42 protein-coding genes and 1 pseudogene (2 of these 43 only partly in view) are annotated in these 57671 nt (G+C 61.9%); 13 read left to right on the forward strand and 30 right to left on the reverse strand.

Going from position 1 to position 57671, the window contains the following annotated elements; genetic code table 11:
* From CKW24_RS03995 to CKW24_RS04050, 12 genes are all read right to left on the reverse strand, one after another.
* Positions 1–1115: the 5' portion of a mannose-1-phosphate guanylyltransferase/mannose-6-phosphate isomerase gene (locus CKW24_RS03995; protein ID WP_095165442.1), read on the reverse strand. 343 nt of this gene lie to the left of the window's left edge; only the first 1115 of its 1458 coding nucleotides appear in the window; its start codon is at positions 1113–1115; its stop codon lies beyond the left edge, outside the window.
* 94 nt (positions 1116–1209) lie between these two features.
* Positions 1210–2316, reverse strand: a complete 1107-nt coding sequence (locus CKW24_RS04000) for a mannuronate-specific alginate lyase (protein WP_095165443.1) — start codon at positions 2314–2316, stop codon at positions 1210–1212.
* 9 nt (positions 2317–2325) lie between these two features.
* A complete protein-coding gene (locus CKW24_RS04005) occupies positions 2326–2973 on the reverse strand; it encodes an alginate O-acetyltransferase AlgF (RefSeq protein ID WP_095165445.1) in 648 nt (215 codons plus the stop codon).
* 10 nt (positions 2974–2983) lie between these two features.
* Positions 2984–4159 (reverse strand): alginate O-acetyltransferase, encoded by a 1176-nt coding sequence (locus CKW24_RS04010; RefSeq protein WP_095165447.1) that lies wholly within the window; start codon positions 4157–4159, stop codon positions 2984–2986.
* A gap of 12 nt (positions 4160–4171) precedes the next feature.
* The gene (locus tag CKW24_RS04015) at positions 4172–5656 is read right to left on the reverse strand and encodes an MBOAT family protein (RefSeq protein ID WP_095165449.1); all 1485 of its coding nucleotides are present in this window, start codon (positions 5654–5656) and stop codon (positions 4172–4174) included.
* An 82-nt stretch (positions 5657–5738) separates the two neighbouring features.
* Positions 5739–7151 carry an alginate O-acetyltransferase gene (locus CKW24_RS04020; protein WP_159987268.1) on the reverse strand — a complete coding sequence of 471 codons (1413 nt, stop codon included), beginning with the start codon at positions 7149–7151 and terminating at the stop codon, positions 5739–5741.
* A gap of 11 nt (positions 7152–7162) precedes the next feature.
* Complete coding sequence (algG, locus tag CKW24_RS04025) at positions 7163–8722, reverse strand: mannuronan 5-epimerase AlgG (RefSeq protein ID WP_095165645.1); 1560 nt, start codon at positions 8720–8722, stop codon at positions 7163–7165.
* 36 nt (positions 8723–8758) lie between these two features.
* Positions 8759–10192: an alginate export family protein gene (locus CKW24_RS04030; protein WP_218274097.1), complete on the reverse strand. Its 1434-nt coding sequence runs from the start codon at positions 10190–10192 to the stop codon at positions 8759–8761.
* Entirely contained in the window at positions 10189–11574 is a 1386-nt protein-coding gene (locus tag CKW24_RS04035; protein ID WP_095165453.1) for an SEL1-like repeat protein, read from the reverse strand. The genes CKW24_RS04030 and CKW24_RS04035 overlap by 4 nt, the downstream gene beginning before the upstream one ends.
* The gene (locus CKW24_RS04040) at positions 11571–12746 is read right to left on the reverse strand and encodes an alginate biosynthesis protein Alg44 (protein WP_305886328.1); all 1176 of its coding nucleotides are present in this window, start codon (positions 12744–12746) and stop codon (positions 11571–11573) included. The genes CKW24_RS04035 and CKW24_RS04040 overlap by 4 nt, the downstream gene beginning before the upstream one ends.
* Positions 12747–12811: 65 nt before the next feature.
* A complete protein-coding gene (locus CKW24_RS04045) occupies positions 12812–14293 on the reverse strand; it encodes a glycosyltransferase family 2 protein (RefSeq protein ID WP_095165455.1) in 1482 nt (493 codons plus the stop codon).
* Positions 14294–14382: 89 nt separating this feature from the next.
* Positions 14383–15693, reverse strand: a complete 1311-nt coding sequence (locus CKW24_RS04050; protein WP_095081201.1) for a nucleotide sugar dehydrogenase — start codon at positions 15691–15693, stop codon at positions 14383–14385.
* Positions 15694–17051: 1358 nt separating this feature from the next.
* On the opposite strand from CKW24_RS04050, the gene CKW24_RS04055 reads away from it, so the two are divergent.
* Both CKW24_RS04055 and dacB read left to right on the forward strand, forming a co-directional pair.
* Positions 17052–17396, forward strand: a complete 345-nt coding sequence (locus CKW24_RS04055) for a YggL family protein (protein ID WP_095165457.1) — start codon at positions 17052–17054, stop codon at positions 17394–17396.
* A gap of 325 nt (positions 17397–17721) precedes the next feature.
* On the forward strand, positions 17722–19182 hold the full coding sequence (gene dacB / locus CKW24_RS04060; protein ID WP_095165459.1) for a D-alanyl-D-alanine carboxypeptidase/D-alanyl-D-alanine-endopeptidase: 1461 nt from the start codon (positions 17722–17724) through the stop codon (positions 19180–19182).
* A gap of 46 nt (positions 19183–19228) precedes the next feature.
* Here the strand turns inward: dacB and CKW24_RS04065 are convergent, their stop codons facing one another.
* Together CKW24_RS04065 and rlmKL are read right to left on the reverse strand one after the other, a co-directional pair.
* On the reverse strand, positions 19229–21628 hold the full coding sequence (locus CKW24_RS04065; RefSeq protein ID WP_095165461.1) for a GGDEF domain-containing protein: 2400 nt from the start codon (positions 21626–21628) through the stop codon (positions 19229–19231).
* Positions 21629–21763: 135 nt separating this feature from the next.
* Positions 21764–24034, reverse strand: coding sequence for a bifunctional 23S rRNA (guanine(2069)-N(7))-methyltransferase RlmK/23S rRNA (guanine(2445)-N(2))-methyltransferase RlmL (rlmKL, locus tag CKW24_RS04070; protein WP_095165463.1), 2271 nt, complete (start codon positions 24032–24034; stop codon positions 21764–21766).
* 546 nt (positions 24035–24580) lie between these two features.
* Here rlmKL and rmf point away from each other — a divergent pair.
* The gene (gene rmf / locus CKW24_RS04075) at positions 24581–24796 is read left to right on the forward strand and encodes a ribosome modulation factor (protein ID WP_003223300.1); all 216 of its coding nucleotides are present in this window, start codon (positions 24581–24583) and stop codon (positions 24794–24796) included.
* A gap of 154 nt (positions 24797–24950) precedes the next feature.
* Here rmf and CKW24_RS04080 read toward each other — a convergent pair whose 3' ends face one another.
* A complete protein-coding gene (locus CKW24_RS04080; RefSeq protein WP_095165464.1) occupies positions 24951–25970 on the reverse strand; it encodes a quinone-dependent dihydroorotate dehydrogenase in 1020 nt (339 codons plus the stop codon).
* Between the two features lie 231 nt (positions 25971–26201).
* On the opposite strand from CKW24_RS04080, the gene CKW24_RS04085 reads away from it, so the two are divergent.
* The 7 genes and pseudogenes from CKW24_RS04085 to cobA all read left to right on the forward strand — a co-directional run bounded on the left by CKW24_RS04085 (position 26202) and on the right by cobA (position 36595).
* A complete protein-coding gene (locus CKW24_RS04085; RefSeq protein ID WP_095165466.1) occupies positions 26202–27413 on the forward strand; it encodes a CmpA/NrtA family ABC transporter substrate-binding protein in 1212 nt (403 codons plus the stop codon).
* Between the two features lie 15 nt (positions 27414–27428).
* Complete coding sequence (locus CKW24_RS04090) at positions 27429–28004, forward strand: ANTAR domain-containing response regulator (RefSeq protein WP_095165467.1); 576 nt, start codon at positions 27429–27431, stop codon at positions 28002–28004.
* Between the two features lie 617 nt (positions 28005–28621).
* Positions 28622–29833: a NarK/NasA family nitrate transporter gene (locus CKW24_RS04100; RefSeq protein WP_095165469.1), complete on the forward strand. Its 1212-nt coding sequence runs from the start codon at positions 28622–28624 to the stop codon at positions 29831–29833.
* A 7-nt stretch (positions 29834–29840) separates the two neighbouring features.
* Positions 29841–31511, forward strand: coding sequence for a bifunctional protein-serine/threonine kinase/phosphatase (locus CKW24_RS04105; protein ID WP_095165470.1), 1671 nt, complete (start codon positions 29841–29843; stop codon positions 31509–31511).
* Positions 31512–31840: 329 nt separating this feature from the next.
* A pseudogene (locus CKW24_RS04110) lies at positions 31841–33067 on the forward strand (NAD(P)/FAD-dependent oxidoreductase); the annotation flags it as partial.
* Between the two features lie 26 nt (positions 33068–33093).
* The gene (locus tag CKW24_RS04115; RefSeq protein WP_095165472.1) at positions 33094–35811 is read left to right on the forward strand and encodes a nitrate reductase; all 2718 of its coding nucleotides are present in this window, start codon (positions 33094–33096) and stop codon (positions 35809–35811) included.
* Between the two features lie 10 nt (positions 35812–35821).
* Positions 35822–36595: a uroporphyrinogen-III C-methyltransferase gene (gene cobA, locus CKW24_RS04120; protein ID WP_095165473.1), complete on the forward strand. Its 774-nt coding sequence runs from the start codon at positions 35822–35824 to the stop codon at positions 36593–36595.
* Positions 36596–36664: 69 nt separating this feature from the next.
* On the opposite strand, the gene CKW24_RS04125 is transcribed toward cobA, so the two are convergent.
* From CKW24_RS04125 to ppsA, 8 genes are all read right to left on the reverse strand, one after another.
* On the reverse strand, positions 36665–37639 hold the full coding sequence (locus CKW24_RS04125) for an OmpA family protein (RefSeq protein ID WP_095165475.1): 975 nt from the start codon (positions 37637–37639) through the stop codon (positions 36665–36667).
* A 107-nt stretch (positions 37640–37746) separates the two neighbouring features.
* On the reverse strand, positions 37747–38337 hold the full coding sequence (gene sigX / locus CKW24_RS04130; protein WP_095165477.1) for an RNA polymerase sigma factor SigX: 591 nt from the start codon (positions 38335–38337) through the stop codon (positions 37747–37749).
* A gap of 91 nt (positions 38338–38428) precedes the next feature.
* A complete protein-coding gene (locus CKW24_RS04135) occupies positions 38429–39253 on the reverse strand; it encodes a mechanosensitive ion channel domain-containing protein (protein ID WP_095165479.1) in 825 nt (274 codons plus the stop codon).
* A 2-nt stretch (positions 39254–39255) separates the two neighbouring features.
* Positions 39256–39501, reverse strand: a complete 246-nt coding sequence (locus CKW24_RS04140; RefSeq protein WP_095165481.1) for a CrfX protein — start codon at positions 39499–39501, stop codon at positions 39256–39258.
* A gap of 63 nt (positions 39502–39564) precedes the next feature.
* Complete coding sequence (locus CKW24_RS04145; RefSeq protein ID WP_095165483.1) at positions 39565–40560, reverse strand: zinc transporter ZntB; 996 nt, start codon at positions 40558–40560, stop codon at positions 39565–39567.
* Positions 40561–40583: 23 nt separating this feature from the next.
* On the reverse strand, positions 40584–41075 hold the full coding sequence (gene rraA, locus CKW24_RS04150; protein ID WP_095165485.1) for a ribonuclease E activity regulator RraA: 492 nt from the start codon (positions 41073–41075) through the stop codon (positions 40584–40586).
* A gap of 196 nt (positions 41076–41271) precedes the next feature.
* Positions 41272–42261 carry an alpha/beta fold hydrolase gene (locus CKW24_RS04155; protein ID WP_095165487.1) on the reverse strand — a complete coding sequence of 330 codons (990 nt, stop codon included), beginning with the start codon at positions 42259–42261 and terminating at the stop codon, positions 41272–41274.
* 244 nt (positions 42262–42505) lie between these two features.
* On the reverse strand, positions 42506–44881 hold the full coding sequence (gene ppsA, locus CKW24_RS04160) for a phosphoenolpyruvate synthase (protein WP_095165488.1): 2376 nt from the start codon (positions 44879–44881) through the stop codon (positions 42506–42508).
* 175 nt (positions 44882–45056) lie between these two features.
* On the opposite strand from ppsA, the gene CKW24_RS04165 reads away from it, so the two are divergent.
* A complete protein-coding gene (locus tag CKW24_RS04165) occupies positions 45057–45875 on the forward strand; it encodes a pyruvate, water dikinase regulatory protein (RefSeq protein WP_095165490.1) in 819 nt (272 codons plus the stop codon).
* Positions 45876–45942: 67 nt separating this feature from the next.
* On the opposite strand, the gene CKW24_RS04170 is transcribed toward CKW24_RS04165, so the two are convergent.
* Complete coding sequence (locus tag CKW24_RS04170) at positions 45943–47352, reverse strand: PLP-dependent aminotransferase family protein (RefSeq protein ID WP_095165492.1); 1410 nt, start codon at positions 47350–47352, stop codon at positions 45943–45945.
* 144 nt (positions 47353–47496) lie between these two features.
* Between CKW24_RS04170 and CKW24_RS04175 the strand changes: the two genes are divergently transcribed.
* Positions 47497–48384: a DMT family transporter gene (locus CKW24_RS04175; RefSeq protein ID WP_162530231.1), complete on the forward strand. Its 888-nt coding sequence runs from the start codon at positions 47497–47499 to the stop codon at positions 48382–48384.
* A 37-nt stretch (positions 48385–48421) separates the two neighbouring features.
* On the opposite strand, the gene prpD is transcribed toward CKW24_RS04175, so the two are convergent.
* The 6 genes from prpD to CKW24_RS04205 all read right to left on the reverse strand — a co-directional run bounded on the left by prpD (position 48422) and on the right by CKW24_RS04205 (position 57031).
* Complete coding sequence (prpD, locus tag CKW24_RS04180; protein ID WP_095165496.1) at positions 48422–49906, reverse strand: 2-methylcitrate dehydratase; 1485 nt, start codon at positions 49904–49906, stop codon at positions 48422–48424.
* Positions 49907–50121: 215 nt separating this feature from the next.
* On the reverse strand, positions 50122–51312 hold the full coding sequence (prpF, locus tag CKW24_RS04185; RefSeq protein ID WP_095165498.1) for a 2-methylaconitate cis-trans isomerase PrpF: 1191 nt from the start codon (positions 51310–51312) through the stop codon (positions 50122–50124).
* Between the two features lie 52 nt (positions 51313–51364).
* Positions 51365–53956: a Fe/S-dependent 2-methylisocitrate dehydratase AcnD gene (gene acnD, locus CKW24_RS04190; RefSeq protein WP_095165500.1), complete on the reverse strand. Its 2592-nt coding sequence runs from the start codon at positions 53954–53956 to the stop codon at positions 51365–51367.
* A 203-nt stretch (positions 53957–54159) separates the two neighbouring features.
* Positions 54160–55287: a 2-methylcitrate synthase gene (prpC, locus tag CKW24_RS04195; RefSeq protein WP_095165501.1), complete on the reverse strand. Its 1128-nt coding sequence runs from the start codon at positions 55285–55287 to the stop codon at positions 54160–54162.
* A gap of 134 nt (positions 55288–55421) precedes the next feature.
* Positions 55422–56312 carry a methylisocitrate lyase gene (gene prpB, locus CKW24_RS04200; RefSeq protein WP_095165503.1) on the reverse strand — a complete coding sequence of 297 codons (891 nt, stop codon included), beginning with the start codon at positions 56310–56312 and terminating at the stop codon, positions 55422–55424.
* Complete coding sequence (locus tag CKW24_RS04205) at positions 56309–57031, reverse strand: GntR family transcriptional regulator (RefSeq protein WP_095165505.1); 723 nt, start codon at positions 57029–57031, stop codon at positions 56309–56311. The genes prpB and CKW24_RS04205 overlap by 4 nt, the downstream gene beginning before the upstream one ends.
* Positions 57032–57300: 269 nt before the next feature.
* Here CKW24_RS04205 and CKW24_RS04210 point away from each other — a divergent pair, with 269 nt between their 5' ends.
* Positions 57301–57671: the 5' portion of an ATP-dependent zinc protease gene (locus tag CKW24_RS04210; RefSeq protein ID WP_095165650.1), read on the forward strand. 166 nt of this gene lie beyond the right edge of the window; the window shows 371 of its 537 coding nt (coding positions 1–371); it begins with the start codon at positions 57301–57303; the stop codon falls past the right edge of the window.

Genomic DNA, 57671 nt, shown 5'->3' on the forward strand with positions numbered 1-57671 from the left:
GAGTCGTAGCAGCCCCAAGGTCGATTGACCGCACAATGGCTCTGGGTTTCCGAGCGGCCCTTCAGATCCAGGCTGTTGACCAGTGCTTTGACGTCCTGAACCGAGTTCTTGTGGGTAATCATCACCGCATCCTTGGTTTCCACTACCACCAGATCGTCCACACCGACCAAGGCCACCAGCTTGCTGCTGCTGTGGACGAAGCTATTGCGGCTGTCGTGGATCATCACATCGCCCTTGAGCACGTTGCCGGCCTGGTCCTTCTCATGCACGTCCGACAGAGAGGACCAGTTGCCCACGTCGCTCCAGCCGGCGGCGAGCGGCACCACGCAAGCGCGGGTGGTCTTCTCCATCACCGCGTAGTCGATGGAGTTGTCCGGGCAGCACTCGAAGGTGCTGCTATCGATGGTTATGACATTGCCGGTGCGGTGGCTGCGTTCCAGGGCCAGCGCACAAGCGTCGTAGATGCCAGGCGCATGCTTGAGCAACTCGTCCAGATAACGGCTGGCACGGAACAGGAACATGCCGCTGTTCCAGTAATAGCCACCCGTGCGGACGAGCTCGCGGGCCAGTTCTGCATTGGGCTTCTCGACGAAGTGGCTGACCCGGTAGACGCCGGGATGCATCCCGCCGGCGTCACCGGCACGGGTCGCCTTGATGTAGCCGAAGCCGGTCTCGGGACGCTCGACCGGGATGCCGAACAACACCATCTCCCCTTCCTCGGCCACCGCGCGCGCCACTTCCAGTGCCTCGCGCAGCGCCGGTTGGTCCTCGATCACATGGTCGGCGGGCAGCACCAGCATCAGTTCGTCGCGGCCCTCGGCCAGCAGTTGCAAGGCGGCCATAGCCACGGCCGGCGCGGTATTGCGGCCGAAGGGTTCGAGCAGTGTCGAGTGCCCCTCGACGCCGATCCGCTCCAGTTGCTCGTTGACGATAAAGCGGTGCTCAAGGTTGCACACGATCAGCGGGCTCTGCATACCTTCGAAGTCCAGGCGCTGCAGGGTCTGCTGGAACAGCGAATGCTCGCCGGTCAGGGCGAGGAACTGCTTTGGATACTGCTTGCGCGAAAGGGGCCACAAGCGCGAACCACTACCACCAGAAAGAATTACCGGAATCATGGGAGAAGCCTCATTAAAGTTCCATTTCAAATTAATACTTGTCCCCGCCGAGGCCCTGCCTCGGACTACCGGGAGAGTGAATGCATCGATGCGATCAAGGGTTGAACAACTGGGTGATATCCCCTCCTAGCCGATAGGTCTCCAGCGGCTCCAGAGAGCGGCGCCACGAATCGGTCTCGGCCGAGCAGCGATAAAGTGCGCAGTAGGGCTCCAGCCAGGCGAACTTGCCGTCCTCCTGCATATCCTCCAGTTCCTGCGGGTAGCCGGACCGGGCCTCGAAAAGGCGCGGGTTGAGCACGCCACTTTCGACCCGCTGGGCGAGCCGCTGCAGGGCACCACCGTTGTCGCCACGCAGATCCAGCCCGTTGGCCTCGGCGAATGCCGCGATCATTACCAGCGGCCCCAGGCTGTAGTTGTGGTACGCAAGCGCCCGGGTCTGCCGGGACAGCTCCAGCGGCAGGTAGCCATCGGCGTCGACCTGCTCCATACCATGGCGGTACTGCTCGACCGCCCAGTCGAACAGGTCCTGGCGGTCGAGCACCACGGCGCTTGCCATCACCGCCCAGGCAGCCCAGTACTGGTGGTTGTTGCGCCGCTCACGCGGTTGCTCGTTCCAATCGTGCACCACCTGATCGGCGAGCTGGGCGAACCACTGTTCGATGGCGCGAGTTTCGGCCTCATGCCCACGCAAGGGTTCTGAGCCGGAAAACTGTAGCCGCAGATAGGCGGAAGACAGGCTGCCCAGCGCCCATTTGCGCACCGACTTGCCGGTGTGGTTGTAGGTTCGGCTGAGCAGCGCGTCGGCTTCGGCCCATGTGCTCAACCAGGTCAGGGCGCAGTCGGCGTATTCCTGACGGCCATCCTCGAGATACTTGCCGACCAGCTTGCTCACCCCGCTTTCCAGCGTACGCACATCGCCGGTCAGCCGCTTGTAGCGCGCGGCGGCCTGCGGGTTGAGCTTGTCCCTGGCCGAGTCCGAACCTTCGTACTTGCTCGGGAACAGCAGGTCGCCCGAATAGGGCGCGGGTACCTCGGGACAGGCCGCCACCTTGTCCTTGGGGGACGGAGCGGCCAGGTAGTAGCCGCTGGGCGGCACCAGGTTGGCGCCGGCGTTGCGCTCCAGGGGCTTGCTACAGCCGCCGGCCAGCAACAGGGCCAGGCCGGTGAGCGCCATCCGCGAGCAGATCTGCCAGGGTTTCATAGCCATTCCTCAGTTGGTCGCAACCGGACGCTTGACCCAGGCCGGAGACAACTTGTCGGCGGAACCGGTGACAAACAGGCTGACCACTTCGCCACGCTCCAGCACCAGCGGGTCGAGGTCACGAATCTTGCGGTCGCCAGCGAACAGCGTCAGGCGCACCTTGACCGGGTTGATCTCGCGCTCGCCACGGGCGTTAGCCGAGACCGGGCGGATGACCTCGGTACGACCGTCGGCGGTTTTAATCGACAGGGCGGTGTCGGATAGGTTCTGCAGGCGCAGCAGGGACTTCTGGCGATTCTTGAACGGCGGTTCCTCCACCAGCTCCAGCGCCCCATCCGGCATCTGCACCAGTGTGTAGTAGCGCTCGGCGTCGAGCTTCACCGCCAAGCTCTTGCTATCTGCGCTGACGGTGTATTTACCGGCCGGCAGGAAGGCGAAATCGCTGCTGCTTTTGGCGCCCAGGTCATTGATGCGGACAGGGCCGAGGTTGGCGTCAAAACTGCTGTTAGCGGCGTTGAAGCCGCGTACGAAAGCCGAGCCATGCGGTGCCGCCGGACCGTAGAGCGCCGCTTCGTCAGCCATCACCCACGGGGCGGACAGGCCAAGCAACAGGCTGCCCAAGCGCAGGGTGTAGGACATCGAGGAAAAAAGGGACATACAGGTACTCCTAGAATTGCAGGACGGGCTCAGTGGAGGTCGAGGTGGCGGTGTGCAGCGCGCGGCTGACCGGCTCCTCGCCGTTGTGCAGCCGGGCGAGCCAGGCCGCGTCGAATCCGGACAGATCGCTGGGTAGCATCAGATAGCGCTCGGGGAACTCCCAGATCACCAGGCGCAGCCCGGCGAGCTCTTTATCCCCCTGCTGCAGCAGGTTCAGCATGGGCACCAGTGGGCCCTTGCCCTCCTCGGCGTAATTGAGCAGGTCGCTGCCCAGGGCCTGTTTCAGCGCACCGGCGAAGTTCCAGTCCGGGTTGGCGCTGTAGCTGGTCCCGACCAGCGCGATCGATGGCAGCGCGTCGACGAACAGCTCATCCTCGGCGCTCGCCTCCTGTCCCTCGGCGGCCCGGGTCAGGCGCGGGCGCAGGCGCTCGGCCGGTGGTTGCAGGTCGGCGAAGTACGGCTCCAGGGGCAGGAAACTCAGCAGGTCGCCTTTGTGCTCCCGGCTGGCGACAGCCTCGGTGACGAAGGTCTGGTCGCCATGCTGCCAGATACCCTGCCGCGCCAGATGCTCGGCCAGACTCCTGGCCGCGACCTCTGCGCCGAAGGGGGTCCAGTGGCTGTCGGTACGCAGGAACACTGGCTCCTGCGCCTTCGCCCGCTGCAGCGCAGGCAACAGATCCGGCCCGCTCAACCCGGCTTGGCGCATCATGTCGAGGACCTTCGGGTACAGGCTCTGCTGAGTCAGCACGGGTCGCTCGTCATCCAGATGCTCCGGATAGAGTCGAGCCTTGGCTGGCAGGAGCGCCAGCACCAGCGTCACCCCACGACGCTCGAACTCGGCCCGTACGGCGTTCACCAACCGCCAATTGTCCTGCAACTGATCGGGTTTGCTCGCCGGCTTGAACTCCTCGTCCGAGTACAGCCAGCCGTCCTGGCCGATGACCACGCCCTGGCGGCCTTCGCCGAAAAGCGTGTAGTCCGCCAGCGCCCAGAGATTGGTGCCCAGTTGCTTGACCGGGAACTGGGCGTCGTAGTGCTTCTCGAAGGCCAGCGCCAGTTTGCCGTCCAGCACGCTGGTTTCACTGGCTGCGGAGAAGCCGAATACCGCGCGCAGGGACCACAGGCAGAGCGCCAGCAGCAGGCTGCAGAAGAGCACGCTGTAGAGCAGGTTCAGGGTTCTGTTCATAGTCGGTTCCCCTCAGAACTGAAAGTACAGGAAGGGCGAAAAGCTTTGCGCCGAGAGCTTCAGCACCGAGACGGCGAACAGCAGGAGCACGGCCGCGTGGAAGGCCACGGCGCCTATCCGCAGGCGCGCCACGGCGGCTGCGCCGTTGGCGTTGATCATCATGTCGTGGTCTTCGCTGGCGCGGTCCTTGGGTCCGCCGGCCAGCGGCTGGGCGTAGAACTGACGGATGCCGAAGATGGCCAGCACGACATAAGCCAGCACCAGGGTGGCGATCTGCAGGCTGGTGAGCTGAGCGTGGTTGAGCTCGGAGAGCCGCCAGTCGGCGAAGCTGAACATGGCAACGTACATGCGCCAGGCCACGTCGAGGTTCTCGGCGCGGAAAATCACCCAGCCGATCACCACCAGCATGAAGGTGAAGATCCACTTCAGCGGGTTGAGCACCCGTGGCGCGGCGTTCACGCCCCAGAAACGCTCAATGGCCAACCAGACGCCGTGCCAGGCGCCCCAGAGGATGTAGGTGAAGTTGGCGCCATGCCACAGACCGCCCAACAGCATGGTCAGGAACAGGTTGCGGTAGGTCTGGAAAGCGGTTCCGCGGTTGCCGCCCAGGCTGATGTACAGGTAGTCGCGCAGCCAGGTGGAAAGGCTGATGTGCCAGCGTCGCCAGAACTCGGTAATGGATTGGCTGATGTACGGCTGCTTGAAGTTTTCCATGAAGCGGAAGCCCATCATCAGGCCCAGGCCGATGGCCATGTCGCTGTAGCCGGAAAAGTCGAAATACAGTTGCGCGGTATAGGCCAGCGCACCCAGCCAGGCGTCGCCCGTGGTGGGGTCGGAAAGCGCGAAGCAATGGTCGGCGATGGGCGCGATGCTGTCTGCGATGAAGACCTTCTTGATGAAACCTTGCATGAAACGCGTACAGCCCTCGGCGAACTTGTCCACCGTGTGGGTACGGTGGTTGAACTGGTCCACCAGGTCGCGAAAACGCAGTACCGGGCCGGCAATCAGGTGCGGGAAGATCGCCACAAAGGCGGCGAAGTCCACCAGGTTATGGGTGGCTGGGGTGTCGCCGCGGTAGACGTCGATGATGTAGCTGATGGACTCGAAGATGTAGAAAGAGATCCCGATCGGCAGCAGGATGTGCGTGAGCACAAAGGGCTCCATGCCGAACGAGGTGATGATGGCGTTGAGGCTGTCGACGCCGAAATTGGCGTACTTGAAATAGCCGAGTACGCCGAGGTCCACCACCACGCCGAGGAGCAGCCATTTCTGCGCAGTTTTCGTACGCACTCCGGCCGCGCCGATGCGCAGGCCAATCCAGTAGTTGAACACTGTCACGACAGCGAACAGCACCAGGAAGTCGATGCGCCACCAGGCATAGAAGATGTAGCTAGCGACCAGCAACAACAGGTTTCGATAGCGCGTTCCGACCAGGTAGTACAAGCCGAGGAAAATCGGCAGGAACAGGAACAGGAACACGTTGGAAGAAAAAACCACGCTCTCAATCTCCTTTTGAATGATCGTCGTTGCCCTAAGGAGTCCATGCGCCAGGTGCAGCCCGGCGCATGGCTCAATCAGGTCAATCGGCCTTGGCTTGCATCACGCTTGCGGGTTTGTCCGCCCTGCGGCAGATCTTCGCCTCGACCTGCAGCCCCGGGGGCATGTCTGCCGGCATATCGATTTCCAGGGAGAGCAGCGTCTGCCCCGCCCACTCGGCGTCCTCACGCAAGCGGAAAACAAAGCGGCCGTTCGACTCGACTTCCCGCGACCGGCTGATCAACAGGTTTTCCCTCGAGCCGCTCATGTACCAGACGGTACTGCGCAAATCGCTGATCTCGGGCTTGCTGAACTGGATCTCGACGACCGCGTCCTCACTGCGGATCGGCTTGACCCCAGTGTTGACCAGCACCTCGTTCTTGCCTGGCCGCAGGGTCAGCTTCTGGTCTATTTGCGCCGTTACGTTCCGGCAACCGTTATCCAGCAGGGGCATGGCCTGGCGATAGAAAGTCGCCATGGCCAGGTCGTAATAGCTGTTGACCTCCCAGATCAGTACCTTGGGCGGTTTGTCCTGGAAGTCCTGGGTGCCGAGGTACTGCAGCATGGCACTGTGGAAGCCCCCGCCTGTCACCGAGCGGTTATCCACGTCGACGTTGGCGTACTGTTTGAGGAAGCCGTCGAAGTTGTACTGTGCGGAACTGAAACTGGTGCCGACCAGCACCACCTCGGGCCGCTCGGTATCACCAAACAGCTCGGTGCTCTCTTCTTTGGGCTCGGTCACGGCGCGGGTGAAATATTCATTGGCGTACCCGCTGCCACAGATTTTGCCGAATGCCTGGTTGAGAGAGCCGGCCTTGTACAGGCTGCCCTCGGTGCGCGTGGCAAATTCCTTGCGCGCAATCCCCTCGAAGACCTTCGACTTCCTGAGCTCGGCGGCCAGCAATTGCGCGGTCAACTCAGCGCCTTGCGGCGTCCAGTGGTTATCGCGCTTGAAGAAAAATTTGCTGCGCACGTCGGCCGGCAGGTCCAGCAGTGCGGTGAGATCCGGCACGCGAATACCCAGGCTGCGCAGGCGCTCGATGGTCGCCAGGTAATTGCTGCGCGACAGTTCGGCATTGAAGCTGCTGCGCTCCTGCGGGTTGAGCATTTCAGTGACGAGCAGGCCCCGCGGTGGCAGGTAGACCATCACCAGTTCCACGCCCCTGGCTTTCAATGCATCACGCAGATCTTCCAGCAACTTGAAACCTTCGGGCGTGGTGCCGATGTTGGTCATCAAGTCGATCTTGCTGCGAAACAGCCAATCTTCCTGCCCCTGCGCCAGTCGGCTGAAATCGCCCAGATCACCGGTGTAGCTGCTGTCCTGCAGCGCCTGCGGGCAGATCTGGCAGCAGCGCTCGATCTCGTAGACGGGCGCCTCGGCAGCCAGGCTCAGGGAACTGGTGAAAAGCGTCGCAACCGAGGCGCACGCCAGCCACCCTTGGGCTAAGCGGCCCATTGAACTCCGTTTCATTGTTTGTCACTCACTTGAAGTTGCGCCAACTTGTCGAGCGGCAGGACCAGCACGGCCTGCTTCTGTCGCACCAGCAGGTCGATGATTCGGCTCTGCTCCTTGGCAAGCGCACCGAATATGCCGATGCCGCTGGGCTGGGTCGGCATCAGCATTTCCACACCGTAGAGCTTCACGCTTTGCGGCGACACGACGGAGATGGCGCCCGACTGGTTACCGATCAGGCGACCGCCAACCACGGTCATGGAGAGGTTCATGTCGAAGGGGTCGAGTATCAGGTCGCGGGGTGTGCCGACGAGGTCTTTGACGTGCCCGTAGATGCCGAGCAGGCCGTTGGCCACTGCGAGGTTTTCATAGAGCCCGACATTGGCGCTGTTGCGCACACGAATGCCGTGCCGCGCGTTGTTGAACGCCCGGTTGCCCCACAACAGGTTGTCGCCGCTCTCGTAGATGGTGATGCCATCGGAACCGTTGCGATAAACCTCGTTGTTGGCCAGCACGTTATTGACGCTGGAGCGGTCGACCACGATCCCGGAGAGGGTGTTCTCGTAGGAGCGGTTGTTGAAGATCCAGCTGTCGTTCACCTCGCGGGAGACAATGATGCCGTGCTTCTCGCGGGTGCCATAGGCGGTGTTCTCGGCGATGATCAAGCGTCGCGAGCGGTCGTGCGGGTCGATACCGTAGACCAGGTTGTTGCGGTAGGTATTGCCCTTGAGTACCACGTCATAGGCTTCGTAGCAGTAGAAGCCGTACCACATGTCGTCGAACATCGAGTCAATCAGCCAGCCGCTGGGATGGTCGCGCTGCATGGTCGGATGCATCGCCGGGCTGTACTGGGAGATCGATACGCCATAGGACTTGCTCGCGGTGTAACCAAGACTCGAGACCACCGAGTTGACGATGTAGGTCTCGGTACCGCCCCAAGCGTTGAGGAAGGGGCGGAACTTGCCCTTCTTCTTGAACCAGTCCTGTTGGTTTTCCGTCTCGCTCCAGGCGGTAAGGCGGGTGTACATGATGAACAGCTTGCCGTCGTTGATCAGGAACGCGCCGCGCTCGCTGGATAGGCGCAAGTCGCGGGTTTCGGCACCAACGTGCAGGGTCGCGCCCTGGCTGACGACGATCGGCAGGCGAGCGATGTAGATACCCGGCTCGGTTTCCTCGAAATACTTCTTCGGCAGGCTGCGGGCGAGATCCTTGAGCGTGACATAACCACCCTCGATGAAAATCGCCTGGGGCATTTCACCCTGGCGCTTGACCCACTCACGCAGACGCTCGTCGCCACCGGTGAACTCCACCAATTGGTTCGGGCCGATCATGCGCTTGAGCACCACGTTGCCAGCGGGCTTGCGAACGATCCGGGCATTGGCCGCCTCGGCCGTATAGGGCGACAGATCGGGCAGCTTCGGCGGCTCGATCAGCAGCGACTCGACGGGAATGCTCGAGACCTGGTAAGCGGGTGCGGCGTCTTCCCCGGCCGGTGCCACGAGCGCCCACGCGAGGCTAGCCGCGAGGACCATGCCGGCGACCCAGCGGTGCCTGTTTCTTGTGTGTAAATACATAGCGTCCAACTCCATGGTCAGCTCGGCAGGCGGCATTCAGTAGCGCCAGACAAAATCAACGAATGCGCGGTGCATACTCGAATCCGTGCCTTTGCCGAAGGCATCGCCCGGAAAGAACAGCCCGCCCCGGAAGCGGACCAGCGCGGAGGATGCCTTCAGCCACTCCATCCCGGCCGGTATCTGCCCGCGGTTCAGGTAGCGCGTCACCACCAGGTCGACTTCCTGCCCGATATCTTTCTCGCCAGGCACCAACTGGGCCTTCAGGCCGCTGCTGCTGTCGGCCTGGTCATCCACCCGCCAGAAGCGGTGGTAAACCAGGCTGGCGTCGTAGTCCTCGGCCAACTGCCAGCCACTGAACACGCTGGCCGCCTGCAGGTTGTTCATCTCACCGCGATAGGCTTCGCCGAAGCGGTTGATGGCACTGCCGGTACCGGTGAATTTGGAGCGGTTGCTCTCCAGCCCGGTCTGTTGGAACTGCTCGGAGTCGTCGCCGTCGGAGCCACCGCTGGCACGCATGTAGGTGGTACCGACGCGCCAGTTCTGGTCGATGTTCCAGCGCAGGCCAAGGTCGACCGCCCAGGCATCGACATCCTGGCTGACCTGGCCGTTGGCCTGGCGCCGGCCGTTGACGGTGTTGGTGCGCAAGGTGTCGACATTACCGGTCAGCCACGTGGCGGCGACCCAGTAATTGAGCGGCAGGTTGCTGCGCTCGTTGTAGAAATCGCCATTGAGTTCAGCCCCCAACCAGGTGAGGTCGCCGGTCGTGGTCTTGCTCATCTGGTCCACCGACTCACCCACCCCCGGCAGGTTGCCGCCATCATCGCTGTGATGGAGCTTCACTCCGGCCCAGTGACCCGGCTGCCACTGCCAGGACAGGTCGGCGAGCAGGTGCAGGCGATCCTCGTCCTCGGGCGCCAGTTCATCCAGGTCCGTGCGGTAGTCACTGAAACGTTCGGCAATGCCGACGTGGGCACTGAGCAGGGTTGTCTCGAAATTCCAGCGCAAGGCTTCGATATTGCTGTCCCACCACAGGCCGTCGGCACTGCGGATCTTCTGCCGACCGAGTCGCAAGGACTCTCCCGGATAAGCGCTCAGACCGCCATAGTCGACCCAGAACTCGTGCATGGCGAGGAACTGGTCCTCTCGCTCGCGGGCGTCGTTGGGGTCGAAGGTGTCGGATTCGCTGGTGTCCGACTCGATGGTGTCGGTGGCGAGGAACGCCTCGCCGAGCGCGAAAGCGCTCCAGTCGCCCTGACGGTTGTAGACCCAGGGCCGCACGCTGAGACCGACGCCATTGAAGTCGCCACCGTCGCGGGTACCCAGATCGAGGTCATCGATCGACTGCGCGGTGAGTTTGAGATTGGCGCCATAAGACAAGCCGGGTTGCGGCTGCGCCCCAAGGACGACGGAGCTGGCCAGCAATCCGGCCATGCAGGCCAGCGTGGTGACTGGACGGTATTTCGAAGTCATAGCACTTCCTGCGCTTGATCAGCTTGATTCCTGGCGGTGACCTGTTGGCCACCGCGAGCCTCGATTTCACGGGCCAGCAGGCTCTCCACCTGCTGGTAGTCCTGCGCTTGCAGCCTCGGCGCCAGGCGCTCCATCAGGACCTGCCCCTGGGCCACGCCCTGACGCGACGCGAGCGTGGCGAAGGTGTAGCTGTAGACGGCGTTGATCCGCACGCCCTTGCCCTCGCCAAACAGCTGGGCCAGCGCGATGTTGGCGCTCGGGTCGCCCGCACGGGCGGCAATCAGCAGATGCTCCAGCGCCTTTTCCGGCTCGATATCGCCCAGCGCGCCATCCCGGTACAACCGGCCCAGCAGCAGGTGCGCTTTGAGGTGGCCGGGCGCGGCCTGTAGCAGGTACTGCTCCGCCGCCCGCGGATCGGCCGGTACGACTTGGCCCTTGAGGTACAGCTGCCCGAGCATCAGTGCCGCGCGGCTGGAACCCGCCTCGATACCCTTGTTCAGGTATCCGGTGAGTACGGCCCCATCCCCCAGGTCGGGGAAGCGCAGGACCAGTTCGGCCAAACCGCACCAGGCATCCGGGTAGGCCGGCGCAATACGCGTGTAGAGCACCTGGGCAGCCTTTGGATCAGCTTCGCCCAGGCTGCTGTCGGCCAGGACCTTGGCAACGCTCATCACACGTTCAGGCGACACCAGGCCGGCCTGGTAGGCCGAGTCCAGCCGCGCCAGCAACTGCTGCTGGCGGTCTTTGTTGCCACGCCGCTGGAAGATCTCGGCCAGTTCGACATAGCATTCACTGGCCTGGTCCAGCCAGCCCTCACAGATGGCTTCGATCTCGTCCAGCTTCTGCTCGTAGTTGCCGCGCACACGGTACAGGAGCACCTTGCCGAGCCGGGCTTCGCTGATGCCTTGCGCCTGCCATTGCTCCAGCTCGCGTTCCAGCTCGCCGCTGGCAAGCTTTTGCGGATCCTGCAGTTGCAGCTGCACCAGTGGCAGCAGTGCACTGTTGTCGCCGGCCGCCAGGCTCTGGCGCAGCAACTGCTCGGCCTCCCGGCGCTCGGCAAGACTCGCCTGCGGCTTGCTCGCCAGCCATTTACCCAACCGCGCTGGCGCCGCCGGAGAGCGATCGAGGGCCTGGCGGTACAGCGTCTCGCCCTGCATCCGCTGCTCGATCAAAGGACTGCGTATCAGTAGGTCGGCGAGACCGATCTGGGCCTCGACGTAACCTTCGCTGGCGAGGACGCGGTAATTCTGTTCCGCGGTCGCGAGGTCACCACTGCCCTTGGCCGTCTTGGCCAACTGCAGGTCGGGCAACGCCACGCAACCGGCCAGCAGACCGAGGCTGAGCGAGCTCAGCAGCCCGCATGCTAGTCCGGTGCTCTTCATTTTTCGAACACCAGGCTGTTCAGGCTGTTATTGGCGAAGAAGCCGTTCAACGGGCGAATGCGCACGTCCACCGGACGCTTGGCCAGATCGCTGGCAAGCGGCTCGTCTGGCTGGATGTGCACGCGGATGTCCGAAGCCAGGCCGCCGTCCTGCAGGGCGATGCTGGCGATCCGACCGCCGCGTTCGGTGGTTTCGCCGCCCACCAGGAAGGTCAGTGGGGTGCCTGGTTGCAGCTTGTTGAAAGCGCGGTACGGGAAGCGTGCTTCGACGGTGGCGACGCTGTCCACCGGCGCCAACATGAACACCGGAGTGCCCTTGGGCGCCACCTGGCCATCACCCACCAGTTGGCTGACCACTTTGCAGTCACAGGGGCTGGTCAGGGTGCCTTGGAAGCGTTTGTTGAAGAGGCGCTCCAGGTTGTCCGGGGTCATCTCCGATTCCGGCAGGGCGCCCTTCAGGGCATCCAGCATGTTCGCCGTAAAGGTCGCCACCGGCGCGCCCTTGCTGACCGTGCTACCAACGGTGACCAGGCTTTGCACAGTCCCTTCGCGCGGCATCGCGACCTGCGTGCCGGGCACGCTGACTTGGGCCGAGTCCGCGTGAGTGACGAAGTAGATGTCGTAGAACTGGTACAGCACGTAGGCGAAGGCGCCCAGGCCGACGACCAGGATCACCAGGGTCAAACTCATGGCGCGCAGGCGGCCGAGCAGGCTGAGCCTTTCATTGCCCTTGCCGCCACGGGCCTTGGTGAAGTTCTCGCGCTGGAGAATGCTGATCAGGCCACCGACATTCACCAGCTCGCCGCCGACGAAGGAGCTGATGATGTAGCGCAGCGCCGACATCTCGCGCGGACGCAGGTTGTGAAACTCACAGCCAACGCGCTTGCCGCCAATGATGGAGCGCACCTGGAATTCGACATCCATGGCGAAGCCGATGCCCTCCACTTTGAACATCAGCTTGCCGCGATAGAGTTTGCCCTCGACCACCGACTGGCTGCCCTGCTCGAAGCTGAAACCGCCAGCGGACAGGTCTATCAGTTCGACTTCCTGGACGCCCCCCTGCTGGCCTTGGAACCGGACCTTCGCCGGCAGCTTCAGGCGCGCATGCTGACGCTGCGCCTCGGACTCATGCACCATATTGGCGTTGCCCACCGGGCTGATCACTGCACTCATAATTTTTCTCCTTTCAAATTAGTAAGTTGAACCTGGCTTCAAGGTATTTGGGTCCTTTTCGCCGATCACACCACGAACATCAGCAGGGCAAGAAAGACGCTGCCCGCGGAGAAGGTCATCGCGCGCGAAGACCAGGTGTTGAACCAGCGCGAAAAGCTCGCCAGGTCGCGATTAAGCTTGGTGTTCTGCCGGGTCCAGGACTGCCGGTCGAGGCGGAAGAAGACGTACACCTTCACCAGCGCGCCCATGATCTGGTTGTAATAGAGGATCAGCGGATAAGCCGGCCCCACCTTGTGCCCCGAGGCCAGCAGCAGCAGAGTCAGCGCCAGGCGAGTGAGGCCGATCCACAGCAGGTACACCATCAAGAAGGCGAAGCCGTACTTGAGGCTGGCGATGATCGCCACGGTGGGCCCCAGCAGGCTGGTCCACATGGATACGCGCTGGTCGGCCAGCACCAGGCAGGTGAACCAGCCCAAACGATTCGGGCCAAGGCCCAGGGCGCGGGAGTTCTGCCGCAGGTTGTTGCCGTACCAGCGGAACATCAGCTTGCGACTGGCCTTGATGAAGCTTTTTTCCGGCGGGTGCTCAACGGTGTTGATGGACGCGTCCGGCACATAGAAAGTGTCGTAGCCCAGGCGCATCAGGCTGTACCAACTGGACTTGTCGTCGCCAGTGAGGAAGCGGAAGCGGCCGAGGCGCCAGTGTTCCAGGTGGTCGGTCTCGACGTCAGCGATGAAGCCGGGATTGGTCACCACGCTGGTGCGGAATACCGACATGCGCCCGGTCATGGTCAACACACGCTTGGAGAGCGCCATGGAGCACATGTTGAGGTGGCGCTGGGCGAAGCGCAGCTTGTGCCACTCGCTCATGATGTAGCTGCCGCGCACTTCGCAGAACTCGTTGGTGGTCAGGCCACCGACATTGGGGAAAAGCTTGAACCAAGGCACGGTTTTCTTTACAACGCCCTGCTCCAATACGGTATCGCCATCGATCACCGCCACCACCGAATCGTCGTCGGGCAGGTGCCGGGAAATGGCGCGGAAACCGTGGGCCAGGCCATCGCGCTTGCCGGTTCCGGCGATGCGCACGAAGTCCAGACTGACCCGCTGCGGTGGGTTCATCTGCCGCCACAGGCTCTCGATCAACAGCTCGTCCGAACGCTCGACGATGGAACACACCACGGTGGTCGGGTAGCCGCAGTCGATGGCCTCGCGGATCACCGATTGGTAGACCTGAGCGGTGGTGAGCGCCTCGATGCGAAAGCTGGTGACCAGCAGGAACACGTGGGACGGGGCCGCTTGCTCACCCAGCTGTCGCATTTTGCGCCGATACCAGGGGAACACCAGATAGAGGAAGATCATCCCCCGCACGAAATGCACGGCGCCCATGGAGTAACGCCAGATGCCAATAACACCCAGCAGAAGAATGAAATCGACGGACTCCGGGTCGAATGTGCTGCGCGGCAGCAGCATTGCCATCCCCATGAGCGTGATTACCAGCAGTAACCACCCTGCGGCGGTACGCAGGCGACTCTGAAAAACATCCATGTCTCGGACCTGTATGACTTATCAACAATATGGCAACAGGAGCGCCGTGCCTGTTGTCAGGGCGCCCCACGAGCATCACTGCAATGGCTCTACCAGCAGATACCCTCTAACCCACCACCGCTGGACTGGCGCATAAACCCCACCAGGTCGAAGACCTTCTTGTCGGCGAAAGCCCGTTCTACCAGGGGCGCGAAGGCTTCATCGCCGTTGCCCAGGACGATCACGTCGGCATTGGCGACCACTTCGTCGAAATTGGATCGCAGCAACGACGAAACATGGGGAATCTTCGACTCGATGTAGTCGCGGTTGGCGCCGTGAACACGGGCATACTCGACGTTGCTGTCGTAGATGCTGAGGTCGAAGCCCTTGCCGATGAGCATCTCGGCCAGCTCCACCAGCGGGCTTTCACGCAGGTCGTCGGTACCGGCCTTGAAGGACAGCCCCAGCAGCGCGACCTTGCGCTTGTCGTAACTGGCGATGATGTCGAAAGCTTTGCGCACCTGCGCGGAGTTGCTGCGCATCAGCGACTCGATCAGCGGCGACTCGACGTCCAACTGACCGGCGCGGTAGCTCAACGCGCGCACATCTTTGGGCAGGCAGGAGCCGCCGAAGGCGAAGCCCGGGCGCATGTAGTAACTGGACAGGTTGAGCTTGCGATCCTGGCAGATCACCTCCATCACCTCGCGGCCGTCGACGCCGACCGCCTTGGCGATGTTGCCGATCTCGTTGGCGAAGGTGACCTTGGCCGCGTGCCAGACGTTGCAGGTGTACTTGATCATCTCCGCGACTTCGATGGTCTTGCGGATGACCGGCGCATCCAGCTCGCGGTAGATCTCTTCCAGCAGGTCGCCAGAGGTGCTGTCCAGCTCGCCGATCACTGTCATCGCCGGAAAGTCGTAGTCCTTGATCGCGGTACTCTCGCGCAGGAACTCGGGGTTCACCGCCACGCCGAAGTCGACGCCGGCCTTGAGCCCGGAATACTGTTCCAGGGTCGGAATCACCACATTGCGCAGAGTGCCCGGTAGCACCGTGCTGCGTACCACTACCGTGTGACGGGTGGTCTTGAGCGGTAGAACCTGGCCGATCTGCCGGCACACCTCTTCGATGTAGGACACATCGAGGTCGCCGTTGCGCTTGCTCGGCGTCGGCGGTGCGAGGAAGGAAATATCGGTTTCGAGGACGGCCTCGCGAACATCCAGGGTGCCACGCAGCATGCCGCTGGCGACCCCTTGCTGCAGCAACTCGCCCAGACCCGGCTCGACAATGGGCGATTTGCCACTGTTGATCATATCGATCTTGAGAGCCTGAACATCGACCCCGATGATCTGATGCCCTCTTGCCGACAAGCATCCGGCACATACCGCGCCGACGTAACCCAGACCAAATATGCTGATTCGCATGCTACGAACGCTCCTTGCAACTTAAGGTCATGGAATGTCCCTATAACATTCCCATATCCACTTACAGGTAACTTGAATCCACGACCTGTAACCAGTAGGGCGGCAGCCATTGGCAGCGCCCTATATAAATCAACTTTAGAAACTTCAATATCTCTTGCGAAAACCCACGCGAAAGCCACTTGCCGTCATAACAAACAACGGCACTAGCAAGCACAAGACAGACGATAGAACAGTGAGTACAGCATTCCCAAAGCTACGAAACCCTTGGTCCGTAGCTCCAAGCCGGACACATGGTGAGCACTTGGACAACGCAAAGCAATAGTGCAATTAAAAATAAACCACAAATAATGATTTTTACTTAATGGCGCCAAAACAACGGCAGCAAGGGAATTGAATAATAAGACAAAGTTAGTTGTCAGCTTTATGACGACAATATATTTACGGCAGATAAACCATTTAAGCGCTGCAAGTTCATCGCCATATTAATGACGACTAAAATATGACGCGCGATGCTATTTTTATGGCGCCGCCCTTTCGTCAACCCTTCAAGGGCTCGCCTGCGACGTGAAATGCTCGGCTGTCGAGTTGATGCGCATCGCTGCAGGGCTGAGACAAGCCGCCAACGAGGCTGAGGCGTACAGGCTGCTCATTGTCCGGGCCCAGACTTCTGTATCGGTGCTGGAATGCTCTCGTGCTTGCGACATACTAATCGGCAGCAACTTTTATACTTTCAGCCAATACCGGCAAATAGTTATATCTGGTAACGCGAGGCGATTCAGACAGGGCAATTAACGCCTTTCGATGCAGACCAGGATGCTGATTAAGCACTTTGTTAAAAGATAGGTAAGTGCTGCAGCGATTGAAGGCTCGAGCACGCTACGAACCTCCGAGACAGATGTCATTGTTCCCAAACGATTTTTATTATCTACACTCATCTCTAAATCCCTTGGATCGTTTCCCGCCCAGACTCCAGACAGTTTTTCGCGGTACGTGGGAATGCCGCTATCGGCGCAGATACTTCGATCGACAACGTTGATAGGTGAGTCCGCGGACAGTACAAACCGCAGAATCGAGTATTCTCCCCCCGGCATTCCTTGCGGGAGCTAAATCGAATGCACGCACAGAATCAGGACCGAATTGAGTTGCGCTCCATAACTCATCTCGAAAGCCCTCGCCAACGCGGTCTTGGTGCTGGTGACCATGAACATCTGCGCCACCAGCAACCGGCCATCCTCGAAAATGGCGGAGCTAAAATGCGATGGAGCAACTGCTTCGCGTGGCCAGCGCCTCACTCAATCAGGCAGAGGTGCCGCGTAGCTGATAAGATGCGCGGCGTTATTACTCAAGAGGATTGTTTCATGGCCACTAACCGCTCCCAGCGTCTGCGTAAAAAGCTCTGTGTAGACGAGTTCCAGGAATTGGGCTTCGAGCTGAACCTGGACTTCAAGGAAGATTTGGCTGACGAGGCAATCGATGCATTCCTCGACGCGTTTTTGAAAGAAGCGATGGAAGCCAACGGCCTGGGCTATGTTGGCGGCGACGACTACGGTCTGGTTTGCCTGCAGAAGCGTGGCTCGGTTTCCGAAGAGCAGCGTGCTGCTGTTGAAGCCTGGCTCAAAGGCCGCAGCGAACTGACTGAAGTCACCGTCAGCCCGTTGCTGGACGTCTGGTACCCGGAAAAGCCGATCAATCCGGTAGCTTGATGTTCAAAGGGCCATCCATCGTGATGGCCCTTTTTGATTCTGGTTCAAGAAAAGAACCCTTATCGTCGATTTGAGTCCCCCCCCCCCGAAATCTCTCCCCTATTCAGCTCCCTCACTGTCCGTGATTAAGCATGGGGAACGATCCTCATAAGTAACTCTCTGGGCGCCCGCCTTGGTTCCGCTAAAAAAAATAGCCGATTAGCTCACCTGCTTGCGGCACAAAGCGCTATACCTTGGGCATAATGCCGACAATTTCGTGACCACTGAGGGAATTTATCTTCATGCCCTCATCTTTTTTCCCCTCGGCTGTAGGGTTTTATTTCATATGATCAGATCTTTGCGTCCATTGTTGCTGGCCGGCCTGCTTATCCCCCTGGCCTTTACCGTTTCTGCTGCGCCCGTCAATACCGCCCTCACTCCCAACGTCGAAAAAGCCCTCAAGGCCAGCAAGCTGCCCGACAGTGCGCTGTCGCTGGTGATGATCCCCCTGAACGGCCCGGGCACCCCGACCGTGTTCAACGCCGACGTCTCGGTCAACCCGGCGTCCACCATGAAACTGGTGACGACCTACGCGGCCCTGGAAATGCTCGGCCCCAACCACCAGTGGAAAACCGAGTTCTACACCGACGGCACCCTCAGCGGCGGCATCCTGCGCGGCAACCTGTACCTCAAGGGCGGTGGCGACCCGAAACTGAACATGGAAAAACTCTGGTTGCTGATGCGCGACCTGCGGGCCAATGGCGTGCAGCAAGTCACCGGCGACCTGGTGCTGGACCGCAGCTTCTTCAATCAACCGCAATTGCCGCAGTTCAACGATGACGGCAATGACGACAACAAGCCGTTCCTGGTCAAGCCCGACGCGGCCATGGTCAACCTCAAGGCCCTGCGCTTCGTGGCCCGTAATGATTCGGGCCGGGTCCTGGTATCGGTCGAACCGCCGATTGCCAGCATCCGCATCGAAAACCAGGTCAAGGCCGTCAACTCCAAGCAGTGCGCCGGCGGCGTGCGCTACAACCCGGTAACCCAGGCCGACGGCAGCGTCACCGTAACCGTGGCCGGCCAACTGGGCGACGGCTGCAGCTCGCAGACCTACCTTTCGCTACTCGACCACGCCACCTACACCGCCGGCGCCGTACGGGCGATCTGGCAGGAACTGGGCGGCAGCATCCAGGGCAAGGATCGCCAGGGCGCGGTGCCCAAGGACGCCAAGGTCCTGGCCCGGGCATTCTCCCCGGACCTGGCGGAGATCATCCGCGACATCAACAAATACAGTAACAACACCATGGCCCAGCAATTGTTCCTCAGCCTGGGCGCGAAATTCCGCACTGGCGCCGACAGCGACGACGCCATGGCTGCCCAACGGGTCGTACGCCAGTGGCTGGCGAAAAAAGGCATCACTGCGCCGCATCTGGTGATGGAGAACGGTTCCGGCCTGTCCCGTGCCGAGCGCGTCAGCGCCCGTGAGATGGCAAGCATGCTGCAGGCCGCCTGGAGAAGCCCGTACTCGGCCGAATTCGTCAGCTCGATGCCGATTGCCGGCATGGACGGCACCATGCGTAAACGCCTGAAAACCACGGCGATGCGCGGTGAAGCCCACGTCAAGACGGGCACCCTGAACACCGTCCGGGCGATTGCCGGCTTCAGCCGCGACAACAATGGCAACACCTGGGCCGTGGTCGCGATCCTCAACGACAAGGCGCCCTTTGGTGCTTCGTCGGTACTCGATCAAGTGTTGCTGGACCTGTATCGCCAGCCAAAACTGGCAGCCACCGCGTCGGTCCTCTAGGCCACGAGTCAAGGCTGCGCGCCGCAGGGTGCGCAGTCGTCGACAACTACGGCAACTCCTCGACCACCCGATCCCGGCCCGCCTGCTTGGCCGCATACACCCCCGAGTCGGCGCGCAGCAGCAAGGCATCGGCGCCCTCCCCCGGGCGCCAACTGGCAATCCCAAAACTGCCGGTCACCGTGCCCAGGCCGTCGATGGGCGTGGTGCGCAGGCTTTGCCAGAGTTCAACCGCCAAGTGATACGCATGCTGGCCGTCGGTGTCCGGGCACAGCACCATGAACTCCTCGCCCCCCAGGCGACAGAACACATCGGTACAGCGCAGACGGTGGGCAATCCGCTGGCACACCGCCTGCAACACCCGGTCGCCCGCGGCATGGCCGTAGCGGTCGTTGATTCGCTTGAAGTGATCGATATCCAGCATGATCACCGCCAATTCACCATTGCCCCGCGACACCCGGGCCATTTCCAGGGTCAGGCGCTCCTGGAAGTAGCGCCGGTTGTGGATCCCGGTCAGGGCATCGGTCACCGACAGGGCCCGCAACTCCTCCTCGACTCGCTTCATGTCGGAAACGTCCGAGATGTAGCCATGCCACAGCACCCCACCACCGGGCAATTCTTCCGGCGTGGCTTCGCCCCTGACCCAGCGCAGGCCACGCACCGGCAGCAGCACCCGGTATTCTTCCCGCCAGGGGCTCAGCCGTTGCGAGGAAGTACGGATCGAGGCCCGAACCCGACTCACATCCAGCGGATGGATACGCTCGAAAATCACCTCGGCGTTCTCCAGCAACGCCTGCGGATCGAGCTCGTAGATATCGCGAATGCCGTCGCTGGCGTAGATCACACTGAAGCGCCCGTCCGCCGCCATCTTGAATTGATAGATGCCACCCGGTACGTGGGCGCTGAGTTTTTTCAGCAACAGGTCGCGTGCCGCCAGGGCTTCGTGCACACGCTTGCGCTCGGTGATATCAATGCAAATCGCCAGGTGCCCGACCCACAACCCCAGGTCATCGAGCACCGCGGTGGCGAGCATGTTCACCAGCAGATGGCTGCCATCGCGGCGCACCAGCGTCCACTCCCGGGGCTCATGTGCGAGTTCCTTGGCGTCCGGCACCAGCATCGCCTGGCACGCCGGCACCGGCTTGCCATAGCGCAGGCTCAACTCGGCCGCTCGCTCTTCCAGTTCTCGGGGCAGATGCAGGCTTTCCAGGGTGACATGCCCCAGCACCTCGCTGCCGGGATAACCGAGCATGTGTTCGGCACCGGCGTTGAAGGTGGTGATCACGCCACGCAAGTCGGTGACAATCACCGCCACCTGGGTCGCGGCATCGAGCACTCCGCGCAATTGCGCGTGGGCTGCGCGCAATTCCTGCTCGCGGTCCCCCAGTTCCCGGGTGCGCTGCTCCACCAGGGACAAGGCGCGCTGGCGCTGGCTGACCAGGATATAGAGCAAGGCGCTGAGCAGCAGGCTCAATAACCCGCCCATGATCACCAGGCTGGTGATGGCCGAACGGTTGGCTTGCTCGAAGGCAGCGCTGGTGCGGACCTCCAGATCGTAGATGCGATCCCCCAGGCGCAAGAGCGAACGCTCGTGCAGCGGCTGGTGCGCCGGCGCGTTGGCCGATTGGTAGAGCCGCTCTGGTTGCTGGTCGAGGCTGCGCCCCGCGATCTCCACCACCAGGTTGTCCTGGTTCTGCTGGGTAAACCCGTCGGCCACCAACTGCCCGATACTGAGCACCGCCAGCACATACCCGCGCAGCGCAGGACTGCCATCGGCAGTTGCGGCCTGGCGCATGACGGGCGCTGCCAGCAACACACCGCTGGCGAACTCGGCGGCGACACCTGGCAACTGCAGCGGTTGCGACACCACCATCACCCCCAGCTCGCGGGCCTTGTCCAGGGTTGCCTGGCGTGCGGGCTGGGCCAGCAAGTCCACGCCCAGGGGTGCGCCCTGGATGCCTGAAGTCTGCTTGTACAACAGCGGAGCGTACTGTGCGCGCCACTGGGCCACGTGCGTGCCGCCCGCAGGATCGAGGTCGAGAATGGAAAAATCGTCGAGGCCTTGCTGTCGTACCTCGCGCTCGAAGGCCACGCGCTGGTCGCCGGCGATCAACGGCGCCCAGCCATAGGCCAGGGTGCGTTGCAACAAGGGATGGGTGTAGCCGTCGAACTCTTCGCGGGAAACCGCAGTGGAGTTGAGGAAAAAACGTCGCAGGCTATCGAGGCGCTGTTCCTGATCGGCGAAACGCTCGGCGATCCGGCTCTTGCGTTCACTGGCCAGCAACTGAAAACGCTGCGCCACCTGTTGCTGGTGGGCATTGAGGGCCGTCCAGGCGAGCAGGCTCGTTAGCACGCCACCGGCCAACAACGCCAGCAGTGCTACCAGCCAGGCCGAGACATCTTCATTGATGAAGCCCAGGATTTTTGGTCGTGCGGCATGCAACGGCATAAGCAAAACTCAAACGCCAGCGAGCTTCGGCGTCACCTGGGCCTTGTCTGAAGTTATAGCTATTCGCCATTAGCTTTGCCAGCCGAACACCCATAGAGCCGAGACGCATCAAGGCTCTATGGGACCCGTCGAACCTTAGCGCGCCATGATTTTCCAGGCGCGGTGGATCTTGCCGTTACGGGCAAAGTCCGGGTCGATGGTTTGCGCGGTGATTTCCTCGACGGCATAGCGCGCCGTGAGGTTGTCTTCGAGCTGGAACTTGCGGAAGTTGTTGGAGAAGTACAACACCCCGCCCGGCGCCAGGCGCGCCATGGCCAGGTCGAGCAACTGCACGTGGTCACGCTGGACGTCGAAAATGCCTTCCATGCGCTTGGAGTTGGAGAAGGTCGGCGGATCGATGAAGATCATGTCGAACTCATCACGGTTGGCTTCCAGCCAGGCCATGACATCGCCCTGCTCCAGGCGGTTCTTGTCGGAGAAACCGTTGAGCGACAGGTTGCGGCGCGCCCAGTCCAGGTAGGTCTTGGACAGGTCGACGCTGGTGGTGCTGCGCGCGCCACCCTTGGCCGCATGCACGCTGGCAGTCGCGGTGTAGCAGTACAGGTTGAGGAAACGTTTGCCGGCCGCCTCTTTCTGGATGCGCATGCGCATTGGACGGTGATCGAGAAACAGCCCGGTGTCGAGGTAGTCGGTCAGGTTGACCAGCAGTTTGACCCCGCCTTCATTGACTTCGACAAATTTGCCCTGGGCACTCTGGCGCTCGTACTGCTTGGTCCCGCTCTGGCGCTCGCGACGCTTGACCACCACACGGCTCTTGTCGATGTTCAAGGCCTGGGGAATGGCAGCCAGGGCATCGAACATCCGCGCCGAGGCTTTTTCCGGGTCGATCGACTTCGGTGCAGCGTATTCCTGCACATGCACCCAGTCGTGGTACAGGTCGATGGCCATCGAGTACTCAGGCATGTCGGCATCGTACACGCGGTAGCAGTCGATCCCTTCGCGCTTGACCCACTTGCCCAGGGCCTTGAGGTTCTTCTGCAGACGGTTGGCAAACATCTGCCCACCCTCGCTCAGGCGGGCCTGCTCGACCACGGGTGCCGGGGCCGGGGCGGGTTTGATCGGATTGCCATTCTTGTTGTATTGGCGCTCTTGCGGCTCGACCGGTGCCTGATCGTAGATCGCCTGTTCCCGCTCGGCCTGGCGCTGCTCGGGGGTCCGGCGTTCGCCGGTGACGAACTGGTCGGGCAGCACTTTGATCAGCAGCAGCTTGCACGGCAAGGCGCCGTTCCAGAAGGCATATTGCTTGTGGCTGCGAATGCCCATGCGCTTGCCCAGGTCCGGCGCGCCGGTGAACACCGCCGCCTCCCAGTTCAAGCAGGCCTGGCGCAGGCGCTCGCCGAGGTTCTGGTAGAGGTAGAGCAGGCTCGCCTCGTCGCCCAGGCGCTCGCCGTACGGAGGGTTGCAGATCACCAGGCCTTTCTGGTTCTGGTCCGGACGCGGCTCGAAGGTGGCCACTTCGCCCTGGTAGATCTTGATCCACTCGCTCAGGCCCGCACGCTCGACGTTGTTGCGACCTGGCTGGATCAGGCGCGGATCGGCTTCGTAACCGCGGATCCACAGCGGTGGCTTGGCCAGGCCGGCAGCGGCACGTGCGCTGGCTTCTTCATGGAGTTTTTTCCACAGCGCCGGCACGTGGCCGAGCCAGGCAGTGAAGCCCCATTGCTCACGACGCAGGTTGGGTGCCATGTCAGCGGCAATCATCGCCGCCTCGACCAGGAAGGTACCGACACCGCACATCGGGTCAGCGAGGGCGCCGCCCTCGGCTGCAATGCGTGGCCAGCCGGAACGGATCAGGATCGCCGCCGCGAGGTTTTCCTTCAGCGGGGCGGCACCTTGCTGCAGGCGATAGCCGCGCTGGTGCAGGCTGTGCCCGGACAGGTCCAGGGACAGGATCGCTTCGCCACGGTCCAGGCGCAGGTGAATGCGCAGGTCCGGGTTGAGCTTGTCGATCGACGGACGTTCGCCCGTTGGCGTGCGCAGTTTGTCGACAATCGCATCCTTGACCTTCAGGGCGCCGAAGTGGGTATTGTCGATGCCAGAACCGTGGCCGCTGAATTCCACCGCCAGGGTGCCATCCGCCAGCATGTGGTCTTGCCACTCGATATCCAGCACGCCGTGGTAGAGGTCTTCGGCGTCCTTCATCGCGAAGCGCTTGAGGACAAACAGCACGCGGTTTGCCAGGCGCGACCACAGGCACAGGCGATAAGCGGTTTCCATGGTGGCCATGCCGCGCACAGCCGAGGTGTGCTCGCGCGCTTCCTCAAGGCCAAGCCCGACGGCTTCCTCGATGAGCAGGCCTTCAAGGCCTTTTGGGCAAGTGAGGAAGAGTTCGTAACGATCCGACATGGGAATTCCAGGGCCTTTAGCAATAAGTGAACGGGCAACGCATTGACCGCTCGGTTTTCAATCAAGCGCTTTTCTAAAAGAGCGCTCGCGTGGCACGAAGGTGTGCCGTCCCACCCTGGCGGCTATTCCAGCCAACCGGCTGGAATGAGCTTAGATGCCCGGGCAGATAAAAAATTCGATGCAACAAAATGTCATAACTCGACCCTTCGTCGAATAGTAACTGAGTGCATCGGTTGGACATGAGGCTGGAAGCATTAGCCTCATCATTCTTTGAGAGCCTGATCATAGCGGGGTTTGGCCAACCACCCGGCAAAACCCTCGATGTTTCTTATGGCCTTAACATCTTTATCGTTACGTCCTTATGACAAAACGATCATTCCCTCGATGTGACGCATTGGTTAGAACTCAACACAGGTTGACGCCGCAATGACGTCAACACCTTGGCTCGCCACGCCGGCAGCGAGCCGCCATTGGCAGAGCGTTTTCTGCCTGACCTCGATAGAGGTCGACGCGACACATACAGTCAACAAGTGAGGGAAACACCCTATGAGAAGACTTAAGCGTGATCCGTTGGAAAGAGCATTTTTGCGCGGATATCAATATGGCGTTGGTGGCAAATCCCGTGAGCTTTGCCCATTTACTCTACCGTCGGTACGCCAAGCCTGGATTAACGGCTGGCGAGAAGGACGCGGCGACAACTGGGACGGTATGACCGGCACTGCGGGAATCCATAGACTCAACGAACTTCACGCCGTCGGCTAAACAGGGCACACACTCCGACACGACAACTTGATTACGTAACGACTTAACCATGCACGTCCTCTCCGGACGGCGGGCTTCGGCCCAGGGGCTCCCTTGAGGGGCCCTTTTTTATTGCTGTCTGTAGCAGCTGGCGCAGCCTGCGTTCGGCGCGGTATTAGCGCAAAGCAGCGATGGCGTCGACCGATTCACGGATCAGCGCCGGGCCCTTGTAGATGAAGCCCGAGTAGATCTGCACCAGGCTGGCACCCGCGGCGATTTTCTCAGCCGCGTGCCGTCCTTCGGTAATCCCGCCCGCGGCAATGATCGGCAAGCGCCCAGCCAGTTCCGCCGCCAACACCTTGACCGTGTGAGTGCTCTTCTCGCGCACCGGAGCGCCCGACAGGCCGCCCATCTCGTCACCGTGTTCCATGCCTTCGACGCCCACGCGGCTCAGGGTGGTGTTGGTGGCGATGACCGCGTCCATGCCGGTTTCGATCAGCGCCTGCGCCACCTGCGCGGTTTCTTCGTCCGTCATGTCCGGGGCGATCTTGATCGCCAGGGGTACATGCTTGCCGTGTCGCAGGGCCAACTCGGCGCGGCGCGTGGCCAGGTCGGCCAGCAGTTGCTTGAGCGAATCACCGAACTGCAGGCTGCGCAGCCCCGGGGTATTGGGGGAGCTGACGTTGACCGTGACATAACTGGCGTGGGCGTAGACCTTGTCCAGGCAGATCAGGTAATCGTCGACCGCACGCTCGACCGGGGTATCGAAGTTCTTGCCGATGTTGATCCCCAGCACGCCCTTGTACTTGGCCGCGGCAACCCGGGCCAGCAAATGATCGACGCCGAGGTTGTTGAACCCCATGCGGTTGATGATCGCTTCGGCTTGCGGCAAGCGGAAAATCCGTGGTTTTGGATTACCCGGTTGCGGGCGCGGGGTGATGGTGCCGATTTCGACAAAACCAAAACCGAGTTGGGCAAAACCGTCGATGGCCGCGCCGTTCTTGTCCAGGCCTGCAGCCAGGCCGACCGGGTTGGGGAAGTCCAGGCCCATGACATTCACCGGCACATGGGCCGGTGCCTTGCACAGCAAGCCGTTCAGGCCCAGGCGTCCGCCCGCGCCGATCAAGTCCAGGGACAGATCGTGGGAGGTTTCCGGGGAGAGTTTGAACAGCAGTTGGCGGGCCAGGGTATACATGGGCGGGCTTGACTCGGTCGGCGGCGAAATAAGGCGGCGATTATAGCCGGGCATCGGGGTCGCAGGCGAGGTACATGTACAAATCCCTCGGCAATGGCATATGCCTTGCACCGTGAACCTTATCCATACTCATGCCAGCGCCGGGATGAGTCGAAAGACCATGGCGTCGTCATCCGACTTGGCTTGCACAGAGGCCCGGGACGACGCTTTTTTTTGCAAGGTGCACTCTCGATGAACGAACCATCAGTCGGCCCACTGGCCTGGGTCAACGGCAGCGACGCGCCGGAAAAGACCTCGATCAACCTGGGCTTCATGGCCCTGAGCGATTGCGCCTCGGTGGTCGTAGCCGCCACCCAGGGCTTCGCCCAGCCTTATGGCCTGACCTTGAACCTCAAGCGCCAATCGTCCTGGGCCAACCTGCGGGACAAGCTGGTCAGCGGAGAGCTGGACGCCGCTCATAGCCTCTATGGCCTGGTGTACGCGGTACACCTGGGCATCGGCGGCGTGGCCGCCACCGACATGGCCGTACTCATGGGCCTGAATCAGAACGGGCAGAGCATCAACCTTTCCCACGGCCTGCAAAGCCTGGGCGTGACCAGTCCTGAGGCGCTGGATCGGCACGTGCACCAAACTCGCCCAAAACTCACCTTCGCCCAGACCTTCCCCACCGGCACCCACGCCATGTGGTTGTATTACTGGCTGGCCAGCCAGGGTATTCATCCACTGCAGGATGTCACCAGCGTGGTGGTGCCACCGCCGCAAATGGTCGCGCACCTGCAGGCCGGGCGGATCGACGGGTTTTGCGTGGGCGAACCCTGGAGCGCCAGTGCGGTGCAACAGAACCTCGGCTTTACCCTGGCGACGAGCCAGGCCATCTGGCCTGACCACCCGGAAAAAGTACTCGGCTGCACGCGCGCCTTCGTCGAGCAATACCCCAATACTGCCCGGGCGCTGGTGATGGCGATCCTGGAAGCCAGCCGGTTCATCGAACAAAGCCCGGAAAACCGCCGCAGCACCGCACAGTTGCTCAGCGCCGCCGACTACCTCGACACCCCGGCGGACAACATTGCACCGCGCTTGCTGGGCGATTACGCCGACGGGCTCGGCAATCGCTGGCAGGACCCGCACCCGTTGCGTTTTCACGGCCATGGCGAGGTGAACATGCCCTACTTGAGCGACGGCATGTGGTTCATGACCCAGTTCCGCCGCTGGGGCTTGCTGCGCGACGATCCAGATTACCTGGGCGTGGCACGCCAGGTCCAGCAATTGGGCCTGTACCGCGACGCGGCCGGGGCCCTGGGCATAACCGCGGACAGCCATGAGATGCGCAGCAGCCAATTGATCGACGGCAAGATCTGGGACGGTGCGGACCCGGCGGCCTATGCCCGCGGTTTCAGCCTGCACGCCATGACCGACACCCCCACCCTGCGCGCCCAGCCCTGACAGGAGAGCATGAGCATGTTGCGAATCCTGCTGATCAACGACACCGCCAAAAAAGTCGGGCGCCTGAAGTCCGCCCTGACTGAAGCCGGGTTTGAGGTGATCGACGAATCCGGCCTGACCATCGACCTGCCCGCGCGCGTCGAAACGGTGCGCCCGGACGTGATCCTGATCGATACCGAGTCACCCAGCCGCGACGTGCTGGAACAAGTGGTGCTGGTCAGCCGCGACCAACCACGGCCCATCGTGATGTTCACCGACGAACATGACCCCGGCGTAATGCGCCAGGCGATCAAGTCCGGCGTCAGTGCCTACATCGTCGAAGGCATCCATGCCGCCCGCCTGCAGCCGATCCTGGATGTGGCCATGGCGCGCTTTGAAAGCGACCAGGCCCTGCGCGCCCAACTGTTTGCCCGTGACCAGCAACTGGCCGAGCGCAAGCGCATCGAATTGGCCAAGGGTCTACTGATGAAAATGAAGGCCTGCAACGAAGAACAGGCCTACACCCTGATGCGCCGCCAGGCTATGAGCCGCCAGCAGAAGCTGATCCAGGTGGCCGAGCAGATCATTGCCATGAGTGAACTGCTGGAATGAACACCGCGCTGAATCAGGCTTGGCGCGTCATCGTTGACGACCATCGCGAGCAGGCCGCAAGCGGGCACCCGCTACTACAGTGATTCTGATCACCCGCAGATCCCGCATGCACCCACCAAAACCTGTAGGAGCGAGCCTGCTCGCGAAGGACGTAAGGACGCCGCGTTGAATCAGGCTTGGCGCGTCATCGTTGACGTCCATCGCGAGCAGGCCGCAAGCGGGCACCCGCCCCTACAGTGGCTTACCTCGCTCGCAGATCCCCCATGCACCCACCAAAACCTGTAGGAGCGAGCCTGCTCGCGAAGGACGTAAGGACGCCGCGCTGAATCTGGCTTGGCGCGTCATCGTTGACGACCATCGCGAGCAAGCTCGCTCCTACAGTGGTTTACCTCGCTCGTACTTGTTGGCACAGATATCGCTAAGTAATCGGTACAGGTAACCAACGGCGGTTGCCCCACCTACGACAACGACGTCGCACACCCCTTTCGCGCAAGCGCAGCGGGTTGCGGCGTTTTTTCGTTTTGGCCCCACAGCCCGGGGCCGGTGGTGCGGCCGTCGCGGCGCGCCACCGCCAAGCTCACGACTTCCTTCGAGACTCTTAACCGCTGAGGTGCGCGATGAATTCAAGCTTCTGGAAATCCGGTCATACCCCGACCCTGTTCTCGGCATTCCTGTATTTCGACCTGAGCTTCATGGTCTGGTACCTGTTGGGCCCCCTGGCGGTGCAAATTGCCGCCGACCTGCACCTGACCACCCAACAGCGCGGGCTGGTGGTGGCCACGCCGATCCTCGCCGGGGCCTTGCTGCGTTTTGTCATGGGCTTGCTCGCTGACCGCCTGTCGCCCAAGACCGCCGGCCTGATCGGTCAGGTCATCGTCATCTGCGCGCTGTTCGGCGCCTGGAAGCTGGGCATCCACAGCTACGAGCAAGCCCTGCTGCTGGGGGTGTTCCTGGGCATGGCCGGGGCTTCGTTTGCCGTCGCCCTGCCCCTGGCCTCGCAGTGGTACCCGCCGCAGCACCAGGGCAAAGCCATGGGCATTGCCGGTGCGGGCAACTCGGGCACCGTGCTCGCCGCGCTGATCGCGCCGGTGCTGGCAGCCGCGTTTGGCTGGAGCAACGTATTCGGTTTCGCCCTGATCCCGCTGATCCTGACCTTGATCGTCTTCGCCTGGCTGGCGAAAAACGCGCCGCAACGGCCCAAGGCCAAATCCATGAGCGACTACTTCAAGGCCCTCGGTGATCGCGACAGCTGGTGGTTCATGTTCTTCTACTGCGTGACCTTTGGCGGTTTCATCGGCCTGGCCAGTGCCCTGCCCGGCTACTTCAACGACCAGTACGGCCTGAGCCCGGTGACTGCCGGCTACTACACCGCCGCCTGCGTGTTTGGCGGCAGCCTGATGCGCCCACTGGGTGGCGCCCTGGCCGATCGCTTCGGCGGGATCCGCACCCTGCTGCTGATGTACGGTGTCGCGATCGTGTGCATTGCCGCCGTCGGCTTCAACCTGCCCAGTTCCTATGCGGCACTGGCCCTGTTCGTCTGCACCATGCTTGGCCTTGGCGCCGGTAATGGCGCGGTGTTCCAGTTGGTGCCCCAGCGTTTTCGCCGGGAAATCGGCGTGATGACCGGATTGATCGGCATGGCGGGCGGGATCGGCGGGTTTGCCCTCGCCGCCGGCATGGGGGCGATCAAGCAGAGCACCGGCAGTTATCAACTGGCCTTGTGGCTGTTCGCCAGCCTGGGCGTCCTGGCGTGGTTCGGCCTGCACGGGGTCAAGCGCCGCTGGAGAACCACCTGGGGCTCGGCTGCCGTGACCGCCGCGCGGGTCTGAGGCGTCGATGAGTCTGCAATTGAGCTTTGCCGAAGCCAGCGCCATCGGCCCGCGCGAGGAAAACCAGGACGCCCTGCGCCTGGTTACTCCCGCCGCGGAGCTGGCCGCGAGCAAGGGGTGTCTGTTCGCCATCGCCGATGGCGTCAGCCAATGCGCCGATGGTGGGCTGGCGGCACGTACCACCTTGCAGGCGCTGGCGCTGGACTACTACGCCACCCCGCAGACCTGGGGCGTGGCGCAGTCCCTGGACCGCCTGCTACTGGCGCAGAACCGCTGGCTGCAGGCCAACGGTGGCGGCTTGCCGCTGCTCACCACCGTCAGTGCGCTGGTGCTGCGCGGACAACGCTTCACCCTGGCCCACGTCGGCGATTGCCGGGTGTATCGCTGGCACGCCGAGCAATTGCAACGCATCAGCGAGGACCACGTCTGGGAGCAACCGGGCATGCAGCATGTGCTCAAACGTGCCCTGGGCCTGGACCAACACCTGGTGCTGGATTTTCTCGATGGCGAGTTGCGCGCCGGCGAGTGCTTCGTGCTGCTTAGCGATGGCGTCTGGGCAACCTTGGGCGACACCACGATTGCCGCGATTCTGCGCGATCAACCGGACCTGCACAGCGCGGCACAGACCCTGGTCAATGCCGCGCACCTGGCCGGCAGCCAGGACAATGCCAGCGCGCTGTTGGTGCGGGTCGACGCCCTCGGCGAGGCGAGCATCGGCGACGCGCTGATCCACCTGCAGCAATGGCCCTTGCCGCCTCCCCTCAAGCCCGGCCAGCGCTTCGAAGGCTGGCAGGTCGAGAAACTGCTGGGGCAAAGCCAACAGTCACTGATCTATCGGGTCCACGACAACCAGCAGCAACCATGGCTGCTGAAAACCTTGCCGGCGCAGTTGAGCGACGACAGCCAGGCCGCCCAGGCCCTGCTATCGGAGGAGTGGTTTCTCAAGCGCGTCGCCGGGCGCAGTTTTCCCGAGGTCCATCCGGCTACCCAGCGTCAGCACCTGTATTACCTGATGCGCGAATACCCGGGACAGACCCTTGCCCAGGCCTTCGCCCAGACCGGTCCCCTGCCGCTGGCGCAATGGCAGGCACTGGCCGAGCGCCTGTTGCGCGCGGTGGGCCTGTTGCATCGGCGGCAGATTCTGCACCGCGACATCAAGCCGGAAAACCTGCTGCTCAGTGAAGACGGTGAGCTGCGCCTGCTGGATTTTGGCCTGGCGTACTGCCCGGGCTTGTCCGAAGACCAGGCCAACGCACTGCCCGGCACCCCGAGCTACATCGCCCCGGAAGCCTTCAACGGTGAGGCGCCGTCTGCGCAACAAGACCTGTATGCCGTCGGCGTGACCCTGTATTACCTGGCCACCGGGCATTTTCCCTACGGCGAAATCGAAGCCTTCCAGCGTCCGCGCTTCGGCCAGCCGGTGAATGCCCAGCGCTACCGCCCGGATCTGCCGGACTGGTTGGGGCAGAGCCTGGAGCGCGGGGTAGATGCCGACCCGGCCCAGCGCTACGAAACCGCCGAGCAATGGCTGCTGATTCTCGAACACGGCGAGCGCGGCAGCTTGAGCGTGCGACCCAGGCCGCTGCTGGAGCGCGAGCCGGTGAAAGTCTGGCGGACCCTGGCGCTGGTGTTGTTGATGATCAACCTGGTGCTGCTGTTTTCCCTTGTTCGCCACTAACCCTGGGCCGCGCAAACCCAGGAGCGTCGCGCCATTGCTGTGCGCCGCGCCTTCAATCGGTGCAGAAAACCCCGCCGGCAGCGCCCGAACACCGCGATGGGCCCGATAAAGCGGCGGCCTACGCCACTTGGCACAACCACTGCATTAGCCCTTTCACCACACATAAAGCCCAGCCTTCAACGACGAAGGGTGCGCTGCCCGAGAGAACGGGACCAGGACAAAGGCGTCCTCGCTAGGCCACTAGCGGGACGCCTTTTTTTGTTTGCGCGAAATACACCGAGCCAGTCCTATCGACCCGATGACACTGGCCTGAGCTTGCGGAGAACCCGATGAAAAAATTGAAACTGGTGATGATCGGCAACGGGATGGCCGGGATCCGCACGCTCGAAGAACTGCTCAAGCTGAGCAGCGACCTGTATGACATCACGGTTTTCGGCGCCGAACCCCACACCAACTACAACCGCATCTTGCTCTCCCCGGTGCTCGCAGGTGAACAGACCTTCGAAGATATCGAGCTCAACGACCTTACCTGGTACCAGGACCACAACATCACCTTGCTGCTCAACCGCAAAGTGGTGGAGATCGACCGGATCAAGCGCCGGGTGATCGCTGCCGACGGCAGCAGCGCCGAATACGACCGCCTGTTGATCGCCACCGGCTCGACGCCCTTCATGCTGCCGATCCCGGGCAACACCCTGCAGGGGGTGATTGGCTACCGTGACATCGCCGACACTCAGACCATGATCGACACCGCCCGGACCCACCGTCACGCCGTGGTCATCGGCGGCGGCCTGCTAGGCCTGGAAGCGGCCAACGGCCTGATGCTTCGCGGCATGCACGTGACCGTGGTGCACATCGGCGAGTGGCTGCTGGAACGGCAATTGGACAAAACCAGCGGCCAGTTGCTGCAAGCCGCCCTGGAACAGCGTGGCCTGCACTTTCGCCTGGGTGAGCAGACCCAGGCCCTGCTCGACACCGGCAACGGTCGGGTCGGCTCGGTGCAGTTCAAGAACGGTGACATCATCCCCGCCGACCTGGTGGTGATGGCCGCCGGGATCCGCCCGGCCAGCGAGCTCGCAGAGCAAGCCGGCCTGCCCTGCAACCGCGGCATCCTGGTCAACGACACCCTGCAGACCTATGACCCGCGCATCTACGCCATCGGCGAATGCGCCAGCCATCGCGGCATTGCCTATGGCCTGGTGGCGCCGTTGTTCGAGCAGGCCAAGGTCTGCGCCAACCACCTGGCACAGCTGGGCTTTGCCACCTACAAAGGCTCGGTGACCTCGACCAAGCTGAAAGTCACCGGCATCGACCTGTTCTCCGCTGGCGACTTCATGGGCGGCGAAGGCACCGAGACCATCACCCTGCGCGACCCGATCGACGGGATCTACAAAAAACTGGTGATCAAGGATGACGTGCTGGTCGGCGCCTGCCTGTACGGCGATACCGTCGATGGCGGCTGGTATTTCCAGCAGATCCGCGAACAGCAGGGCATTGCCGCGATCCGCGATCACCTGATGTTTGGCGAACCAGCGCTGACCGCTGCCGGCGACCAGGACCTGACACTGCAGGAAGCGTCATGATGAAGCGCCAGACGACTGCCTCGACCTGCTGCTATTGCGGGGTGGGCTGCGGCGTCCTGATCGAGCATGACGGCGAGCAGATCCTCGGCGTCAGCGGCGACCCGACGCACCCGGCCAACTACGGCAAACTGTGCAGCAAGGGCTCGACCCTGCACCTGACCGGTGACCTGGCGGCCCGCGCGCTGTACCCGCAGTTACGGCTGGGCAAGGGCCTGGCCCGCGCCCGCACCACCTGGGACAGCGCCCTGAACCACGCCGCCAGCGTGTTTGCCCAAACCATCGCCGAGCACGGCCCGGACAGCGTGGCGTTCTACATCTCCGGGCAACTGCTGACCGAGGACTACTACGCCTTCAACAAGCTGGCGCGGGCGTTGGTGGGCACCAACAACATCGACAGCAATTCGCGGCTGTGCATGTCGTCGGCGGTGGTGGGCTACAAGCGCAGCCTGGGCGCCGATGCACCGCCCTGCAGCTACGAAGACCTGGAACTGAGTGATTGCGTGATGATCGTCGGCAGTAACATGGCCTACGCCCATCCGGTACTGTTTCGCCGCCTTGAGCAAGCCAGGGCCCGTCGGCCACAGATGAAGGTGATTGTCATCGACCCTCGACGCACCGACACCTGCGACCTGGCTGACCTGCACCTGGCGATTCTGCCGGGCACCGATGTCGCGCTGTTCCACGGAATCTTGCACCTGCTGCTGTGGGAAGACTGGATCGACCGCGACTTTATCCAGGCCCACACCGAGGGCCTGGCCGAACTGAAGAACCTGGTGCGCGACTACACGCCCCCCATGGTGGCGCAACTGTGCGGCATCAGCGTCGCGCAGTTGCAGCAGTGCGCGCAATGGGTCGGCACCTCGCCGAGCTTTCTGTCGCTGTGGTGCATGGGCTTGAACCAGTCCACTGCCGGCAGCGCGAAGAACAGCGCACTGATCAACCTGCACCTAGCCACCGGACAAATCGGCCGCCCAGGCGCAGGCCCCTTCTCCCTTACCGGTCAGCCGAATGCCATGGGCGGGCGAGAAACCGGCAGCCTGGCCAATCTGTTGCCAGGCCATCGCGAGGCCAGCAATGCCGGGCATCGCGCCGAGGTAGCCGCCTATTGGGGCGTGCCCACGCTGCCGGAAACTCCCGGGCTGAGCGCCATCGAACTGTTCGAGCAGGTCAACAACGGCACAATCAAAGCACTATGGATCGCCTGCACCAACCCGGCGCAGTCCCTGCCCGACCAACAGAACGTGCGCGCGGCCTTGCAGGCGTGCCCGTTCGTAGTGTTGCAGGAAGCCTTTAGCACCACCGAAACCGCGCCCTTCGCCGACTTGCTGCTGCCAGCCGCCAGTTGGGGGGAAAAGGAAGGCACGGTGACCAACTCCGAGCGGCGGATTTCCCACGTTCGCCGGGCCATTGCCCCACCCGGCGAAGCACGCCCGGACTGGGCCATCACCGTGGATTTCGCCCAACGCCTGGAGAAATACCTGCGTCCGGGTCAGGCCAGCCTGTTTGCCTTCAATCACCCTGGGCAACTGTTCGATGAATTCAAACAGCTGACCTGCGGACGCGACCTGGACCTGTCGGGCATCAGCCACGCCTTGCTCGACCGCCTGGGTCCGCAGCAATGGCCCTTCCCACAAGGCGCCACCCGCGGTACGCCGCGCCTGTACGTGAACGGGATATTTCCCACGGCTAGCGGGCGGGCGCAGTTTATCGCCGAGCCGTTTTGCGCGGCCAAGGAACAACGCGACGCGCACTTTCCCCTGACCCTGATCACCGGACGCCTGCGCGATCAATGGCACGGCATGAGCCGCACCGGCACCGCGGCGCAGCTGTTCGGCCATGTCAGCGAAGCGCTACTGAGCCTGCACCCGGATGAACTGCAGCGCCAACACTTGAATGCCGGCGACCTGGTCAACCTCAAGAGTCGCCGCGGCAGCGTGATCGTCGAGCTCGCCAGTGATGACTCGGTCCGCCCGGGGCAGGCCTTTCTACCCATGCACTGGGGCGACCGCTTCCTCAAGGGCGGCGTGAACGTGCTGACCCAGCCGGCGTTCGACCCGCTGTCCAAACAGCCCGAGCTGAAACACAGCGGCGTACGGATTGAAGCCGTTGAGTTGCCGTGGCAGTTCTTCGCCCTGGTCGAGGGCAATGTTCAACAGCACTTCGAGGCGCTGCGTCCGCTATGCGAGGACTTTGCCTACGTCAGCCTCAGCCTTGCCGGGCGTGAGCGGCCGGCACTGCTGATACGCGCCGCCTGCGCCCAGGCGCCGACCCCGCAACGGCTGCAGGAGATCGACCTGCACCTTGGTTTGGACCAGGGCCCGGTATTGGCCTACGACGATCCGCGTCGCGCCATTGGCAAGCGCGTGCGTATCGAACAGGGGCGCATCACCGCGATCCGCCTGGCCGGGGAAACGCTGGCCCGGCACTGGTTGCAGAACCTGTGGCTGGAAGGTCGCGTCGATGCGCAACTGCGGCCCTGGCTGCTGGCCCCCCTGAGCGCTCCGCCGGGCGCTGCCGGTGCCGACTCTGGCGCGCAGAAAACCCTGTGCAACTGCAAGAACGTCAGCCACAGCGCAGTGTGCGCGGGCATTCGCAGTGGCCTGGACCTGCAAGGCCTGAAACAACAACTGGGTTGCGGCACGCAATGCGGCTCCTGTGTCCCGGAAATCAAGCGTCTGCTGGCCGCCCAAGTGCGGCCAGCCGCAATCACCTCGTGAGGAATGCAACATGAGCGCAAAAGTCTGGTTGGTGGGTGCAGGCCCGGGTGACCCTGAATTGCTGACCCTCAAGGCGGTACGGGCATTGAGCGAAGCACAAGTGGTGTTGATCGACGACCTGGTCAACCCAGCCGTGCTGCAACATTGCCCCCAGGCGCGGGTCATTGCCGTGGGCAAACGCGGTGGCTGCCGCTCGACCCCACAAGCATTTATCCATCGGCTGATGCTGCGTTATGCCCGCCAGGGCAAGTGCGTGGTGCGGCTCAAGGGGGGCGACCCGTGCATCTTTGGTCGGGGTGGTGAAGAAGCCCAGTGGTTGCGCGAACGGCAGATCGAGGTCGAACTGGTCAATGGCATCACCGCCGGCCTGGCGGGGGCCACACAGTGCGATATTTCCTTGACCCTGCGCGGCGTTGCGCGGGGGGTGACCCTGGTGACAGCCCATACCCAGGACGACAGCGAGCTCAATTGGCGCGCCCTGGCCCAGGGCGGGACCACCCTGGTGATCTACATGGGTGTGGCAAAACTCGGGGAAATTCGCCAGCAGTTGCTGGACGGCGGGATGGCGGTGGATACGCCAGTGGCAATGATTGAAAACGCTTCAATGCCGAACCAACGCGAATGCCGGAGCAACCTGACAGCCATGCAAGAAGATGCCTACAGCTTCCAGTTAAAAAGCCCAGCGATCCTTGTGATAGGTGCCGTGGCCGCCTCTGCAGCCCTGGATCAGAGCCTGCCGGCGTCCGTGACACAGTTGCCATGGCCGTCCAGCGCAGCGTTGTAACCCCTGGCAGTAAATCGCAGGCAAAGAAAAGCCCGGCCTAAGCCGGGCTTTTCGCGAGCTGCGAGCTAATTACTTAGCTTGAGCTTCAACCTGCGCTTCTACGCGACGGTTAACAGCACGGCCAGCGTCAGTTGCGTTGTCAGCAACTGGGCGGGATTCGCCGTAACCAACGGAGCTAACGCGGCCAGCGTCGATGCCGTCTTTGACCAGAACTTGCTTAACAGCGTCAGCACGACGCTGGGACAGCTTCTGGTTGTAAGCGTCTGGACCTACGGAGTCAGTGTGACCTTCAACCACGGTGGTGGTCTGTGGGTACTGCTTCATGAAGTCAGCCAGGTTCTGCACGTCAGCGTAGCTGTTTGGCTTAACAACAGATTTGTCGAAGTCAAACTTGACGTCCAGCTCAACGCGTACCACTTCAGCAACTGGAGCTTCTGGCTCTGGCTCTGGAGCCGGTGCCGGAACTGGAGCTGGAGCTACTGCGCCGGCGTTGCCGCCGAAGTTCACACCCAGACCAACCAGGGCGGAGTAGTCCCACTTACCGTTGTCCATTGCGTAGTCAGCTTCAACGCCGGCACGAGCGAACAGGTTGTCGGTGAAGTAGTACTTAACGCCGGTACCAACGATAGCCAGAGTCGACTGATCGCGACCGCTGTGACCGTCAGCTTTGACGCTGGTGCGGCTCTGGTGACCGAAACCACCGGAAACGTACGGACGCAGGGAATCTACGCCAGCCTGACCGAAGTGGTAGGTACCCAGCAGGGAGCCGGTGTCACCTTTGATCTTCTGGTTGCCAGTACCGTCGTTCGAACGGGTGTGGTGAGTCTGATCGTAGTTCAGATCGATCGAAACGTCGTCGGTCAGGAAGTAACCGATACGAGCGCCTGGGTTGAAGCCGTCTTCGATGTGCTTGACGCTATCGTTGTACTGCTTCTTGTAGAACAGCTCGCCTTCAACTGCGCCTTGGCCTTGTGCCAGAACGCCGAAAGAAGTAGCGGCAATAAGAGAACCAATGGCCAAGCCCAAGGTGTTTTTCAGTTTCATCCGTTAAATCCCCATCTGGTGATTGTAAAGCAGTCCCGCAAACCGGGGGACAACTCGGCGGCAAGTCTATCAGAACTTGCCTACACGTAAGAGATATTTGCGCCGAACTAAGTTTCAGCAATGCCTGCAAATTTCTCACGCAATTTATCTAGAGCGCGTTTGTACCGCATTTTTGTTGCACTCAAGCCCATATGCATGATGTCTGCGATCTCCTGAAATTCCAGCTCTGCGACAAATCGTAGCACCAGAATTTCCCGGTCAATCGGGTTCACATGCACCAACCAGCGATCAAGTCCACCCTTCTCCTCAGGTTTCGGCGTCTTTTCTTCCGACGCTTCCTCGAGGGGGTCCAGACTCAAAGCGTCCATCAAGCGACGCTTACGCCGTTCCTTTCGATACTGTGTGATGCATTCGTTGTACGTGATGCTATATAGCCATGTCTTGAACTTGGATTTACCTTCGAAGTTCTTCAGACCGTACAGCACCTTCAACATCACTTCCTGACAGACATCGTCCGCGTCGCGATCGTTCCCAAGATATCGTGCACAGACGTTAAATAAAGTTCTCTGGTAACGCCGCATCAGCTCTTCGTAAGCGCGCGTTACGTGAAACAGCTCGGTGTGCGAGCGCGCGACCAACTCCTCATCAGAGAGCTCGCGGGGGTCGTAGCGCGTGGATAGCGATTGGGGTTTATTCAAAACAAGTCGGGCCGACAGTCAGGTCAATGTCCGCCGCGGCCCAAGGGTATCGGGCATTTCGCGGCGGCATACATTAGCAGGGTTTGCCGGGTTAGCGGCTACTAACATGCTGTTCCAGGAGGATCCGATTGGAGAGTGATACTAGCTCACCCTCGTCGGTCAGCAATGTAGTTTTAACCGTGCCGATCTCTTCGATCTGGCCTTCGACCTCACCAACACGCACTTGTTGCCCAACCTGATACAACTCACGCACATAGATTCCCGCAAGAATCTGGCCGGCGATTTCCCGGCTACCCAATCCCATGGCCAAGGCGACTGCCAGACCAACGGTTATCAAAACTATCACGATCACATGGTTCAGCAAGTCGGTTTTGACTTCGAGCTGACTGATCGCCACCGAAATACTGATGATGATCACCAGGCCCTGGGCGATTCGCCCCAGGCCCGCAGCATAGTCCAGACCGACCCCTTCTGCAGCGCCGCGCACCAAGCCATTGGCCAGTTGCGCCAGCAATACCCCTACCAGCAACACCAACGCGGCACCGAATACTTTCGGCAAATACAACGCAAGCATATCGAGCGTAGCCGAAACTCGCTCCAAGCCAAGGGATTCTGCAGCAGAAACCAGAAAAATAAGTAAAACGAACCAGTAGACGATTTTTCCGATCAGGGTCGAGATCGGAACCTGCAGACCCGCCCGAGACATCAACTTGGTCAAACCGGTACCGCCCATCAAGCGATCCAGACCCAGCTTGGCCAACAATTTGGACAGCAAGGTGTCCAGCAACTTGGCAACGACAAAACCCAGCAGCAGCACGACCAGGGCGCCAAACAGATTGGGAATGAAGTTCGCTACCTTGGTCCACAACGCAGTCATTGCCGTGACGAGGCTCTGAGTCCAGAGATCAAGTTCCATATTCAATCAGCCTTATCAGCAGTGCTTGCGGTAGGTTTACGACGGGAAACCGGCGAGACATGGGCCGATCCGTTATTCAGGGCAATCATCAGTGCCGGCACCCAGCGGCCCAGCAGACTGAACAGATCACCGGCACCCACCTGGCGGTTGGCGGTTTTCAGTACACGACCCAGGCACGCATCATCGTCGCGGGTGGACGGGGATGCCTGGAGCATGTCACGCAAAGACTGTTCAAACGGATCGTGCATACGCACCTCTCGTGATATCTGTGAAAGACGCGATCAAAATTCCCCGGGTCACATGACGCTCCTTCATACCCAGCGCAAACGCCGGAACAACCACCACTGCCCCAACGCCACCGAGACCATCAACAGGCAGGCAACCAGGAAGCCATAGGGGCTCTCGGAGAACGGAATGCCACCGACGTTGATGCCCAGCAGACCGGTCAGAAAACTCATCGGCAAAAAGATCCCGGTGATGATCCCGAAGCGGTACATGGTGCGACTCATTTTCACGCTCAGACGCCGGTCTTCGGCCTCCAGCACCAGCCCCACCCGCTCGCGGGTCAATTCCAGCTCTTCCAGATAACGCGTCAGACTGTTGTTCAATTCGTTCCAGTAATCGCCATCATCCTCGACAAACCAGGGCAGTTTGATCCGCGTCAGTTGTCCGAAAATATCCCGCTGCGGCGCCAGAAAACGCTTGAGCCCGGCGGCACGCCGACGGATCTGCAAAATGGAGCCGTGCTCGGGGGTATACCGTTCGTCGGCATCCAGTTTTTCTTCTTCGACATCGACCACTTCAGAGAGATCGCCCACCAGGTCCTGGACCTTGTGAGTGAGGTACTGGGCCATATACAGGATCAGTTCGGAAGCCGTCCGCGGTCCCTTGCCCTCGGCCAACTGCACCAACAATTCATCGGTGGCGCGCAGTGGGCGCAAGCGCAGGGAAATGACCCGTTGGGCCGAGGCGAAGATACGCACCGAGACCATGTCTTCCGGCTCGGCACCAGGGTTGAGGTTGACCCCGCGCAAAAACAGCAGCAATTCGGAGTCCGGCAGCGCCAGCAAGCGCGGCCGGGTGTTCTCCTCCAGCAGCAAGTCGCAACTGAATTCACTCAGGCCACTGGATTTACGCAGCCAGGTCTGGGTTTGCGGGTGACTGCGATCCCAGTGCAGCCAGAGGCTTTCGTGGGGTTGCAGTTGCAGGTCATCCAGTTCAGTCCGGGCAATCGAACGCGCACCGCCTTTTCCATCCAGCACCAGGGCATGGACCAGCCCCCACTGCGCGTTTTCTTCCTCGAACATCCTCACCCCTGTCTGGTCGCCGTTTATTCAGGCATTTGCAACGGACTCGGCGAGATGATCACGCCGTTGTTGTCCGCATAAATGTATTCGCCCGGACGGAACGTCACACCGGCAAAGGTCACCGGTACATTGATCTCGCCAAGACCACGACGGTTGGACTTCTTCGGATGACTGGCAAGGGCCTGCACCCCCAGGTCGGTCTGTGCAATGACGTCGACATCGCGGATGCAGCCGTAGATCACCAGGCCTTCCCAGCCATTCTTGGCCGCTCTCTCGGCAATCATGTCGCCCAGCAGCGCGCAGCGCAGCGAACCGCCGCCATCGACTACCAGTACCTTGCCGTTCCCCGGGAGCTCGGCATGCTCCTTGACCCGCGAGTTGTCTTCGAAGCACTTGATGGTCACGATTTCACCGCCGAAGGAATCACGGCCGCCAAAATTGCTGAACATCGGCTCCAGGACCTGTACCAGTTCCGGATAGGCATCGCACAGGTCGGGAGTGAGGTAATGATTCATCGAGAAACTCCTGTAAAGAGGAAGACAATCGAGGATGTCACCTTAAAGGAAACGAGCGCTGAGAGTTGCGGTTTAAAGCCGTTTTTCCGCGAACACCGCCACCAGCATCACCACGTAAAGTGACCAGAAAAGCTCAATGCGTCATATCTTAGCCGTAAGCGGACAGGAACGAAACGCCCTTGATAGAGCGTTCACGTCAGTCTGCGCCGACCGTGGCGAGCGCCTGCGCCTGCACGGGTGCCTGCGGGTCTGTCAGCCAACGCTGGACCAATGGCCAGACTTCGACTTGCGCGGCTTTGCTGACCAGCATTTGCACATGCCCGAAGTCATCGGCAAAGCCCTGGGCGCGGCCCAGGCAAATGTATTGCTTGTGCGTCGAGCCCATTTGCTCGAACAGTTTGCGGCACGCCCAGTCGGGGTCCTGGTGATCGTTGCTGGCGCTGACGGCCAGGACCGGCACCTGCACTTCGGCCAAGCCCGCCCACCAGTCCTTGTCGGCATCGCCAAAACGTCCGAACAGACCGAACCAGCGCATGCTTTCCAGAGCCAGGCCAATCGGTTCGTCCTCCGGGCCACGCTTGAGGCGAGACCCCGACAGTTGGGCAAAACGCTTGAGGATGAAACGTCCGCTCCATTCCACCGGGGGAATTTTCAGCGGCCAGTAGGTGCGACTCACTTGCGTGCCGAAAAATGCGGCGCTGGCGACATCGGACGCTTCCAGGTAGTGGCCACCGAGCGCGGCGGCCAGGGTGATGCCGCCCAATGAATGGCCGATCCAGTGCGGAGCCTGCCCGCTCTGTTCGCGGACGAACGCGGCGATGGCCGGCAGGTCGTAGCGGGCATAGTCGGCCACGCGGTTCTTGCGGTAGTGCTGATTGCGCTGCGACAGGCCGTGCCCGCGCATTTCCGCAATCCACACATCAAAACCGGCGCGTGCCAGGTACGCCCCCAAACCCAAGCCCTTGGGGGAAAACCAGAAACGCCGGTTGGAAAAACTGCCGTGCAGCAAAATCACCGGAACCCCGCGCATGGCGGGTTCATCGGCCATGCCCAAGCGGGTCACTGCCAGCTCAACGGTGCCGTCCGGGCTGTTGCCCGGTTTCAGGCGATAGACGTCCTCACTCAGATCGCCGCGACGTTCGGCGCTGAGCAAGGCGACAGGAAACAGGTTACTGCTGCTTTGCATAATGCTCTTGCACAAAAAAGGGCGGCATCCGGAGGAGCCCGCCCTACTTGAATCTCAAAAACAGGTCGCTCGCTCTTATTCCTGTAGGAGCGAGCTTGCTCGCGATGGACGTCGGGACAACGCGTTTGTCCAGCATGTGCGCGTTATCGTTAGCGACCATCGCGAGCAAGCTCGCTCCTACAGGGATGGACGCCAGGGCAACGCGCCTTGACGACCATCGCGAGCGAGCGACCTGTTCACACCATCAAGCCGAAGCTTGACCCTCAGCCAGGAAGAACCAGGTTTCCAGTACGGAATCGGGGTTCAACGAAACGCTTTCGATGCCCTGCTCCATCAGCCACTTGGCCAGGTCCGGGTGATCGGATGGGCCCTGGCCGCAGATGCCGATGTACTTGCCGGCCTTGTTGCAGGCGGCAATGGCATTGGCCAGCAGCTTCTTGACCGCCGGATTACGCTCATCGAACAGGTGCGCGATGATCCCGGAGTCACGGTCCAGGCCCAGGGTCAGCTGGGTCAGGTCGTTGGAGCCGATGGAGAAACCGTCGAAGAATTCCAGGAACTCTTCAGCCAGGATCGCGTTCGATGGCAGTTCGCACATCATGATCACGCGCAGGCCGTTGTCGCCACGGGCCAGGCCATTCTCGGCCAACAGGTCGACGACCTGGCTGGCTTCGCCCAGGGTCCGCACGAACGGCACCATGATTTCGACGTTGGTCAGGCCCATCTCGTTGCGCACACGCTTGAGGGCGCGGCACTCGAGCTCGAAGCAGTCACGGAAGGCTTCGCTGATGTAACGCGAGGCACCGCGGAAGCCCAGCATCGGGTTCTCTTCTTCCGGCTCGTAGAGCTTGCCGCCGATCAGGTTGGCGTATTCGTTGGACTTGAAGTCCGACAGGCGCACGATGACTTTTTTCGGCCAGAACGCGGCAGCCAGGGTGCTGATGCCCTCGACCAGCTTCTCGACGTAGAAACCGACCGGATCGTCGTAGCCAGCGATACGCTTGTCGACGCTTTCCTTGATTTCCGCAGGCAGGCCGTCGTAGTTCAACAGCGCCTTGGGGTGCACGCCGATCATACGGTTGATGATGAACTCCAGGCGGGCCAGGCCCACACCGGCGTTCGGCAACTGCGCGAAGTCGAAGGCGCGGTCCGGGTTGCCGACGTTCATCATGATCTTGAACGGCAGGTCCGGCATGGCGTCCACGGAGTTTTTCTTGACGTCGAAGCCCAGTTCGCCTTCGAAGATGAAACCGGTGTCGCCTTCAGCGCAGGAAACGGTCACGCCCTGGCCATCTTTCAACAGCTGGGTAGCGTTACCGCAGCCCACTACCGCCGGGATCCCCAGCTCACGGGCAATGATCGCCGCGTGACAGGTACGGCCGCCACGGTTGGTGACGATGGCGCTGGCGCGCTTCATGACCGGTTCCCAATCCGGGTCGGTCATGTCGGAAACCAGCACGTCGCCCGGCTGGACCTTGTCCATCTCGGACACGTCCTTGATGATGCGGACCTTGCCGGCGCCAATGCGCTGGCCGATGGCACGGCCTTCTACCAGCACGGTGCCGGTTTCTTTCAACAGATAGCGTTCCATGACGTTGGCCGAAGTGCGGCTCTTCACGGTTTCCGGACGGGCCTGCACGATGTACAGCTTGCCGTCGTCACCGTCCTTGGCCCACTCGATGTCCATCGGGCACTTGTAGTGCTTCTCGATGATCATCGCTTGCTTGGCCAATTCGCTGACTTCCGCGTCGGACAGGCAGAAACGCGCGCGCTCGGCCTTGTCGACGTCGACGGTCTTGACCGAACGACCGGCCTTGGCCTCGTCGCCGTAGATCATCTTGATTGCTTTGCTGCCCAGGTTGCGGCGCAGGATCGCCGGGCGTCCCGCGGCCAGCGTGCCCTTGTGGACGTAGAATTCATCCGGGTTGACTGCGCCCTGGACCACGGTTTCGCCCAGGCCGTAGGCGCCGGTGATGAACACCACGTCACGGAAGCCCGACTCGGTATCGAGGGTGAACATCACGCCGGCGGTGCCGGTTTCCGAACGCACCATGCGCTGCACACCGGCCGACAGGGCCACCAGCTTGTGGTCGAAGCCCTGGTGGACGCGGTAGGAAATGGCACGGTCGTTGAACAGGGAAGCGAACACTTCCTTGGCCGCACGAATGACGTTCTCGACGCCACGAATGTTCAGGAAGGTTTCCTGCTGGCCGGCGAACGAGGCGTCCGGCAAGTCTTCGGCGGTGGCCGAAGAGCGCACGGCCACGGCCATGTCCGGGTTACCGGCCGACAGGGTGGCGAACGCGGTGCGAATCTCGGCGTTGAGCTTCTCCGGGAACTCGGCTTCCATGATCCATTGACGAATCTGCGCGCCGGTACGGGCCAGCGCGTTCACGTCATCCACGTCCAGCGCATCCAGCGCGGCGTGGATCTGGTCGTTCAAACCACTTAATTCGAGAAAATCACGATAAGCCTGAGCTGTCGTGGCAAAGCCACCCGGGACCGACACACCGGCACCTGCAAGGTTACTGATCATCTCGCCCAGGGATGCGTTCTTGCCCCCCACATGCTCTACATCATGGACGCCGAGCTTATCGAGGGAAACTACGTACTCTACCAAGGTGATCTCTCCACTAACTGTGTTGGAAAAGCTCAGGGTACTGGCCGCTCAAGGGAGCATTTGCCAGCTATATGGCCTGGACCTGGAAAATAAGTGAGAATGCCGGCCAATCCGGGCCGCCAAATCGCGCCTATCATATCCAAGAATCGTCACCAGCTTAAGGCCCAAGGCGCAAATGAAACGATCTGCTTTCTTTATCTCCGATGGCACGGGCATTACGGCCGAAACCCTGGGTCAAAGCCTGTTGGCGCAGTTCGAAAACATTACCTTCGGCAAATTCACCCGGCCGTACATCGACAGCGTCGATAAAGCGCGGGCCATGGTACAACAAATCAACACGGCCGCCGAAAAGGACGGCTTTCGTCCAATCATCTTCGACACGATCGTCAACCAGGACATTCGTGAGATTCTCGCCACGTCCAATGGTTTCATGATCGACATTTTTTCGACCTTCCTCGCCCCGCTGGAGCTGGAGCTGAGCGAGCACTCGTCCTACTCCGTCGGCAAGTCGCATTCCATTGGCCACAACTCCAATTACATGGAGCGTATCGAGGCGGTGAACTTCGCCCTGGACAACGACGACGGCGCGCGCACCCACTATTACGACAAGGCCGACCTGATCCTGGTGGGCGTGTCGCGGTGCGGCAAGACCCCGACCTGCCTGTACATGGCCATGCAGTTCGGCATCCGCGCAGCCAACTACCCGCTGACCGAGGACGACATGGAGCGCCTGCAACTGCCGGCCGCCCTGCGCGCCCACCAGCACAAGCTGTTCGGCCTGACCATCGACCCGGACCGCCTCACCGCCATCCGCAACGAGCGCAAGCCCAACAGCCGGTACTCGAGCTACGCCCAGTGCGAGTTCGAGGTGCGTGAAGTGGAAAACCTGTTCCGCCGCGAGAACATCCCGAACATCAACTCCACGCATTTTTCCGTGGAAGAGATTTCCGCCAAGATCCTCGTGGAAAAAGGCGTCGAGCGCCGCTTCAAGTAGCCAGCCGAGTCGCCAGCGCAGGCGCGCCGGGCTCTTCGCAGGAGCCTGGCTTGCCCGCGCGGACCGACTAACCGACCTCCCGCAATGCCGACACCACCGCCTCGACCCCCTCGCGCAACAACCGATCATCCCCCACCGAATTGCACACGCTGACGCGGATCGCCTGCGGCACGGCCCCATGCCCCACCGCAAACGCTTCGGCGGTGGCAATCAGGTAGCCGCTGCGCTTGAGCTCAGATTCGACCTGGGACGCGCGCCACGGCTCGGGCACGTCGATCCAGAAATGCGGGCTCTGTGCGTGCGTGCGGTACTGCAAGCCCTGCAACACGCCCTCGACCAACGCTTTGCGCCGGCTGATTTCGATGATTTGCTGTTCCAGCAGCTGCCGGGCGACACCGCTTTCGATCCACTGCGTGGCCAACTCCAGGGCCAGGGGCGTGGCCATCCAGCACGAAGCGCGCACCGCTGCCGACAAACGGCTGAGCAAGGCCTGGGGCGCATACAGATAGCCGACCCGCAAGCCCGCCGACACCGCCTTGCTCAGGCTGGCGATCAGCACCGTACGCTCCGGAGCAAAATGGCTCAGGGGTAACGGCCGCTCCTGGACCAGCACGGCGTGGGCCTGATCCTCGATGATCAACAGATTGTGCCCCCGGCAGACCTCCACCAGGGCCTCGCGACGCGCGGTGGACATTACCGCGGCCGTCGGATTTTGCAGGGTCGGCGTGCAGTACAGCGCCGTCACCCGGTGTTGGCGACAGACCTCGTCCAGAGCCGCTGGCAACAACCCCTCGGCGTCCATGGCCAGGCCAATCAGCTTGATCCCCAGATTGCGCGCCACGCTGATCAAGCCTGGGTAGGTCAACTGCTCGGTGACCAGCGTATCGCCGGCCTTGAGCAGCGCCATCAAGGCACACAGCAAACCGTGCTGGCCGCCGTTGACGCAAATCACCTGCTCGGCCCTGGCGACAAATTCGCCGTGCCCGAGCCACCGCGCGCCCGCCGCCCGATACTCCGGCAGGCCGGCGTCCGCGGTGTAGCCGCTGATGCGCTGCATGGCCTGGGGATCACTCGCCAGGGCCTGCAGCCCCTGGCTCAGGCACAACGCCTGGCGTCCGGGAATCGGCTGGTTGCGGCTCATGTCCAGGCACGGCGGTGGTTGCTCGCTGACATTGCGGAACCCACCGTCACGCGGGCGCTCCATGCCCTGCTCACGGACATAAGTACCGTCACCGACCCGGGCGACCACCTTGCCCAGGCGCTCAAGCTCGGCATAGGCGCGACTGACCGTGCCCACCGTTACCCCGAGGCTGTCCGCCAGCAGGCGATGGGGCGGCAATTTGCAGCCAGGCGCAAGCACGCCGTCAGCCATGCCCTGCTCTACCCCGTCGCTGAGGCGCTGGTACTTCATGCCGGTTCCATGGCTGAGGGCATCCCGCAGGATTGACACCATGGCAATACTTACTTTGACAGCCATTACCACCCCGAATAGCGTGCTGAAAACAGGTTCAATCAGGGATAGACCTTTTCCATGACCCGGTCAATTCCCATCACACCAAGGTGCCCGAGCATGCCCACCGCCATCGCCGTCGATACCCCGCAAAGACACCCCCGCCGCTGGCTGGCTGGATTGATCACCAGCGTGCTGTTTCTGATTGTCTGCCTGAGCTGGGGCACGACCTGGCTGGGGATCAAGATCGCCGTCGAAAGCGTGCCGCCGCTGACCGCTGCCGGCCTGCGTTTTCTGATCGCCTTCCCGCTGTTCCTGAGTTTTGCCGCGTGGCGCCGCGAACCCTTGCTGTTCCCCAAGGGCAGTCGCTGGTTCTTCCTGTTCGTTACGCTGACGTATTTCAGCCTGCCGTACTACTTGCTCAATTATGGCGAGATGCACGTTTCGTCAGGGCTCACGGCACTCCTGTTCAGCTGCATGCCGGTGTTTATCCTGGTGTTCTCGGCGCTGTTCCTGCGGGAAAAAATCTATGCCTCCCAGGTGCTCGGCATCGCCATCGGCTTTGCCAGCCTGTTCATGATCATCCGCAGCCAGGGCTTGCACCTGGACCACGCCGAACTGTTCGGCGTACTGGCGATTCTCACGGCGGCGATCCTGCATGCGCTGTGTTATGTAGTGACCAAGAAACACGGGAGCGCCATCAGCGTCATCACCTACAACACCTTGCCAATCGGTATCGCCGGACTGCTGCTGTTTGTTACGGGACTGGCGGTCGAGACCCCGGCATTCGCGGCCATCAGCGCGCGTTCGTGGGGCGCCCTGCTCTATCTGGGACTGGTGGCGTCGGTGGGCGGGTTCATCGTGTATTTCATCCTGCTCAAGCGCTTGAGCCCGATCATCCTGTCTTTCGTGTTCATCATTTTCCCGGTGTTCGCGGTGATGATTGGCGCCTGGTACGAAGGACAGGTGATTTCGCGGGAATTGATCGGCTACTCGGCGGTGCTGCTGATGGGGTTTGCGATCACCAAGTTGCCCGTGGAGAAGTGGCTGGCCAGGTAACAGCCAGCCACGGCATCCAGCGGGACAGGGTTAGCGGTCAGATCACGAAGAGATCCATGAAGTGGTTCACCGGAGTCGCTTCAAGGGCTGCCTGATCCTTGCACAGGGCAAAGATCTGCGCCGAGCGCTGGGCAGTGAAGCGGGTGGCGAGGTTGGCCTTGAACTTGTCCTCGAGCAACGGGATGCCCTCGGCGCGCCGGCGGCGATGGCCGATCGGGTACTCCACCAGCACTTGTTCGGTACTCGAACCGTCCTTGAAAAACACCTGCAGGGCATTGGCGATCGAACGTTTGTCGGCCTCCAGGTACTCGCGGGTGAAACGTGGATCCTCGACTATGACCATCTTCTCGCGCAGGACATCGATGATCGGGTGCGCAGCGTGGAACTGATCTTCGTACTGCTCGGCCACCAGGTTACCGAACGCCAGCGGTACGGCGGTCATGTACTGGATGCAGTGGTCACGGTCGGCGGCGTTGGCCAGTTGCCCGACCTTGGAGATGATGCGGATCGCCGACTCATGGGTGGTGATGACAATCCGGTCGATCTCGTGCAGGCGATTACGCACCTGCGGATGCAGGGTCACCGCCGCCTCGCAGGCGGTCTGCGCATGGAACTCGGCCGGGAAGCTGATCTTGAACAGCACGTTTTCCATCACGTAGCTGGCGTAAGGCTGGGAAAAACTGAAGGCGCGCTGATCCGCAGGCTTGAGCGCCAGGTCCTTGTTGGTGTGGCTGAACAGTACGTCGTAGAACCCCCATTGCGTGGCAGTCAGCGCGCCCGGAATGCCCATCTCTCCGCGCAGGGCGATGTCTGCCAGGCGTACCCCGCGACTGGACGCATCACCCGCGGCCCAGGATTTGCGTGAGCCGGCGTTCGGCGCATGCCGGTAGGTGCGCAAGGCCTGGCCGTCGACAAAGGCGTGGGACAGCGCTGCCAGCAATTGCTCGCGGCTGGCGCCGAGGAGTTTGGCGCTGACGGCGGTCGAGGCGACCTTGACCAGCAGCACGTGGTCCAGGCCGACCCGGTTGAAGGAGTTCTCCAGGGCAATCACCCCTTGAATCTCGTGGGCCATGATCATCGCGTCGAGCACCGCGCGCATGGTCAGCGGCGAGTCGCCATTGGCCAGGCGCTTTTGCGACAGGTGATCGGCCAGCGCCAGGATCGCCCCGAGGTTATCCGAGGGATGACCCCATTCCGCAGCCAGCCAGGTGTCGTTGTAGTCGAGCCAGCGGACGATGCAGCCGATGTCCCAGGCCGCCTTGACCGGGTCCAGGCGAAAACTCGTGCCTGGCACCCGGGCGCCAAAGGGCACGATCGTGCCTTCGACCATCGGCCCAAGGTGTTTGGTGCATTCGGGAAAACGCAGGGCCAGCAGGCCGCAGCCGAGGGTATCGAGCAGGCAGTTGCGGGCGGTGTCCAGGGCCTCCCGGGACTCGATCCGGTAGTTCAGGACGTAGTCGGCGATGTCCTGCAGGACCTGGTCATAGTCAGGACGGTTGTTTAAGTCAACGTTGGCGCTCATGTTCGATTCACTCGGGCAGTGGTTCGTAAATGGGACCTCGGTTCAGGGCTAACACGGACAACCTATTCTTATGATATTCCCCCCTGTAGGAGCGAGCTTGCTCGCGATGAACTCAAGAACAACGCGTTTAATCAGACGATACGCGTCATCGTTAACGTCCATCGCGAGCAGGCCGCAAGCGCCCGCTCGCTCCCACAAAGGGCTATGTTTCAAGGCTAGAACGAATCCCCAGGGACCCGCACCCAGCCTTCCATCAGCACTCGCGCGCTGCGGCTCATGATGGCTTTGGTCACGGTCCATTCGCCGTCCACCAGGTTGGCTTCAGCGCCGACCCGCAAGGTGCCGGATGGGTGGCCGAAACGTACCGCGTTGCGCTCGATGCCGCCGGCCGCCAGGTTGACCAGGGTGCCGGTGATGGCCGCCGCCGTGCCGATGGCCACTGCTGCGGTGCCCATCATTGCGTGGTGCAGCTTGCCCATGGACAGCGCCCGCACTAGCAGGTCGACATCGCCCGCCGCCACGGGTTTGCCGCTGGAGGACAGGTAATCGCTGGGCCGCGCGACGAACGCTACCTTGGGGGTGTGTTGGCGCTTGGCCGCTTCGTCGAGGTTGGCAATCAAGCCCATGCGCAAGGCGCCGTGAGCACGGATCGTCTCGAACATGGCCAATGCCTTGGGATCGCCGTTGATCTCGCCCTGCAATTCGCGGCCGGTGTAACCGATATCCTCGGCATTGACGAAGATCGTCGGGATGCCCGCATTGATCATGGTCACCTGCAAGGTGCCAACACCCGGCACGTGCAGTTCATCCACCAGGTTGCCGGTGGGGAACATCGAACCGCCAGCGCCCTCTTCCTCGGCCGCCGGGCTGATGAATTCCAACTGCACTTCAGCGGCCGGGAAGGTCACGCCGTCGAGTTCGAAATCACCGGTTTCCTGCACCGCGCCCTGGGTAATCGGCACATGGGCGATGATGGTCTTGCCGATGTTGGCCTGCCAGATGCGCACCACGGCCACGCCGTTGTCCGGCACCCGGGCAGGATCGACCAGGCCACTGCTGACGGCGAACGAACCGACCGCTGCCGACAGGTTGCCGCAGTTACCGCTCCAGTCGACAAACGGCTTGTCGATGGAGACCTGGCCAAACAGGTAATCCACATCGTGATCGGCCTTGAGGCTCTTGGACAGGATCACCGTCTTGCTGGTGCTCGAGGTCGCGGCGCCCATGCCGTCGATCTGCTTTTCGTAAGGGTCCGGGCTGCCAATCACCCGCAGCAACAGCGCGTCGCGCGCCGGGCCAGGAACCTGCGCCGACTCGGGCAAATCTTGAAGACTGAAGAACACGCCTTTGCTGGTGCCACCACGCATGTAGGTGGCGGGAATCTTGATCTGAGGTGCGTGAGCCATGATGGTCCTTAATGGGCCGGCGCGGGACTGACGCCCCGCGCGGCACGTTCTGTTAAACGGCGACAGCCGATTCGAGGAAGTCCTGGGCAAAGCGCTGCAGCACGCCGCCCGCCTCGTAGATCGACACCTCTTCAGCGGTGTCCAGGCGGCAGGTCACCGGCACCTCGACCTGCTCGCCATTCTTGCGAGTGATGACCAGGGTCAGGGTTGCACGCGGGGTGCGATCGCCCACCACGTCGTAGGTTTCGGTACCGTCGATACCCAGGGTCTTGCGGTCGGTGCCCGGCTTGAACTCCAGGGGCAACACGCCCATGCCGACCAGGTTGGTGCGGTGGATACGCTCGAAGCCTTCGGCCGCGATAGCCTCCACACCCGCCAGGCGCACGCCCTTGGCCGCCCAGTCGCGGGACGAGCCCTGGCCGTAGTCGGCACCGGCGATGATGATCAGCGGCTGCTTGCGCTCCATGTAGGTTTCGATCGCTTCCCACATGCGCATGACCTGGCCTTCCGGCTCGACCCGCGCCAGCGAACCCTGCTTGACCTTGCCGTTTTCCTGGACCATTTCGTTGAACAGTTTCGGGTTGGCGAAGGTCGCGCGTTGCGCGGTCAGGTGGTCACCGCGGTGGGTGGCGTAGGAGTTGAAGTCTTCCTCCGGCAGGCCCATTTTCGCCAGGTATTCGCCGGCGGCGCTGTCGAGCATGATCGCGTTGGACGGCGACAAGTGATCGGTGGTGATGTTGTCCGGCAGCACGGCCAGCGGGCGCATGCCCTTGAGTGGACGTGCCCCGGCCAACGCGCCTTCCCAGTACGGCGGACGGCGGATGTAGGTGCTCTGCTCGCGCCAGTCGTAGAGCGGCGTGACTTTCGGGCCGGTGTCTTCGTGGATGGCGAACATCGGGATGTACACCTGGCGGAACTGCTCCGGTTTGACCGAGGCCTTGACCACCGCGTCGATTTCTTCGTCGCTTGGCCAGATGTCTTTCAGACGGATTTCCTGGCCATCGACCACGCCCAACACGTCTTTTTCGATGTCGAAACGGATGGTCCCGGCAATGGCGTAAGCGACCACCAGTGGCGGCGACGCAAGGAATGCTTGCTTGGCGTACGGGTGAATCCGTCCGTCGAAGTTGCGGTTACCCGACAACACGGCGGTGGCGTACAGGTCGCGGTCGATGATCTCTTGCTGGATCACCGGGTCCAGTGCACCCGACATGCCGTTGCACGTGGTGCAGGCAAACGCCACGACGCCAAAACCCAGTTGTTCCAGTTCATCGGTCAGGCCGGCCTCGTCCAGGTACAGGGCCACGGTCTTCGAACCCGGCGCCAGGGACGACTTGACCCACGGCTTGCGAGTCAGGCCCAGCTTGTTGGCGTTGCGCGCCAGCAGGCCGGCGGCAATCACGTTGCGTGGGTTGCTGGTGTTGGTGCAACTGGTGATGGCCGCGATGATCACCGCGCCGTCAGGCATTTGCCCTGGCACGTCATCCCATTGCCCGGAGATACCCTTGGCCGCCAGGTCCGAGGTCGCGACACGGGCGTGCGGGTTGCTCGGGCCGGCCATGTTGCGCACCACCGAAGACAGATCGAAGCTCAGGCTGCGCTCGTACTGCGCGCCCGCCAGGCTGTCGGCCCACAGGCCGGTCTGCTTGGCGTACTGCTCGACCAAACGCACCTGCTCGTCTTCGCGGCCGGTGAGTTTCAGGTAATCGATGGTCTGCTGGTCGATGTAGAACATCGCCGCGGTGGCGCCGTATTCCGGGGCCATGTTGGAAATGGTTGCACGGTCGCCCAGGGTCAGGCGCGATGCACCCTCACCGAAGAATTCCAGCCAGGCACCGACGACTTTTTGCTGGCGCAGGTATTCGGTCAACGCCAGCACCATGTCGGTGGCGGTGATGCCCGGTTGCAGCTTGCCAGTCAGTTCGACGCCGACGCTTTCCGGCAGGCGCATCCAGGAGGCACGGCCGAGCATCACGCTTTCGGCTTCCAGGCCACCGACACCGATGGCGATCACGCCCAGGGCATCGACGTGCGGGGTGTGGCTATCGGTGCCGACGCAGGTATCGGGGAACGCCACGCCGTCACGCACCTGGATCACCGGAGACATTTTCTCCAGGTTGATCTGGTGCATGATGCCGTTGCCCGGCGGGATCACGTCGACGTTCTTGAAGGCTTTTTTGGTCCAGTTGATGAAGTGGAAACGGTCTTCGTTGCGGCGGTCCTCGATGGCGCGGTTCTTCTCGAACGCCTCGGGATCAAAACCACCGCGCTCGACGGCCAGGGAGTGGTCGACGATCAACTGGGTCGGCACCACCGGGTTGACCTGCGCCGGATCGCCACCTTGCAGGGCAATCGCGTCACGCAGGCCCGCCAGGTCCACCAGGGCGGTCTGGCCGAGAATGTCGTGGCACACCACGCGCGCCGGGAACCATGGGAAGTCGAGGTCGCGCTTGCGTTCGATCAATTGCTTGAGCGAGTCGGTCAGGGTCGCCGGATCACAGCGCCGCACCAGGTTTTCCGCCAGCACGCGAGAGGTGTACGGCAGGGTGGCATAGGCGCCCGCCTGGATCGCATCGACCGCCGCGCGAACGTCGAAGTAATCCAGATGGCTGCCGGGAAGCGATTTGCGAAATTCAGTGTTCATCGTCAGGACTCGGTCACGGTAGTTTCAAAGGGGGCTGCTGGCAGCAGGGCTGAGATCAATGCAATCCACTGTGGGAGCGGGCTTGCCCGCGATTGCGGTGGGTCATCTGACATTTATGTCGAATGTGACCCTGTCATCGCGGGCAAGCCCGCTCCCACAGGGATCTGCATAATGTTCAGATCCCTGCGTCAGCGCCCTCCAGATCAGCGTTGTTCGATTGGCACGAACTTGCGCTGTTCGACGCCGGTGTACTCGGCGCTCGGGCGGATGATGCGGTTGTTGGCGCGCTGTTCGAACACGTGTGCCGCCCAGCCGGTCAGGCGCGAGCAGACGAAGATCGGGGTGAACAGCTTGGTCGGGATGCCCATGAAGTGGTACGCCGAGGCATGGTAGAAGTCGGCGTTGGGGAACAGTTTCTTCTGCTCCCACATCGTCTTGTCGATGGCTTCGGAGACCGGGAACAGCACGCTGTCACCGACTTCGTCGGCGAGTTTTTTCGACCAGCCCTTGATCACTTCATTGCGCGGATCGTTGTCTTTATAGATCGCGTGGCCGAAGCCCATGATCTTGTCCTTGCGCTCGAGCATGCCCAGGGTGCCCTTGATCGCCTCTTCAGGCGACGAGAAGCGCTGGATCATTTCCATCGCCGCCTCGTTGGCGCCACCGTGCAGCGGGCCACGCAGCGAACCGATGGCCGCAGTGATGCAGGAGAACAGGTCCGACAGGGTCGAAGCGCAAACCCGCGCGGTGAAGGTCGACGCATTGAACTCGTGCTCGGCGTAGAGGATCAGCGACACGTTCATTACCTTGACGTGCAACTCGCTCGGCTTCTCATCGTGCAGCAGGTGCAGGAAGTGACCACCGATGGACGGTTCGTCGCTGACGCAATTAATGCGCTTGCCGTCGTGGCTGAAGCGATACCAGTAGCACATGATCGCCGGGAAGGCGGCCAGCAGGCGGTCGGTCTTGTCGTGCTGCTCGCTGAAGCTGTGCTCGGCCTCCAGGTTACCGAGGAACGAGCAGCCGGTACGCATCACATCCATCGGATGGGCGTCGGCCGGAATGCGTTCGAGGACTTCTTTCAAGGCTTGCGGCAGGTCGCGCAGCTTGCTCAGCTTGGCCACATAGGCGTCCAGTTGCGCCTGGCTCGGCAGCTCGCCGTACAGCAGCAGGTAGGCCACTTCCTCGAACTGCGCATCCGCCGCCAGTTCGCGCACGTCGTAGCCACGGTAAGTCAGGCCTGCACCTTCCTGGCCAACGGTGGACAGTGCGGTTTGCCCGGCAACCTGACCACGGAGCCCGGCGCCACTCAATACTTTTGCTTCGGCCATTGCTGTCTCCAATCTTGAATTTTTTAGGGAATCGGCAAGTTCTTTCTGATTAACAACGTATATGTGTAGCAGCTGGCGAGTCCTTCGGACTCGAACACAGCCTCGCGGGCTCGGCAGCTGCTACAGGGTTTGCCTTATTTCTTTGCCGCGAACAGCGCATCGAGCTTCTGCTCGAAGGTGTGGTAGTCGATGCGATCGTAAAGCTCCATGCGCGTCTGCATGGTGTCGATGACGTTCTGCTGCGTGCCATCGCGACGGATCGCGGTGTAGACGTTCTCGGCGGCCTTGTTCATGGCGCGGAACGCCGACAGCGGGTACAGCACCAGCGACACGTCGGCCGCCCTCAGTTGCTCGGTGGTGTACAGCGGCGTGGCGCCGAATTCGGTGATGTTGGCCAGGATCGGCGCTTTCACGCGGCTGGCGAACAACTTGTACATTTCCAGCTCGGTGATGGCTTCCGGGAACACCATGTCGGCACCGGCTTCGATGCAGGCGGCGGCACGATCCAGGGCCGACTCCAGGCCTTCGACTGCCAAGGCGTCGGTGCGGGCCATGATCACGAAGCTGTCATCGGTGCGCGCATCCACGGCCGCCTTGATGCGGTCGACCATTTCCTGCTGGGTCACGATTTCTTTATTAGGACGGTGGCCGCAACGCTTGGCGCCGACCTGGTCCTCGATGTGGATCGCCGCCGCGCCGAACTTGATCATCGACTTGACGGTGCGGGCCACGTTGAAGGCCGAGGAACCAAAACCGGTGTCGACGTCCACCAGCAACGGCAGGTCGCAGACGTCGGTGATCCGGCGGACGTCGGTCAACACGTCATCCAGCCCGGTAATGCCCAGGTCCGGCACGCCGAGGGAGCCGGCAGCCACCCCGCCACCGGACAGATAAATAGCCTTGAAACCGGCGCGCTTGGCCAGCAGCGCGTGGTTGGCGTTGATCGCGCCGACCACTTGCAACGGCTGCTCGCTGGCAACCGCATCACGGAAACGCTGGCCTGGTGTGCTCTTGTTGGAACTCATGACTCACCTCGTGGAGTGACTGTCTGGTGGGCGCCGTCCTGATAGTGACGGGCGATGTTGCGTTTTGAAGCGCCGATGTGGCGACGCATCAACAACTCGGCCAATTCACCGTCACGGTCGGCGATGGCATCGAGAATTCGGTGGTGTTCGGCAAACGCCTGGCGTGGCCGATTGGGAGTGGCGGAAAACTGGATGCGGTACATGCGCACCAGTTGATACAACTCGCCGCAAAGCATTTGGGTCAGCGTGCGGTTGCCGCTGCCCTGGATGATCCGGTAGTGGAAGTCGAAGTCACCTTCCTGCTGGTAGTAGCCCACGCCTGCCTGGAACGCCTCGTCGCGCTCGTGGGTCTCCAGGACCCGGCGCAGCTCGTCGATGTCTTCGCTGCTCATGCGCTCGGCGGCCAGGCGACAGGCCATGCCTTCCAGCGACTCGCGGATTTCATAGAGTTCAATCAGTTCGGCGTGGCTCAGCGATACCACTCGGGCCCCGACGTGCGGTACGCGCACCAGCAGGCGCTGGCCTTCGAGACGGTGGATGGCCTCGCGCAGCGGCCCGCGGCTAATGCCGTAGGTGCGCGCCAGCTCTGGCTCGGAGATTTTGCTGCCCGGGGCGATGTCACCTTTGACGATGGCCGCCTGGATGCGGCGAAAGACGTTCTCGGAAAGGGTTTCCGAATCGTCCGAGGCCAGCACCGGGGGATCGAGTTGATCCAGCATATTGTCGACACCTTGTGAGTCAATGCGCCATAAACTAGCCAATACCTGCCTTCCAGTCAAAGGAAATAGAGTGATTGTCGACAATCGTCTAATAAACCCTTTGGATAAATCGAAATCGAAGGACCACCTCGGCGCTGGCACCAGAAAACCACCGTGCTAGAATGCCGCCCGCATTTGCCTGTCATCTTTTTATGGCAGGCACACGAGGCGCTTGTGCAGCAATGCCAGTCACCTTGAACTGAAGAATGGACAGCAACGCGCCAGGATTTATGAGACTCAAGCACCTCCCTTTATTGCTCTGCCTGTCCTGCCTGCCGAGCCTTGGCTACGCGGGTGAAAAGACCGTGTACGGCCTCAACGAATACGCCCAGCTGTCAGGCATCGACCTGGAAGTCGCGGCCAAACTCGACACCGGGGCCAAGACCGCCTCCCTCAGTGCCCGCGATATCAAGCGTTTCAAACGCAACGGCGAGTCCTGGGTGCGCTTCTACCTGGCTATCGACGCCGCCCACTCGCACCCGATCGAACGCCCGCTGGCCCGGGTCAGCAAGATCAAGCGGCGCGCCGGTGACTACGATCCCGAAGAGGGCAAGAAGTACACCGCACGTCCGGTAATCGAGCTGGATATCTGCATGGGATC

Origin of the sequence: Pseudomonas sp. Irchel 3H3 (assembly GCF_900187635.1) — a bacterium.
Taxonomy (GTDB): Bacteria; Pseudomonadota; Gammaproteobacteria; order Pseudomonadales; family Pseudomonadaceae; genus Aquipseudomonas.

Coding starts and splice junctions, on each gene's coding strand:
- CKW24_RS04005 (WP_095165445.1), bottom strand. CDS start 2,973: ATGTCCCTTTTTTCCTCGATGTCCTACACCCTGCGCTTGGGCAGCCTG.
- CKW24_RS04055 (WP_095165457.1), top strand. CDS start 17,052: ATGGCCACTAACCGCTCCCAGCGTCTGCGTAAAAAGCTCTGTGTAGAC.
- CKW24_RS04115 (WP_095165472.1), top strand. CDS start 33,094: ATGAAGCGCCAGACGACTGCCTCGACCTGCTGCTATTGCGGGGTGGGC.
- CKW24_RS04100 (WP_095165469.1), top strand. CDS start 28,622: ATGAATTCAAGCTTCTGGAAATCCGGTCATACCCCGACCCTGTTCTCG.
- CKW24_RS04040 (WP_305886328.1), bottom strand. CDS start 12,746: ATGAGTGCAGTGATCAGCCCGGTGGGCAACGCCAATATGGTGCATGAG.
- CKW24_RS04010 (WP_095165447.1), bottom strand. CDS start 4,159: ATGAACAGAACCCTGAACCTGCTCTACAGCGTGCTCTTCTGCAGCCTG.
- algG (WP_095165645.1), bottom strand. CDS start 8,722: ATGTATTTACACACAAGAAACAGGCACCGCTGGGTCGCCGGCATGGTC.
- CKW24_RS04170 (WP_095165492.1), bottom strand. CDS start 47,352: ATGGCTGTCAAAGTAAGTATTGCCATGGTGTCAATCCTGCGGGATGCC.
- CKW24_RS04140 (WP_095165481.1), bottom strand. CDS start 39,501: ATGCACGATCCGTTTGAACAGTCTTTGCGTGACATGCTCCAGGCATCC.
- cobA (WP_095165473.1), top strand. CDS start 35,822: ATGAGCGCAAAAGTCTGGTTGGTGGGTGCAGGCCCGGGTGACCCTGAA.
- CKW24_RS04145 (WP_095165483.1), bottom strand. CDS start 40,560: ATGTTCGAGGAAGAAAACGCGCAGTGGGGGCTGGTCCATGCCCTGGTG.
- CKW24_RS04165 (WP_095165490.1), top strand. CDS start 45,057: ATGAAACGATCTGCTTTCTTTATCTCCGATGGCACGGGCATTACGGCC.
- CKW24_RS04155 (WP_095165487.1), bottom strand. CDS start 42,261: ATGCAAAGCAGCAGTAACCTGTTTCCTGTCGCCTTGCTCAGCGCCGAA.
- prpD (WP_095165496.1), bottom strand. CDS start 49,906: ATGAGCGCCAACGTTGACTTAAACAACCGTCCTGACTATGACCAGGTC.
- CKW24_RS04205 (WP_095165505.1), bottom strand. CDS start 57,031: ATGCTGGATCAACTCGATCCCCCGGTGCTGGCCTCGGACGATTCGGAA.
- acnD (WP_095165500.1), bottom strand. CDS start 53,956: ATGAACACTGAATTTCGCAAATCGCTTCCCGGCAGCCATCTGGATTAC.
- prpC (WP_095165501.1), bottom strand. CDS start 55,287: ATGGCCGAAGCAAAAGTATTGAGTGGCGCCGGGCTCCGTGGTCAGGTT.
- CKW24_RS04105 (WP_095165470.1), top strand. CDS start 29,841: ATGAGTCTGCAATTGAGCTTTGCCGAAGCCAGCGCCATCGGCCCGCGC.
- rlmKL (WP_095165463.1), bottom strand. CDS start 24,034: ATGTCGGATCGTTACGAACTCTTCCTCACTTGCCCAAAAGGCCTTGAA.
- dacB (WP_095165459.1), top strand. CDS start 17,722: ATGATCAGATCTTTGCGTCCATTGTTGCTGGCCGGCCTGCTTATCCCC.
- prpB (WP_095165503.1), bottom strand. CDS start 56,312: ATGAGTTCCAACAAGAGCACACCAGGCCAGCGTTTCCGTGATGCGGTT.
- CKW24_RS04065 (WP_095165461.1), bottom strand. CDS start 21,628: ATGCCGTTGCATGCCGCACGACCAAAAATCCTGGGCTTCATCAATGAA.
- CKW24_RS04135 (WP_095165479.1), bottom strand. CDS start 39,253: ATGGAACTTGATCTCTGGACTCAGAGCCTCGTCACGGCAATGACTGCG.
- rmf (WP_003223300.1), top strand. CDS start 24,581: ATGAGAAGACTTAAGCGTGATCCGTTGGAAAGAGCATTTTTGCGCGGA.
- CKW24_RS04085 (WP_095165466.1), top strand. CDS start 26,202: ATGAACGAACCATCAGTCGGCCCACTGGCCTGGGTCAACGGCAGCGAC.
- CKW24_RS04125 (WP_095165475.1), bottom strand. CDS start 37,639: ATGAAACTGAAAAACACCTTGGGCTTGGCCATTGGTTCTCTTATTGCC.
- CKW24_RS04020 (WP_159987268.1), bottom strand. CDS start 7,151: ATGGGCCGCTTAGCCCAAGGGTGGCTGGCGTGCGCCTCGGTTGCGACG.
- CKW24_RS04050 (WP_095081201.1), bottom strand. CDS start 15,693: ATGCGAATCAGCATATTTGGTCTGGGTTACGTCGGCGCGGTATGTGCC.
- CKW24_RS04045 (WP_095165455.1), bottom strand. CDS start 14,293: ATGGATGTTTTTCAGAGTCGCCTGCGTACCGCCGCAGGGTGGTTACTG.
- CKW24_RS04090 (WP_095165467.1), top strand. CDS start 27,429: ATGTTGCGAATCCTGCTGATCAACGACACCGCCAAAAAAGTCGGGCGC.
- prpF (WP_095165498.1), bottom strand. CDS start 51,312: ATGGCTCACGCACCTCAGATCAAGATTCCCGCCACCTACATGCGTGGT.
- rraA (WP_095165485.1), bottom strand. CDS start 41,075: ATGAATCATTACCTCACTCCCGACCTGTGCGATGCCTATCCGGAACTG.
- CKW24_RS04000 (WP_095165443.1), bottom strand. CDS start 2,316: ATGAAACCCTGGCAGATCTGCTCGCGGATGGCGCTCACCGGCCTGGCC.
- CKW24_RS04030 (WP_218274097.1), bottom strand. CDS start 10,192: ATGACTTCGAAATACCGTCCAGTCACCACGCTGGCCTGCATGGCCGGA.
- CKW24_RS04080 (WP_095165464.1), bottom strand. CDS start 25,970: ATGTATACCCTGGCCCGCCAACTGCTGTTCAAACTCTCCCCGGAAACC.
- CKW24_RS04035 (WP_095165453.1), bottom strand. CDS start 11,574: ATGAAGAGCACCGGACTAGCATGCGGGCTGCTGAGCTCGCTCAGCCTC.